The organism is Xanthomonas sp. CPBF 426, assembly GCF_903989465.1.
Taxonomy (GTDB): Bacteria; Pseudomonadota; Gammaproteobacteria; order Xanthomonadales; family Xanthomonadaceae; genus Xanthomonas; species Xanthomonas euroxanthea.
Genome location: NZ_LR861805.1, coordinates 1 through 57,671, shown reverse-complemented (window position 1 = coordinate 57,671; position 57,671 = coordinate 1). Strand labels below are relative to the sequence as shown.

The 57,671-nt window shown below is 66.5% G+C and carries 41 protein-coding genes and 1 pseudogene (1 of these 42 running past the window's edge); 20 read left to right on the top strand and 22 right to left on the bottom strand.

All coding sequences use genetic code 11. The features are described from left to right. The 3 genes from H7A87_RS00210 to H7A87_RS00200 all read left to right on the top strand — a co-directional run. Nucleotides 1-7,217 carry the 3' portion of a glucoamylase family protein gene (locus tag H7A87_RS00210; RefSeq protein ID WP_180496976.1) on the top strand. 1,312 nt of this gene lie to the left of the window's left edge, so only the last 7,217 of its 8,529 coding nucleotides appear in the window; its start codon lies off the left edge, out of view; its stop codon occupies nt 7,215-7,217. Then, nucleotides 7,214-7,435 (top strand): hypothetical protein, encoded by a 222-nt coding sequence (locus H7A87_RS00205; RefSeq protein WP_119127185.1) that lies wholly within the window; start codon nt 7,214-7,216, stop codon nt 7,433-7,435. Before H7A87_RS00210 ends, H7A87_RS00205 begins: the two co-directional genes overlap by 4 nt. A gap of 420 nt (nt 7,436-7,855) precedes the next feature. Beyond that, nucleotides 7,856-8,803: a LysR family transcriptional regulator gene (locus H7A87_RS00200; protein WP_104586230.1), complete on the top strand. Its 948-nt coding sequence runs from the start codon at nt 7,856-7,858 to the stop codon at nt 8,801-8,803. Nucleotides 8,804-9,007: 204 nt separating this feature from the next. On the opposite strand, the gene H7A87_RS00195 is transcribed toward H7A87_RS00200, so the two are convergent. Next, nucleotides 9,008-9,622 (bottom strand): NAD(P)H-dependent oxidoreductase, encoded by a 615-nt coding sequence (locus H7A87_RS00195; RefSeq protein WP_119127184.1) that lies wholly within the window; start codon nt 9,620-9,622, stop codon nt 9,008-9,010. A gap of 224 nt (nt 9,623-9,846) precedes the next feature. Beyond that, entirely contained in the window at nt 9,847-10,728 is an 882-nt protein-coding gene (locus H7A87_RS00190) for a pirin family protein (protein ID WP_119127183.1), read from the bottom strand. Nucleotides 10,729-11,005: 277 nt separating this feature from the next. On the opposite strand from H7A87_RS00190, the gene H7A87_RS00185 reads away from it, so the two are divergent. Both H7A87_RS00185 and H7A87_RS00180 read left to right on the top strand, forming a co-directional pair. Beyond that, the gene (locus H7A87_RS00185) at nt 11,006-11,350 is read left to right on the top strand and encodes a hypothetical protein (protein ID WP_016901594.1); all 345 of its coding nucleotides are present in this window, start codon (nt 11,006-11,008) and stop codon (nt 11,348-11,350) included. Between the two features lie 874 nt (nt 11,351-12,224). Then, nucleotides 12,225-12,803 carry a methyltransferase domain-containing protein gene (locus H7A87_RS00180; protein ID WP_104586234.1) on the top strand — a complete coding sequence of 193 codons (579 nt, stop codon included), beginning with the start codon at nt 12,225-12,227 and terminating at the stop codon, nt 12,801-12,803. A gap of 2 nt (nt 12,804-12,805) precedes the next feature. Here the strand turns inward: H7A87_RS00180 and H7A87_RS00175 are convergent, their stop codons facing one another. After that, nucleotides 12,806-14,107, bottom strand: a complete 1,302-nt coding sequence (locus H7A87_RS00175) for a DNA topoisomerase IB (protein ID WP_232087988.1) — start codon at nt 14,105-14,107, stop codon at nt 12,806-12,808. Between the two features lie 59 nt (nt 14,108-14,166). Between H7A87_RS00175 and H7A87_RS00170 the strand changes: the two genes are divergently transcribed. The 4 genes from H7A87_RS00170 to H7A87_RS00155 all read left to right on the top strand — a co-directional run bounded on the left by H7A87_RS00170 (nt 14,167) and on the right by H7A87_RS00155 (nt 22,610). After that, nucleotides 14,167-14,547: an I78 family peptidase inhibitor gene (locus H7A87_RS00170; RefSeq protein ID WP_104586236.1), complete on the top strand. Its 381-nt coding sequence runs from the start codon at nt 14,167-14,169 to the stop codon at nt 14,545-14,547. Between the two features lie 203 nt (nt 14,548-14,750). Then, nucleotides 14,751-19,223: a glutamate synthase large subunit gene (gene gltB / locus H7A87_RS00165; RefSeq protein ID WP_180496829.1), complete on the top strand. Its 4,473-nt coding sequence runs from the start codon at nt 14,751-14,753 to the stop codon at nt 19,221-19,223. 127 nt (nt 19,224-19,350) lie between these two features. Then, nucleotides 19,351-20,832 (top strand): FAD-dependent oxidoreductase, encoded by a 1,482-nt coding sequence (locus tag H7A87_RS00160; RefSeq protein WP_119127180.1) that lies wholly within the window; start codon nt 19,351-19,353, stop codon nt 20,830-20,832. A gap of 689 nt (nt 20,833-21,521) precedes the next feature. Continuing rightward, complete coding sequence (locus tag H7A87_RS00155) at nt 21,522-22,610, top strand: acyltransferase (protein WP_119127179.1); 1,089 nt, start codon at nt 21,522-21,524, stop codon at nt 22,608-22,610. Nucleotides 22,611-22,793: 183 nt separating this feature from the next. Here the strand turns inward: H7A87_RS00155 and H7A87_RS00150 are convergent, their stop codons facing one another. After that, complete coding sequence (locus H7A87_RS00150; RefSeq protein WP_104586240.1) at nt 22,794-23,852, bottom strand: NAD(P)-dependent alcohol dehydrogenase; 1,059 nt, start codon at nt 23,850-23,852, stop codon at nt 22,794-22,796. 308 nt (nt 23,853-24,160) lie between these two features. Between H7A87_RS00150 and H7A87_RS00145 the strand changes: the two genes are divergently transcribed. The 4 genes from H7A87_RS00145 to H7A87_RS00130 all read left to right on the top strand — a co-directional run bounded on the left by H7A87_RS00145 (nt 24,161) and on the right by H7A87_RS00130 (nt 29,292). Then, on the top strand, nt 24,161-25,234 hold the full coding sequence (locus H7A87_RS00145; RefSeq protein WP_119127178.1) for a glycoside hydrolase family 5 protein: 1,074 nt from the start codon (nt 24,161-24,163) through the stop codon (nt 25,232-25,234). A gap of 756 nt (nt 25,235-25,990) precedes the next feature. Further along, nucleotides 25,991-26,980 (top strand): glycoside hydrolase family 5 protein, encoded by a 990-nt coding sequence (locus H7A87_RS00140; RefSeq protein ID WP_180496975.1) that lies wholly within the window; start codon nt 25,991-25,993, stop codon nt 26,978-26,980. Between the two features lie 511 nt (nt 26,981-27,491). Next, nucleotides 27,492-28,553: a glycoside hydrolase family 5 protein gene (locus tag H7A87_RS00135; protein ID WP_104536613.1), complete on the top strand. Its 1,062-nt coding sequence runs from the start codon at nt 27,492-27,494 to the stop codon at nt 28,551-28,553. Between the two features lie 292 nt (nt 28,554-28,845). Beyond that, a complete protein-coding gene (locus H7A87_RS00130; protein WP_180496828.1) occupies nt 28,846-29,292 on the top strand; it encodes a PepSY domain-containing protein in 447 nt (148 codons plus the stop codon). Between the two features lie 399 nt (nt 29,293-29,691). Here H7A87_RS00130 and H7A87_RS00125 read toward each other — a convergent pair. After that, nucleotides 29,692-31,407 (bottom strand): annotated as a pseudogene (locus H7A87_RS00125) (M28 family metallopeptidase); the annotation flags it as partial. A 60-nt stretch (nt 31,408-31,467) separates the two neighbouring features. Then, nucleotides 31,468-32,124, bottom strand: a complete 657-nt coding sequence (locus H7A87_RS00120; protein WP_104586254.1) for a hypothetical protein — start codon at nt 32,122-32,124, stop codon at nt 31,468-31,470. 97 nt (nt 32,125-32,221) lie between these two features. Here H7A87_RS00120 and H7A87_RS00115 point away from each other — a divergent pair, with 97 nt between their 5' ends. After that, nucleotides 32,222-33,520 (top strand): peptidoglycan DD-metalloendopeptidase family protein, encoded by a 1,299-nt coding sequence (locus H7A87_RS00115; protein WP_180496827.1) that lies wholly within the window; start codon nt 32,222-32,224, stop codon nt 33,518-33,520. Nucleotides 33,521-33,661: 141 nt separating this feature from the next. After that, complete coding sequence (locus H7A87_RS00110) at nt 33,662-35,191, top strand: S41 family peptidase (RefSeq protein ID WP_119127174.1); 1,530 nt, start codon at nt 33,662-33,664, stop codon at nt 35,189-35,191. A 236-nt stretch (nt 35,192-35,427) separates the two neighbouring features. On the opposite strand, the gene H7A87_RS00105 is transcribed toward H7A87_RS00110, so the two are convergent. From H7A87_RS00105 to H7A87_RS00095, 3 genes are all read right to left on the bottom strand, one after another. Beyond that, entirely contained in the window at nt 35,428-36,414 is a 987-nt protein-coding gene (locus H7A87_RS00105; RefSeq protein WP_115675510.1) for a D-2-hydroxyacid dehydrogenase family protein, read from the bottom strand. Next, nucleotides 36,414-36,734 (bottom strand): DUF1820 family protein, encoded by a 321-nt coding sequence (locus tag H7A87_RS00100; RefSeq protein WP_016901574.1) that lies wholly within the window; start codon nt 36,732-36,734, stop codon nt 36,414-36,416. The genes H7A87_RS00105 and H7A87_RS00100 overlap by 1 nt, the downstream gene beginning before the upstream one ends. A gap of 83 nt (nt 36,735-36,817) precedes the next feature. After that, nucleotides 36,818-37,510, bottom strand: a complete 693-nt coding sequence (locus H7A87_RS00095; protein ID WP_003482177.1) for a rhomboid family intramembrane serine protease — start codon at nt 37,508-37,510, stop codon at nt 36,818-36,820. A gap of 217 nt (nt 37,511-37,727) precedes the next feature. On the opposite strand from H7A87_RS00095, the gene H7A87_RS00090 reads away from it, so the two are divergent. Together H7A87_RS00090 and H7A87_RS00085 are read left to right on the top strand one after the other, a co-directional pair. Beyond that, on the top strand, nt 37,728-39,068 hold the full coding sequence (locus H7A87_RS00090) for an outer membrane protein transport protein (protein WP_104586250.1): 1,341 nt from the start codon (nt 37,728-37,730) through the stop codon (nt 39,066-39,068). Between the two features lie 305 nt (nt 39,069-39,373). Further along, the gene (locus H7A87_RS00085) at nt 39,374-40,075 is read left to right on the top strand and encodes a 2OG-Fe(II) oxygenase (RefSeq protein WP_115676440.1); all 702 of its coding nucleotides are present in this window, start codon (nt 39,374-39,376) and stop codon (nt 40,073-40,075) included. 97 nt (nt 40,076-40,172) lie between these two features. Here H7A87_RS00085 and H7A87_RS00080 read toward each other — a convergent pair whose 3' ends face one another. Beyond that, nucleotides 40,173-41,267, bottom strand: a complete 1,095-nt coding sequence (locus tag H7A87_RS00080; protein WP_119127927.1) for a PA0069 family radical SAM protein — start codon at nt 41,265-41,267, stop codon at nt 40,173-40,175. Between the two features lie 136 nt (nt 41,268-41,403). Between H7A87_RS00080 and cls the strand changes: the two genes are divergently transcribed. From cls to H7A87_RS00065, 3 genes are all read left to right on the top strand, one after another. Further along, nucleotides 41,404-42,864: a cardiolipin synthase gene (cls, locus tag H7A87_RS00075; RefSeq protein WP_119127173.1), complete on the top strand. Its 1,461-nt coding sequence runs from the start codon at nt 41,404-41,406 to the stop codon at nt 42,862-42,864. A 74-nt stretch (nt 42,865-42,938) separates the two neighbouring features. Continuing rightward, a complete protein-coding gene (locus H7A87_RS00070; protein WP_119127172.1) occupies nt 42,939-43,208 on the top strand; it encodes a hypothetical protein in 270 nt (89 codons plus the stop codon). Between the two features lie 10 nt (nt 43,209-43,218). Beyond that, nucleotides 43,219-43,986, top strand: coding sequence for a pyridoxine 5'-phosphate synthase (locus tag H7A87_RS00065; protein WP_115676437.1), 768 nt, complete (start codon nt 43,219-43,221; stop codon nt 43,984-43,986). A gap of 127 nt (nt 43,987-44,113) precedes the next feature. On the opposite strand, the gene H7A87_RS00060 is transcribed toward H7A87_RS00065, so the two are convergent. From H7A87_RS00060 to dnaA, 12 genes are all read right to left on the bottom strand, one after another. Then, nucleotides 44,114-44,392 (bottom strand): biopolymer transporter ExbD, encoded by a 279-nt coding sequence (locus H7A87_RS00060; RefSeq protein ID WP_147421048.1) that lies wholly within the window; start codon nt 44,390-44,392, stop codon nt 44,114-44,116. 147 nt (nt 44,393-44,539) lie between these two features. Further along, nucleotides 44,540-44,950, bottom strand: coding sequence for a biopolymer transporter ExbD (locus H7A87_RS00055; RefSeq protein ID WP_011035269.1), 411 nt, complete (start codon nt 44,948-44,950; stop codon nt 44,540-44,542). Between the two features lie 3 nt (nt 44,951-44,953). Continuing rightward, nucleotides 44,954-45,376 carry a biopolymer transporter ExbD gene (locus H7A87_RS00050; RefSeq protein ID WP_011035268.1) on the bottom strand — a complete coding sequence of 141 codons (423 nt, stop codon included), beginning with the start codon at nt 45,374-45,376 and terminating at the stop codon, nt 44,954-44,956. 45 nt (nt 45,377-45,421) lie between these two features. Further along, nucleotides 45,422-46,183 carry a TonB-system energizer ExbB gene (gene exbB / locus H7A87_RS00045; RefSeq protein WP_005912445.1) on the bottom strand — a complete coding sequence of 254 codons (762 nt, stop codon included), beginning with the start codon at nt 46,181-46,183 and terminating at the stop codon, nt 45,422-45,424. A gap of 85 nt (nt 46,184-46,268) precedes the next feature. Then, entirely contained in the window at nt 46,269-46,826 is a 558-nt protein-coding gene (locus tag H7A87_RS00040; protein ID WP_180496974.1) for an energy transducer TonB, read from the bottom strand. Between the two features lie 267 nt (nt 46,827-47,093). Continuing rightward, nucleotides 47,094-48,290 (bottom strand): tetratricopeptide repeat protein, encoded by a 1,197-nt coding sequence (locus tag H7A87_RS00035; RefSeq protein ID WP_104586347.1) that lies wholly within the window; start codon nt 48,288-48,290, stop codon nt 47,094-47,096. Between the two features lie 152 nt (nt 48,291-48,442). Beyond that, the gene (locus H7A87_RS00030; protein WP_104586348.1) at nt 48,443-49,249 is read right to left on the bottom strand and encodes a M48 family metallopeptidase; all 807 of its coding nucleotides are present in this window, start codon (nt 49,247-49,249) and stop codon (nt 48,443-48,445) included. 62 nt (nt 49,250-49,311) lie between these two features. Beyond that, nucleotides 49,312-50,148, bottom strand: coding sequence for a CPBP family intramembrane glutamic endopeptidase (locus H7A87_RS00025; protein WP_119127170.1), 837 nt, complete (start codon nt 50,146-50,148; stop codon nt 49,312-49,314). A 67-nt stretch (nt 50,149-50,215) separates the two neighbouring features. After that, nucleotides 50,216-52,660 carry a DNA topoisomerase (ATP-hydrolyzing) subunit B gene (gene gyrB, locus H7A87_RS00020; RefSeq protein WP_119127169.1) on the bottom strand — a complete coding sequence of 815 codons (2,445 nt, stop codon included), beginning with the start codon at nt 52,658-52,660 and terminating at the stop codon, nt 50,216-50,218. A gap of 114 nt (nt 52,661-52,774) precedes the next feature. Then, nucleotides 52,775-53,881, bottom strand: coding sequence for a DNA replication/repair protein RecF (gene recF / locus H7A87_RS00015; protein WP_119127168.1), 1,107 nt, complete (start codon nt 53,879-53,881; stop codon nt 52,775-52,777). Between the two features lie 1,084 nt (nt 53,882-54,965). Continuing rightward, the gene (dnaN, locus tag H7A87_RS00010) at nt 54,966-56,066 is read right to left on the bottom strand and encodes a DNA polymerase III subunit beta (protein ID WP_104650390.1); all 1,101 of its coding nucleotides are present in this window, start codon (nt 56,064-56,066) and stop codon (nt 54,966-54,968) included. Between the two features lie 276 nt (nt 56,067-56,342). After that, entirely contained in the window at nt 56,343-57,671 is a 1,329-nt protein-coding gene (dnaA, locus tag H7A87_RS00005) for a chromosomal replication initiator protein DnaA (RefSeq protein ID WP_016901843.1), read from the bottom strand.

The following is a 57,671-nucleotide window of genomic DNA, read 5'->3' as shown; positions in this document are numbered from 1 at the left end:
CACGTCCGTTGCCACGCATGGACCTGCGCGCCGGCATTACGCCCGACTGCCGCACGCTGGTGGTGATGCCGAGCATGCTGGCCAACCACGAGGCCATCGACGAGCTGGTCGGCGCGCTGGAGGTGCACTACCTGGCCAACCGCGACGCGCAGCTGTACTTCGCGCTGCTCACCGATTTCCTCGATGCCGGGCAGGCAGTGCTGCCCACAGACATGGCGCTGGTGGCGCATGCGGCGCAGCACATCGACCGGCTCAACGCGGCCTATGCCGATGCGCACGGCGACCGTTTCTTCCTGCTGCACCGCGCACGCCAGTGGAACGCCGGCGAGGGCTGCTGGATGGGCGCAGAGCGCAAGCGCGGCAAGCTGGAGGCGCTCAACCGCCTGCTGTGCGCCGACGACGCGCGGCTGCAGGCAGCCAGCGAATTCCTGCAGGTGCAGGGCGATGTGGCCGCGCTGGTACAGGTGCGCTATGTGATCACGCTCGACAGCGACACCCACCTGCCGCGGGATGCGGCACGCGCGCTGGTCGGGGCGATGTCGCATCCGTTGAATGTGCCGCGCATGGATGCGTCCGGGCAGATCGTCGAGGCCGGTTACGGCATTCTGCAGCCCGGCCTGGGCACCGGCATGAGCGAGGGCGGCGAATCGCGGTTTGCGCGCATGTTCGGCATCGAGCCGGGCATCGACCCGTACACCCGCGTGGTGTCGGACGTGTATCAGGATCTGTTCGGCGAAGGCTCCTTCATCGGCAAGGGCATCTATGCGGTGGCCACCTTCGAGCAGGTGCTGGCCGGCCGCTTCCCCGACAACCGTGTGCTCAGCCATGACCTGCTGGAAGGCTGCTACGTGCGCGCCGGCTTGCTCAGCGACGTGCGGTTGTACGAACGGCATCCGCAACGCTATGCCACCGATGCCAAGCGGCGCGCACGCTGGGTGCGTGGCGACTGGCAGTTGTTGCCATGGCTGTTGCCGTGGGTGCCCGACCGTGGCGGCCGACGCGCGCGCAATCCGCTGTCGTGGTTGTCGCGCGGCAAGTTGCTGGACAACCTGCGCCGCAGCCTGGTGGCACCGGCCGCCTTGGGCTTGTTGGTGATCGGCTGGCTGGTCTCGCCCACCCCGTTGCGCTGGACGCTGTGGCTGCTGGTGCTATGGCTGCTGCCGGGGCTGTGTTCGGCGCTGTATGCGCTGGCGCATCCGCCCGAGGGCCTGGGACTGCGCCATCACGCGCGCCAGGTCGGGATGGGGCTGCGTCAGCACCTGCTGCGCACCGGCGTGGTGCTGGCCTGCCTGCCATTCGAAGCAGGGCTGCAGCTGTCGGCAATCGCCCGCACGCTGGTGCGGATGACGATCACCCGGCGCCACCTGTTGCAGTGGGCGCCCTCCAGCGAAGTGGAGCGCAGCGCGCGCAGCGGCAATGCCGAGCAACAGCTGATGGCCGGCGCGGCCTGCAGTGCGGCCTTGGTGGTCGCCGCGGTGGCGTGGTGGTCGCCGCTGGCCCTGTGGGCGGCATTGCCGCTGGGGCTGGCGTGGATGGGCGCGCCCTGGTTGATGGCCTGGCTGGGCGAGCAGCCCGCCGCGCCGGTGGCACAGCTGTCGCAGGAGCAGCGCGCCTTCCTGGGTGGATTGTCGCGGCAAACCTGGGCGTTCTTCGAGAGCCATTGCACGGCGCAGCATCATTGGCTGCCGCCGGACAACGTGCAGGAATATCCGGTCACGGTGGTGGCCAACCGCACCTCGCCGACCAATATCGGCCTGGGCCTGCTGGCCAATCTGGCCGCCTACGATCTGGGCTACCTGACGGTGGCCGGCGTGATGACCCGCGTGGCCGATACCCTGGCCACGCTGGAAACGCTGCCGCGCTACCGCGGCCATTTCTACAACTGGTACGACACCGAAACGCTGGTGCCGTTGTTGCCGCGCTACGTCTCCACCGTGGACAGCGGCAACCTGGTCGGGCATCTGTTGACGCTGCGGCAAGGGCTGCTGGCGCTGGTGGATGCACCGGCGGTGTCGATGGCCGTATTCGATGGACTGGCCGACATCCTGGGCCTGCTGGCATCGCCAGCACGCACACGCAGCGACGCCGCCACCGAGGCACTGGACGCAATGGCGCAGAGCGTGCAGCGCATCCGCAGCCAGCCCGCGCCGAACCTGCACCAGGCCGAGCAGGCGCTGGCCCTGCTGCTGGCGCAGAGCCACACGCTCCTGGCGCTGATGCCGGGCAGCGACGACGACGAGCCGTGGCCGCAACGCTTGATCGACAGCTGTGCGGCCGCCCTGGCCGAGGTGGTCCATTGTGCAGGCACGCCTGCCGATACCGATGCGCACGCAACGCAGACGCCTGGCGCCGCCGTCGCCACGCTGCGCCAACTCGCCGCTGGCCACCTCACATCTGGCGTACAGACCTGGGCCGCCGCACGCGTGCAGGAGCTGCAACGGCTTGCGCATATCGCCGGGCAATTGGCGCAGATGGACTACGACTTCCTCTACACCCCCGCCCAGCAGTTGCTCTCGATCGGCTACAACGTCGACGACCACCGCCTGGACAGCGGGCATTACGATCTGCTCGCCTCCGAGGCCCGCTTAGGGATCTTCGTGGCCATCGCCCAGGGCAAGCTGCCGCAGGACAGCTGGTTCGCACTCGGGCGCACGCTCACCGACACCGGCGCCGAACCGACGCTGCTGTCGTGGAGCGGCTCGATGTTCGAGTACCTGATGCCCGATCTGGTGATGCCCAGCTACCCGCAGACCTTGCTGAGCCGCTCGATGCGCGGCGCGGTGCAGGCGCAGATCCGCTACGGCGCAGCACGCGCGGTGCCGTGGGGCGTGTCCGAATCGGGCTACAACACGGTCGATACGCGGCGCAATTACCAGTACCGCGCTTTTGGCGTGCCCGGCCTGGGGCTCAAGCGCGGCCTGGGCCAGGACCTGGTGATCGCCCCATATGCCAGCGCCATGGCACTGATGGTCGAACCGGATGCGGCCTGCCGCAACCTGCAGCAGCTGCAGGCGCTGGGATTTGGCGGGCGCTTCGGCTTGTACGAGGCGATCGACTACACCCCGTCGCGGGTGCCGCGTGGCGAACACCACGCGCTGGTGCGCTCGTTCATGTCGCATCACCAGGGCATGGCGCTGCTGGCGCTGGACCACGTGTTGCGCGATGCGCCGATGCAGCGGCGCTTTGTCGCCGACCCGCAGTTCCAGGCCACGCTATTGCTGCTGCAGGAGCGCGCACCGCGCGCCGGCGTCTACGTCAAAGGCCTGGCCGACGCGGCGCAACGCCCGGTGGCCGCCGAGGCGGGCATGGCCTTGCGCATCCATCGCGACCCCAGCCTGGCCCAGCCGGCGCTGCAGTTGCTGTCCAACGGGCGCTACCACGGCATGCTGACCTCGGCCGGCGGTGGCTACAGCCGCGCGCGCGACATGGCGGTGACGCGCTGGCGCGAGGACGGCACCCGCGATCACTGGGGCACGTTCTGCTACCTGCGCGATGTGGACAGCGGCGTGGTGTGGTCGGCCGCGCATCAGCCCACCTGCGTGCCGGTGGAGCGCTACGAGGCGATTTTTTCCGAGGCCAAGGCCGAGTTCAAGGGCAGCCACCAGCGCTACGACAGCCATCTGGAAATCGCCATTTCCGCCGAGGACGACGTGGAACTGCGCCGGCTGCGCATCCGCAACCGCTCGCGGCAGACGCGCGTGATCGAAATCACCACCTATGCCGAAGTGGTGCTGGCACCGGCGCAGGCCGACGAGGCACATCCGGCCTTCAGCAACCTGTTCGTGCAGACCGAGATCCTGGCCGACAAACAGGCGCTGCTGTGCACGCGACGCCCGCGCGGGCATGACGAAGCGCAGCCGTGGATGCTGCACCTGGTGGCCGTGCACGACGCCGATGTGGCGTCGATCTCCTACGAGACCGACCGCGCCGCGTTTGTCGGGCGCGGGCGCAGCACCCGCGATCCGTTGGCGCTGCACGGTCAGGCCAGCCTGTCCGGCGCAGCCGGCTCGGTGCTGGACCCGATCGTGGCGATCCGCTGCCGTATTTCGCTGGCGCCGGACCAACAGGCGCAGGTGGACATGGTCTACGGCGTCGGTACCCAGCGCGCGGCCTGCACCGCGTTGATCGACAAGTACCGCGACCGCCGTCTGGCCGATCGCGTATTCGACCTGGCACTGACCCAGAGCCAGGTCACCCGCCGGCAGATCAATGCCTCGCTGGACGACGCGATGCGCTACGAGCGGCTGGCCGCGCGCGTGCTGTTCGTGGACCCGCAACTGCGCGCCGACAACGAAGTGCTGCTGCACAACCATCGCGGCCAGTCGGCATTGTGGAGTCACGCCATCTCCGGCGACCTGCCGATCGTGCTGTTGCGCATCACCGACCCGGACAATCTGGAGCTGGTGCGCCAGCTGGTGCAGGCGCACGCGTACTGGCGCCTGAAAGGCCTGCGCGCGGATCTGGTGATCTGGAACGAAAGCCAGTCCGGCTATCGGCAGTCGCTGCAGGACGCCATCCTGGGCCTGATCGCCGCCGACCCCGAGGCCAATGTGCTCGACCGCCCTGGCGGCATCTTCGTGCGCGCCATCGAACATATCTCGCAGGAAGACCGCGTGCTGCTGCAGACCGTGGCGCGCGCGATCCTCAGCGATGCCAACGGCAGCCTGGACGCGCAGCTGCAACGCCACCCCAGCGCACGCGCGCTGCCGCCGGCGCTGGAACCCATCCAGCAACTGGACAGCGCCGATTATCCAAGCAGCACGCACGCCGCCTACCTGGACACCACCCTGCAGGCCGCCGCCGAAGAAGCGGTGGTGTTCGACAACGGCCTGGGCGCGTTCGCTGCCGACGGCCGCGAATACCGCATCACCCTGGACCCGGGCGCGGCCACGCCGGCGCCCTGGTGCAACGTGATGGCCAATGCGCACTTCGGCACGGTGGTCAGCGACAGCAGCCCTGGTTACAGCTGGGCCGAGAACGCGCACGAATTCCGGCTTACGCCGTGGCACAACGACCCGGTCGGCGATGCCTCCAGCGAGGCGTTCTACCTGCGCGACGAAGACACCGGCCAGGTCTGGTCGCCGATGGCGCTGCCGTGTCGCGGCAACGCGCGCTACACGGTGCGCCACGGGTTCGGTTACAGCGTCTACAGCCATATCGAACACGGCATCGGCAGCGAGCTGTGGGTGTTCGTCGATGTGGAACGGCCGATCAAGTTCAGCCATCTGCGGCTGAAGAATCTGTCCGGGCGCCCGCGCCGGCTCAGCGTGACCGGCTATGTGGAATGGGTGCTGGGCGACATCCGCACACGCTCGCAGTTGCATGTGGTCAGCGAGGTGGACCTGGGCAGCAGCGTGCTGACCGCGCGCAACCCGTACAACACCGAGTTCGACGGGCGCGTGGCATTCTTCGATGCCGATGCACCCAGCCGCAGCATCACCGCAGACCGCAGCGAATTCATCGGGCGCAACGGCAGCCTGGCCGCGCCCGCAGCACTCGGCCGGCAACGCCTGTCCGGGCGCGTGGGTGCCGGCCTGGACCCGTGCGCGACGATCCAGATTCCGGTGACGCTGGCGGCCGAGCAGAGCTTTGAAACGGTGTTCCGCCTGGGCGCGGCGGTGGATCGCGACACCGCGCTGACACTGGCACGCCAGAGCCGCGGCGTCGCTGCCGCGCAAGCCGCCTTGCTGGCGGTGCGCGCGCACTGGCAGCAGGTGCTGGGCAGCGTGCAGGTGCGCACGCCCGACCCGGCGGTGGACCTGCTGGCCAACGGCTGGCTGCTCTACCAGACCATCGCCTGCCGGTTCCTGGCACGCAGCGGCTACTACCAGTCCGGTGGCGCCTACGGGTTCCGCGACCAGCTGCAGGACAGCATGGCGATGGTGCACGCGCAGCCGGCGCTGGCCCGCGCGCATCTGCTGCGCTGTGCTGCGCATCAGTTTGCGCAGGGCGATGTGCAGCATTGGTGGCATCCGCCGCAGGACCGCGGCGTGCGCACGCAGTGCTCGGACGATTTTCTGTGGTTGCCGCAGGCGCTGTGCCGTTATCTGGAGGTCACCGCAGATGCAAGCGTGCTGGACGAGCGGGTGAGCTTCATCGACGGGCGCGCCCTCAAGCCCGACGAGGAATCGTATTACGACCTGCCGCAGATCACCGGCAACGTGCAGTCGCTGTACGCGCACTGCGTGCTCGCCCTGCAACGCGGCATGGCACGGCTGGGCGAGCGCGGCCTGCCGCTGATCGGCAGCGGCGACTGGAACGACGGCATGAACCGGGTCGGCAAGGACGGCAAGGGCGAAAGCGTGTGGCTGGGCTTTTTCCTCTACGACGCCTTGTTGCGCTTTTCCGCCGTGGCCACACAGCGCGACGATGCAGCCTTCGCGGCAACCTGCCGCACGCAGGCGCAGGCGTTGCGCACCGCGCTGGAGCAGCACGCCTGGGACGGGCAGTGGTACCGGCGGGCCTGGTTCGACGACGGCACGCCGCTGGGTTCGAGCGATTCGGACGAATGCCGCATCGATTCGCTGTCGCAGAGCTGGGCGGTGCTGTCCGGGGCGATGGATCCGGCACGCAGTGCACAGGCGATGGAGGCGATGCACCAGCAGCTGGTGGATGCGGACGCCGGTATCGTCAAGCTGCTGGTGCCCCCGTTCGACCGCACCGGGCATGACCCGGGCTATATCCGTGGTTACGTCCCCGGCGTGCGCGAGAACGGCGGCCAGTACACGCATGCGGCGGTGTGGGCGACGATGGCCTTTGCCCACCGCGGCGACAGCGCGCGCGCCTGGCAACTGGCCGGCCTGATCAACCCGATCCACCACGCCCGCGACGCGGCCGGCATGCAACGCTACAAGGCCGAGCCCTATGTGCTGGCCGCCGATGTCTACGCGGTGGCACCGCACGCTGGCCGCGGCGGCTGGAGCTGGTATACCGGCGCGGCCGGCTGGATGTACCGGCTGCTGACCGAATCGCTGCTCGGCCTGCAGCGCCACGGCGAGCGCATGCACATCGTGCCGTGCATCCCGGCCGGCTGGCCGGGCTACCAGCTGCGCTATCGCTTCGGCAGCAGCACCTATGTCATCGACGTCAACCAACGCCCGGGCATCGAGGCGCGGCTGGAGATCGACGGCGTGACCCAGGCCGAGCTGGCTTTCACCCTGGTTGACGACGGTGCGGTCCACGCTGTGGCACTGGACTGGCCGGCGGACGCGACATGAGCACACGCAGACATACCCATACCAGCCATCAACTCGCCGACCTGGGCAAGATGCTGTCGGTCTGGCCGCAGCGGGTGCGCGACCCCAGCCAGTTCTGGCCGCAATTCGATGCCTTGGCCAAAGGCATTCTCGACGAGGCGGACCAGGCGGACCTGCAGCGGGTGCAGCGCCGCCTGCGGCAGCTGTTGCACCGCCATGGCCTGACGCGCAAGCAATAAGCGCGGCGGCAATCTCCACGGCGGCGGCTCGGCGGCGGCATCCATGCCGCCACACGGTCCCGCAACCGGCAAGGACACCGCACCAGACAATTCGTCGGCACTCATCTGAAAGCGTCTGTCGCGCGGTGTGCATCAGACCCGGAGCCGATGCTTCATGGTCGAACGAGACGCACCCAGCACTGCTCTTATCTTTGCGTATCGACCATCTCGACGGGTCCTTGCCCGCTCACCGTCGCGGGACCTTACGCGGCATGGATGCGCGTAAGAGCCTACATGGACGTACTTACGGCGTGTCCTGCGATGGTGGGCGGGGAAGGGCCCTGCAGCCACAGCTGCCGCATACAGCACTCGATGCCGTCATGATCGACTGCGCGCAGCCAGCACGCTTAGACTCCGCGTTTGCACCTGCCAAGGCCGCTGGTGATCGATCTCAATGACATTGCGCTGTATGTGCAGGTGGTGCGCAGCGGCAGTTTTGCCGAGGCCGCGCGCAGGCTTGGCACCGCGCCCAACAGCGTCAGCCGGCGCGTGCAGCAGCTGGAAGCGCAGCTGGACACGCGCCTGATGCAACGCTCCACCCGCAAGCTCACCCTGACCGATGCCGGGCAGGCCTTTTACGAACGTTGCGCCGACGCGGTGGACGGGCTGACCTCTGCCGGGCAGAGCCTGGTGGCAGGTGGCGAGGAAGCGGCCGGCCTGGTGCGGGTGGCGGCGCCGGCGGATTTCCTGGATTTCTTTCGCGTCGAATGGGTGGGCGAATTTCTCGCCGCGCATCCGCGCGTGCGCCTGGAATTCGTGCTCAGCGACGCCAAGGCCGACCTGATCGCCGAGCGCATCGATGTGGCCTTCCGGGGCGGTGTGGTGACGGACCTGGGCTATGTCGGCCGCCAGATCCTGGCCGACACCAACGATGTGCTGGTGGCCAGCCCTGGCTACCTGCAGGCACGCGGCAGGCCGCTGCGGCTGGATGAATTGCCGCAGCACGACTGCCTCAGTTTCCCGCATCCGAGCGGGTACGCCACCTGGACGCTGGTCGGCCCGTCCGGGCTTGCCGAAGACGTCCAGGTGCAGGCGCGCATGGCCGCCACCACCGCGCGCGCGCTGCGGCTTGCGGCGGTGGCCGGACTCGGCATCGCGTTGTTGCCGCAGGCGCTCACCTGGCCCGATATCCACGAAGGTCGCCTGACCGTGGTGTTGCCGGATTTTCAACGCAAGGGCCAGAGCCTGTACGCGCTGTATCCAAGCCGGCACCATCTGCCGCGCGCGGTGTCGGCGTTCATCCAGGCCGTGACGACGCGATTGAATGCGGCTGAATGCAAAGAGGTGACTGGCTTGGCGAACAGCGTCGCCATGCCGGGCGTGCGGTGAGCGTGGCGATGCGGAGTGCGGCGGTTCAACGCCTTGATTCGATTAAGTCTCCGCACCGAGCATGCGTGCGAAATGTGGTCCATCCAGCGGCGCGCTGTCCGCTCGTGCAGTGTCGGCACGTGTGAAAGATCGGCACCGCGCAAACCGATGACATGATCGCCAGCGCGGGCGATGCCCCCCGGCACGCATCGCCCGCCACATCACTCAGGCAGCAAGCCCAGCGATCTGCTGCTGGGCGCTGGCAATCCCCGCCTGGCGGGCGTCTGCGCCAGTGGCCAGGCCTTCGGCCACGATGACCTCGGGGGCGTGCACGCCGACAAAGCCCAGCGCGGTGCGCATGTAGCTCTCTGCATGCTCCAGCGATGCCATCGGCGAGCCGGCGCCATAGAAGCCGCCACGCGCCACCAGCAGGATCACGCGCTTGTTGCCGGCCAGCCCTTCGGGCACGCCCTGCGCGTTGTAGCGGAAGGTCTTGCCGGCCACCAGCACCCGATCGATCCAGGCCTTGAGCTGGGTCGGGATGGTGAAGTTGTACAGCGCCACGCCGATCACCACGGTGTCGGCGTCCAGGAACTCCTGCAGCACCGCCGCACTGGTGGCAAGTTCAGCGGCCAGTGCCGGGCTCTGGTCGCCGGTGGGATTCTGCTGGGCCGCCAGATGCGCGCCGGACAGATGCGCCAGCGGCTCGGCGGCCAGATCGCGGTAGGTCACCGCGATATCGCTGTTGCCGGACTGCAACCTTGCGACGGTGGCCGCCGAGAGCTGACGGCTGGCCGAGTAAGCGCCGAGGATGCTGGAATCGAGATGGAGCAGTTTCATGTCGGTACCTTTGGAAACGTGTGGGAAGTGAGGGATTCGGCGACGCGTGGCGCAGGCGCACACGCATCGACGTGGTGGAGGTGGTGATTGAGATGAACTGCCGAAGGCGCGCCGGTTGGGAGGTCTACCGCCCTGGGAAGCGTCGGCAGTGCGCCGGTGTGGCTGGCAACCGGCGCGCTGTGCGCCGGCCACACGGCATGCATGGCCGGCCGCTGGCGTCGGGCTCAGACCAGGCGGCCGCGCGCGCGCAACTGCTCGCCGATGCGGCGGATTTCCGCCTCACCCTGCGCCAGCGTGGCCTCGCTGGTGTGCACCGAGTAGTGGCCCATCACCAGCTCGTGTGGATGCTTGACCGCCGAGCCCAGCACGAAGGAGGTCGCCCCCACCGCCGCCACCTCGATGGCCTGCTCGGCATCCTTGAACACCGCCATCTGGCCGCTGCCGATGGTCTCGGCCGCTTCCAGCTGGCCGCCGTGCACCGCGATCCAGGCCACCGTGTGACCGGCCGGCGGCACATAGCGCCAGGTCTCGCCGCCGCGCAGCTGCACACCCAGGTAGGTCATGTCGGCCGGCGCCGGGATCCTGCTTTCCAGCGCGCCGTAGCGACCCAGCAGCACCCGCACCGGGCCGGCCACCGGCACATCGTCGGGCGACAGATACAGGCTTTGCGCCGGGGCATTTTCTTCGCTGGCGGGCAAGGCGACCCACAGCTGGAAGCCCTTAACCGTGGCCTGGCCGGCCAGCCCGCCGTCATGCCAGACGCCGTTGCCGGCACGCATCCACTCCACCCCGCCGGTCGGCAGGATGCCCTGTTCGCCGGTGGAATCTTCGTAGCCCAGCTGGCCACTCATCAGGTAGGTGAGCGTGGCAATGCCTGAATGCGGGTGCATCCCCATCGGCGCACCGCCGATCGACGGCTCGACGGTGAACAGGTCCAGGAACACGAACGGCTTGACCAGCTGGCCCAGGTCGCCCGGGCTCATCAGCCGGGTGATCGGGCCGCGGGTGCTGCCGCGGGTGCGGAACACCACCGGGCGCGGCGCGCCCAGCTCGCTGGGCGTGTGCTGCGGCTGAGCGGGGTCGGCGGTCGCCAGTTGTGCGTGCATGCCAGATCTCCTTGCGGCGGTGGTGGGGCGCGCGGCCCCGTGAGGCACACAGTAAAGATCCGCCGATTGATGGACTAGCCGGAAGATGTGGAGTGGAGTCGTCCAGAAATCGCAGTAATCGCAGGCGGAGACTGCGGGTCACGCAACAAGGGCCCGGCGCAGCGCCCTGGGCAGCGGCAGGCATGGTGCGTCTGCCACCGCGCCTGCGGCGCAGTCTTCATGCCACGCCAACAACGGGTTCTTCACGCTTGCCACATTCTTCCGCTGGAGACCCCCGATGATCCGCACCCTCGCCCCGCTCGCTGCCGTGTTGTTGCTCTCGGCCTGTGCCTCCAACCAGGTTGCGCAGGTGCAGCCCATCGACGGGGCCATCTCCGGCCAGTGCCATATCGACAAGGTGCGCGGCGCTGTCGGCCTGGCCGCAGCGGCGCAGACCATCGAACGGGCGCGCGTGGACAGCGACAGCCTGCAGGTCAGCGTGCGCCGCGGCGAACGCGCCACCGGCGGTACCACTGCCAGCGGCCTGGCCGACCCGGCCCAGGGCGCCAGCGAAAGCGGCGGCGATCACCTCACCGTCGAGACCGGCCCGAACAACAACATCACCGCGATCTACTGCGGCTAAGACTGGCCCCCGGCATCGTGGCCGCCCCACCACGGGCGGCCACGCGTAGCGCGCAGGCACCACGTTGCCTGCAACTGCCGGACCACGCCCAGACCCCACGCTGGCGAACCGGCCAACCACACCGCTGAGCGCTATCCCATGGGCTGACGGAACTGGCGTTGGTCCCAGCCGCCGGTGCGGCAGGCGGCAGCATGTCGCCAATCGTCGCACGGTGCTGATCACGCTTTAGTGGATCAGCAACATGTTCGATGCGGCGGCCGGATGCAGGCATCTGCGTTGGTCGGCGCCATGGCAGCTCCCCAGGGATCGGCGCTCAGCGCGATCGCGCTGCCGGCCGTGGCGGCTGATCTCGCCCGGCCTGCTGTCCATTGCCAACACCGCACGCCGGATGACGACGCCAGACCATCGTGCGATGGCACGTAGTGAGTCAGTGCGTGCAAATCGCCTGGATGCGCGCGTGCCTGCACACCCGAGCATGACCCAGTTGTCCGGCATGGCACGCAGCGGCGCGCCATCGCCGCTGCTGTCGGTGCGCAGCGTCTGCACGATCGACGCGCGGCGCCAACCGCGCAGTTTGGCTGTCGCCCGCCTGTGCGATGCAGGCGTTCGTGCAAGCGCGGCGCACTGCACCAGGCCATCGCCTGCAGCGACGATCGCCCAGACACCTGCTCTTTGATGACGTCATCAGTGCAGTACCAACGTGGCCTTGCCATGGCGCCAATGCTGATAAGAACCTGAACTCTCGTGGCCGATTCGCAGTCAGGACAGACGGCGGACAGCGTCTTGCTTTAGCCTTGTTTTTCGCACGATCGCGCATTTGCACCGATATGCGCAGCTACGGTTTGAACGAACTCTTTCAATGTTGTGAGGATAGATGGCTCGTTCGTATATGACGTCGTTTTTTCGCGAATGGCTCACCGCACCCTGCTCCGTTGCCGCGATACTCCCCTCCGGACGCGCACTCGCCTCCGTCATCACATCCGAGTTGTCGGAACAGACCGGCCGCGTTCTCGAACTCGGGCCGGGCACCGGCGTGTTCACTCAGGCAATGATCGACAAGGGCGTGCGGGAAAAGAACCTCATCCTGCTCGAGTACAACGCCACCTTCTCCGCGTTGCTCAGGCAGCGCTTTCCACACGCACGCTTGCTGCAGATGGATGTTGCCGATCTCGAATCGGTACCCCGCATCGATGGAGCCTGCGTCGATGCCGTGGTCTGCGGCCTTGGCTTGTTGAACATGCCGGCGCATCAGGTGGCCGCGATCCTGCGTGGCGCCTTCCTGCAGTTGAAGCCCGGCGGCCGGCTGTACCTGTTTACCTACGGATTCAAGTGCTCGGTTCCGGCGCAGATACTCGACGCGCTGGATCTGGAGGCCGTCAGGATCGGGCGCACCTACCGTAACGTGCCGCCTGCGACGACCTACCGCATCCAGCATCGCGCCTGTCGGCGATAGCCTCAGGCCGATGCTGCACGGCGCGGGTGCGCCCCGGCCGCCTTGCGCGGTTTGCTGCTGGTTTTGCCTGGCTTGCTGCGCGAGTCGGTCAGAAAGCGCAGCGTGGCCGCTTCCCACTGGCGCTCGCCGCGCACGCCGGTGGCCATGGCCTGCAGGTGGCCGGCACGCCAGCCTTCGAACACGCATGGGTCGATGTAGGCCTTGCGGCATACCGAGGGCGTGTTGCCCAGCGCGTTGGCCACTTCGCGGATGACGTCGTTCTGCACCTGGGTCAGCGCGCGTTCGCTCATGCGCTCGGGCAGCGGCAGGCGCGCCAGCCGTTGCAGCGCGGCCAGCGTGCCGCCCCAGGTGCGGAAATCCTTGGCGGTGAAATCCTCGCCCATCGCCTCGCGCAGGTAGTCGTTGACCTCGCCCGAATCCACCGGCTGCAGCTGGCCGTCGTCATCGCGGTACTGGAACAGCGATTGCCCGGGCAATTGCTGGCATTCGCGGATCAGTTTGACCAGCTGCTTGTCGTCCACCTCGATATCGTGATCCTGGCCGCTCTTGCCGCGGAACTTCAGCCGCGCACGTCCGCCGCGCAGGAATTCCATATGCCGGTTGCGCAAGGTGGTCAGCCCGTAGGAACGATTGCTGCGCGCATATTCGGCGTTGCCCACGCGCACCAGGGTGTCGGCCAGCAACGCCACCACGATCGCCAGCACCTTCTCGCGCGGAAAGCCCGGCAGGACCAGATCGCGGCGCAGCCGGCGGCGTAGCTTGGGCAACGCCTGGCCGAAGGCGATCACCCGTTCGAACTTGCCTTCGCCACGCACCTGCGCCCAATCGGCGTGGTAGCGGTACTGCTTGCGCCGGCGCGCATCGCGCCCGGTGGCCTGCAGATGGCCGTTGGGCTTGGCGCAGATCCACACCTCGGTATACGCCGGCGGAATGGCCAGGGCGCGGATGCGCTGCAAGGTCTCCGCATCGGCCACGCGCTGCCCGTCTGCGCTGCGGTAACTGAAGCTCTTGCCGGCCTTGCGGCGGCTGATGCCGGGCTGCTGATCGTTGACGTAGGTGAGCCCGGCCGCGCGCGCGGTGGCCTTGGCCTGCGCGACCGCGGCCACGCTCGCCACCGCGGCCGTGGCGGCCACCGCGCCGGCGGCAACGGAGGCCAGCTTGCCGGCCGCGCGCGCGGTGGCTGCGGCATTGCGAAGAACACGTTTGGCTTTCATTGCGCACGGATCGAAGGACAGGCGCCGATTGTTGGGCCGGGCGGGACTAGGCCGCGTCAACGCTGCGACAACGCCATGTGGGCAAGCGATGCCCGCGGGCGGGTTTTCTGCTTATGCTTTGGCTTCCCCTCACTGTGCTGGAGTTATCGATGCGCGCTGTCCTGCCTACCGCCCGCCTGGCTTGTACCTTGGTCGTGCTGGCGGCATTGAGTGCCTGCGGCTCGCCGCAACCGGACGAGCAGGAAGCCGTCTCCGCCAAGGCGCAGCAAGCCGCCGAACAAGCCGCCGCACCGGCGCCGGCCGCCGCGCCCGAGGCGCCGCCGATCGGCAGCTGCGATGCCACCCAGGTGCAGTCGCTGGTGGGCCAGGCGCTGACCGACGCGGTGAGCGAACAGGCCCGCACCGATGCCGGCGCCAAATCGGTGCGCGTGCTCAAACCCGGCCAGATGACCACGATGGAGTTCAACGGCGAGCGGCTCAACCTGGAAGTGGATGCCAAGAACGTGATCGCCTCGGTGCGTTGCGGCTGAGCGCCACCTGGCGCCTGTTGGCGAACAGGCGCCGAGCCAGCTGGCACAAGGCCTCGCGGCCGCCCTCGTTGCAGCTGTAACGGTGTATTGCGGCACCGCATCAACTGTGGTCTAGTCGATCATCCGGTGACCTCTTCGAAACGCTCCACGGATCGAGCGCTGCAACGTCGTCGCCGCTCTCCCAGATCGCAAAGAGGCAGACAATGGCCCCCCGCACTCGCCAAGGGCTCAACGACTACGGTCTCTACAACAGCGCGCGCGATGAGCGCGACGCCTGTGGTTTTGGCATGGTCGCCCAGTTGGACGACCAACCATCCCGCTCGCTGGTGGACACCGCGATTGCGGCACTCTCGCGCATGACCCACCGCGGCGGCGTGGCGGCCGACGGACTCACCGGCGATGGCTGCGGTCTGCTGATCCGCAAACCCGATGCGTTCCTGCGCGGGCTGGCGCGCGACGCCGGCATCACCGTGGGCACGCGCTACGCGGCCGGCGTGGTGTTCCTGCCGCTGGACGAAAGCGATGCGGCGCGCTGCCGTGCCGAACTGGAAACCCAGCTGCACGCCGCCGGCGTGCACTTCCGCGGCTGGCGCGTGGTACCCACCGACGACAGCGTGTGCGGCCAGCTGGCGCGCGACACCTTGCCGCGCATCGAGCAGGTCTTCGTCGATGCCGGTGCCGAGCAGAGCGAGGACGGCTTCACCCTGGCGCTGTTTCTGGCGCGCCGCCGCGCCGAGCAGGTGCTGCGCGAGGTGGCGGACTTCTATGTCACCACCCTGTCGCCCAACGGCATCAGCTACAAGGGCATGGTGCTGCCGGACAAGCTGAGCACGTTCTACCCGGACCTGCAGCGCAGCGACCTGTCCTCCAGCGCAATCGTGTTCCACCAGCGGTTTTCCACCAATACGCTGCCGCGCTGGCCGCTGGCGCATCCGTTCCGCCTGCTCGCCCACAACGGCGAGATCAACACCATCGAAGGCAATCGCCGCTGGGCGCAGGCGCGCAGCAAGGTGTGGCAGACCCCGCGCTTCGATATCGCGCAGTTCGACCCGGTGATCTCCATGCACGGCTCCGATTCGCAGAGCCTGGACAACATGCTGGAGCTGCTGATCGCCGGTGGCATGGACCTGCTGCAGGCGCTGCGCATCCTGGTGCCGCCGGCGACCCAGTCGCTGGAGTTCAAGGACGCCGACTTGGCTGCGTTCTATGAGTTCTACGGCCTCAACACCGAGCCGTGGGATGGCCCGGCCGGCATCGTCGCCTGCGACGGCCGCTATGCCGCCTGCATGCTCGACCGCAACGGGCTGCGCCCGGCGCGCTGGATGCTGACCTCCGACCGCCATTTCCTGGTGGCCTCCGAGGCCGGCGTGTGGGAACTGCCGGCCGAGCGCATCACCCGCAAGGGCAAGCTGGGCCCGGGCGAGATGATGGCGATCGACCTCAAGCGCGGCGACCTGCTCGACTCGGACGCCATCGACCGCATCAACCGTGCGCGCGCGCCCTACAAGCAATGGCTGCAGCAGGGCGTGACCTACCTGCAGACCGAACTGATCGACCCCTCGCTGGTGGAAGAACCCTTCAGCGAGCAGACCCTGCGCAGCTACCACAAGCTGTTCCAGCTCAGCACCGAGGAAGTGGAGCAGATCCTGCGCCCGCTGGCCGAGACCGAGCAGGAAGCCACCGGCTCGATGGGCGACGACACCCCGATGGCGGTGCTCAGCCGCCAGACCCGGCCGCTGTACGACTACTTCCGCCAGGCCTTCGCGCAGGTCACCAACCCGCCGATCGACCCGCTGCGCGAAGGCATCGCGATGTCGCTCACCACCCAGCTCGGCAAGGAGACCAACATCTTCCATGCCGGCGCGGAGACGGTGAACCACGTCATCCTCAACTCGCCGGTGCTCAGCCAGCGCAAGCTGCGCCAGCTGCTGAAGATGGAGCAATACGTCGAGCGCAACCGCCTGATCGACCTGTCCTACAGCGTGGAGGAAGGCCTCAAGGCCGGCCTGGAACGCATCTGCCAGGAAGTGGAAGCGGCCGCGCGCGACGGCGCCGTCATGCTGCTGCTGTCGGACCGCTACCCGGTGCCGGACCGGCCGATGGCGCATGCGCTGCTGGCCACCGGCGCGGTGCATCACCACCTGTGCAAGGTGGGTCTGCGCTGCGACGTCAACCTGATCATCGAGACCGGCACCGCGCGCGATGCGCACCACATGGCCTGCCTGCTCGGCTTCGGCGCCACCGCGGTGTATCCGTACCTGGCCTACCAGACGCTGTTCGACCTGGGCCGGCGCGGCATCTTGCAGCTGAGCAAGGGCGGCGAGCAGTCGCAGATCGGCCGCCGCTACCGCAAGGGCATCTACAAGGGCCTGTCCAAGATCATCTCCAAGATGGGCATCTGCACCATCGCCAGCTACCGCGGCGCGCAGTTGTTCGAGATCGTCGGGCTGGACCCGGACGTGGTGGAGCTGTGCTTTGCCGAAACGCCCGCCCGCATCGGCGGCGTGGGCCTGGCGCGGCTGGACACCGAGGCGCGCGAGCTCACCGCACGCGCCTGGAACGACCAGCTCAAGCCGGAAGTGGGCGGCCTGCTCAAGTACGTGCACGGCGGCGAGTACCACATGTACAACCCGGACGTGGTCATGACGCTGCAGCGCGCCACCCGCACCGGCGATGCCGGCGACTGGCAGAAGTACGTCGACGCGGTGCATGCGCGCCCGGCCTCCACGCTGCGCGACCTGGTCCAGCTCAAGCGTGCCGCGACCCCGACCCCGCTGGACGAGGTCGCCCCCGCGGCCGATGTGCTGCGCCGCTTCGACACCGCCGCGATCAGCCTGGGCGCGCTGTCGCCCGAGGCGCACGAAGCACTGGCCATTGCGATGAACCGCCTGGGCGGGCGCAGCAATTCCGGCGAAGGCGGCGAAGACCCGGCCCGCTACGGCACCGAGAAGCGCTCCAAGATCAAGCAGGTGGCCTCGGGCCGTTTCGGCGTGACCCCGGAATACCTGGTCAACGCCGAAGTGCTGCAGATCAAGGTCGCCCAGGGTGCCAAGCCCGGCGAAGGCGGCCAGCTGCCCGGCCACAAGGTCAACGAACTGATCGCGCGGCTGCGCTACGCCAAGCCCGGCATCGGCCTGATCAGCCCGCCGCCGCACCACGACATCTACTCGATCGAGGACCTGGCCCAGCTGATCTACGACCTCAAGCAGGTCAATCCGACCGCGCTGGTCTCGGTGAAGCTGGTCGCGCATGCCGGCGTCGGCACCATTGCCGCCGGCGTGGTCAAGGCCGGCGCCGACCTGATCACCGTGTCCGGCCATGACGGCGGCACTGGGGCCAGCCCGGTCAGCTCGATCCGCTATGCCGGCGTGCCATGGGAACTGGGCGTGGCCGAGTCGCACCAGGCGCTGGTGGCCAACGACCTGCGCGAGCGCACCATCCTGCAGACCGACGGCGGCCTGAAGACCGGCCTGGACGTGGTCAAGGCCGCGCTGCTGGGCGCCGACAGCTTCGGCTTCGGCACCGCGCCGATGATCGTGCTGGGCTGCAAGTACCTGCGCATCTGCCACCTCAACAACTGCGCCACCGGCGTGGCCACCCAGGACGAGCGCCTGCGCGCGAACTACTTCACCGGCCTGCCCGAGCGCGTGGAGCATTTCTTCCGTCTGCTGGCCGAGGAAGTGCGCCAGTGGCTGTCCTACCTGGGCGTGCGGTCGCTGGACGACATCGTCGGCCGCACCGACCTGCTCGAACAGCTGGAGGTCTCGCCGCGTGCCGGGGTCAAGGTCGATCTGTCGCGCCTGCTCACCCATGCGCGCTACGACGGCAGCCATTGCGCGGCCCAGCGCCTGTACGAATCGCCCGACAGCCTGGCCACGCAGATGGATGGCCTGCTGGCCGATGCGATCGCCAACAAGACCGGCGGCGACCATCGCTTCCTGATCCACAACACCGACCGCTCGATCGGCGCGCGCCTGTCCGGCGCCATTGCGCGCGTGCACGGCAACCACGGCATGAGCGATGCGCCGTTGAACCTGCGCTTCCGTGGCACCGCCGGGCAGAGCTTTGGCGCATTCAACGCCGGTGGCCTGCAGCTGGAGCTGGAAGGCGAAGCCAACGACTATGTCGGCAAGGGCATGGCCGGCGGCCGGCTGGTGGTGCGTCCGCCGCGCGGTGCGCGCTTCGAGGCGCGCAGCACGCCGATCGTGGGCAACACCTGCCTGTACGGCGCCACCGGCGGCGAGCTGTTCGCGGCCGGCCGCGCCGGCGAGCGCTTTGCGGTGCGCAACTCCGGTGCGCTGGCGGTGGTGGAAGGCGCAGGCGACCACTGCTGCGAATACATGACCGACGGCGTGGTGCTGGTGCTGGGCAAGGTGGGCCTGAACTTCGGCGCCGGCTTCACCGGCGGGCTGGCCTATGTGCTGGATATCGAACGCGACTTCGTGGACCGCTACAACCACGAGCTGATCGACATCCACCGTGTCTCCGCCGAGGGCTTCGAGAACCATCGCCAGCACCTGCACACCCTGATCAGCCGCCACCGCGAACTGACCGGCAGCATCTGGGCGCAGCAGATCCTGGACGAGTTCCGCGACTACATCGGCAAGTTCTGGCTGGTCAAACCCAAGGCCGCCAGCATCGAGTCGCTGACTGAGTCGCTGCGGCGCGCCGCCTAGTCGTGCTCCCCTCCCGCTCGCGGGAGAGGGGTCGGGGGTGAGGGCCGGTGGCCCGCAACCCTCATCCGCCCCTTCGGGGCACCTTCTCCCGCACGCGGGAGAAGGGAATCAGCCACGGATTTCTTTTATGAGCCGCAAGCAAGCCTTCCAATTCCTCGACCTGCCCCGGACCATGCCCACGCGCATTCCGGTGGAGCTGCGTACCTCCGGTGACTGGGGCGAGTTGTACGGCAAGTTCGACAAGGCCGACGCGCAGTACCAGTCCGGCCGTTGCCTGGACTGCGGCAACCCGTATTGCAGCTGGAAATGCCCGGTACACAACGCGATTCCGCAGTGGCTGCAGCTGGTGCAGGAAAACCGCATCGAAGAAGCCGCCGCGCTGTGCCATTCCACCAACCCGCTGCCGGAAGTGTGCGGGCGGGTGTGTCCGCAGGATCGCCTGTGCGAAGGCAGCTGCACGCTGGAGGAATTCGGCGCGGTCACCATTGGCGCGGTGGAAAAATACATCGTCGATACCGCGTTCAAGATGGGCTGGCGCCCGGACCTGGGCAATGTGCAGCCGAGCGGCTGGCGGGTAGCGGTGATCGGCGCCGGCCCGGCCGGCCTGTCCTGCGCGGACCGCCTGGTGCGTGCCGGGATCGAGGCGGTGGTCTACGACCGCTACGAGCAGATCGGCGGGCTGCTGCAGTTCGGCATCCCCAGCTTCAAGCTGGACAAGTCGGTGATCGGCAAGCGCCGCGAGATTCTCGAAGGCATGGGCGTGCAGTTCCGCCTGGGCGTGGAAGTGGGCCGCGACATCAGCATCGAGCAGTTGCTGGGCGAATACGACGCGGTGTTCCTGGGCACCGGCGCCTACCGCTACACCGATGGCGGGCTGCCCGGGCAGGACCTGAAGAATGTGCTGCCGGCGTTGCCGTTCCTGGTGCAGAACAGCCGCATCGTCAGCGGCAACGACCCGCACGGCCGGCCGATCGCCGGCTGGGAAGACCAGATGGCGCTGCCCGATCTCAACGGCAAGCGGGTGGTGGTGCTGGGCGGCGGCGACACCGGCATGGACTGCGTGCGCAGTGCGATCCGCCTGGGCGCGGCCAAGGTCACCTGCGCGTACCGCCGCGACGAGGCCAGCATGCCGGGCTCGGCGCGCGAGGTCGCCAACGCGCGCGAGGAAGGCGTGCGCTTTTTGTTCAACCGTCAGCCGCTGTCGATCGAATCCGGCGCCGACGACGAGGCGATCGGCGTGACCGTGGTGGAAACCCGCCTCGGCGAGCCCGATGCCAGCGGGCGGCGCAACGCGGTACCGGTGGAAGGCAGCGAATCGCTGCTGGAAGCGGACGTGGTGATCATCGCGTTCGGCTTCTCGCCGACCCTGCCCGACTGGCTGGCCTCGCAGGGCGTGGAAGCCGGCAGCAACGGCCGCATCGTCGCACCGGCCGACGACAACGGCCGCCTGCCCTACCAGACCAGCAACCCGCGCCTGTTCGCCGGCGGCGACTGCGTGCGCGGCGCCGACCTGGTGGTCACCGCCGTGGCCGAAGGCCGCGACGCGGCCGGCAGCATCGTGCAGCTGCTGGGCGTCAAGGCGCAGGTCAAGGAACCGGCCGCCGCCTGAGTGTGGCCAGCGCGTGGGCCCGGTGCCCGGCGCTGGCTGTGGCGTTGCCTGCAGGCAAGCCGCAAACCGCATGCGGCCTGCGCGGCAAGACTGGATGACGCTGCGCGTTGCAGCGTATCCACGGCGCGGGAAAGCGCCCGCATGCGCGACGCAGTAATCGCCTGCGCCTGGCGCAAGGCCAGGCGCGCACCTGCCTGCCACGCCGCCGGACGCCTCTAGGCGCCTCCAGGCGCAAGCCAGCTTCGCCTCCGCACGGGCGTGTCCGGTCCAACCCGCAGCGCGCGACGAACACACCACGTGGCTCCGCCATTGGCCCTGCGCTCAACACGCGCCGGCCGGTGCGCGGTGGCGGCAGACGCAGGCGTCTGGCCGCCATTTGACGCGCTGCACGCACGCCAGCGCCCGCAATCGGCATGCCCGCAGGGCTGTCGCGATCTGCAGCCTCGACGATTGCACCCCCTATGGAAGTGTGATTTAAGTCACATATCTTCTGTCGCCATGTAGCACCGGCCAATCAATCCCCCCCGACGCGCAGGACGTTCTGCGCCGACCTGGAGGTGCCGGGCAGTGACGGCAGTCGGTTCCATCCCGGGTGCGGGCAACGCCGCCGCCGTGGACTCCAGACCTCGTTCACGTGTCGCCGCGCCACGCGGCGGCGAAGCCGTGGGCCTCACCAAGGAAGCAACCTCATGACGCAGCAACTCGCTACCAGCCAACATGGACGCGACGACTGGGTGGACTGGCTCCGCGGCGCCAGCGTATTGATGGTGATCGTGCTGCACGCCTATGGCTTCGCCTTCGATGCCTACCCGGAACTGCGCAGCGGCGCGACCGAGCAAGCCAGTGCCCTGATGCTGTCCATCGAGCACCTCAACCGCTCGCTGGCACCGCTGCGCATGCAGCTGATGTTCCTGCTGTCGGGCCTGTTCGTCGCGCGTGGGCTGGACAAGGGCATCGCGCCCTACCTTGGCGGCAAGCTGCGGCACGTGCTGTACCCCTACCTGCTCTGGTCGGTGCTGATCTTCGCCCTGCGCGAGGCGGGCTCGGTGCTGGCCAAGGCCGAACCCATCGCCTGGCTGGATCTGGGCAAGATCGCGGTCGGCAACGTGGCGCTGACCTGGTTCCTGTTCTACCTGTTCGTGTTCCTGGTGCTAATGCCCTTGCTGCGTCGGCTGCCGCCGCCATTGGTGCTGGCCGCGACCGTGCTGGGCTCGGTCTGCCTGGGTCCGCTGCTGCGCCAGGGCGCAGATCCGTTCTATTACTTTGCGTTCTTCTACATCGGCACGCTGCTGGCCGGCCGGGTGCCGGCACTGCTGCGGCAGGCGCCGCGCTGGATCTGGCCGCTGTCGTGCCTGAGCCTGTGCGCCATCGTGCTGATCGCCAATCTCACCGCGCTGCATGGCATCTGGATCGGCTACCTGCCGCTGGTGGTGATCGCGCTGCCACTGCTGGTCGCTGTGGCGATGTGGGCGAACCGGCAACCGGCTGCGCAGGCGATCCGCTATGTGGGCCGCAACTCGGTGGTGTTCTACCTGAGCCACTTTCCGCCCTTCATCGTGCTGGCCTATCTGCTGCCGCGCTGGATCGACGAGGGAGCGGTGCTGTTCTTTGCCTTGTTGGGGGTCGGCGTACTGGTCCCGGCCGTGCTGTGCCTGCTGCGCGCGCCCGGCCGCCTGCCTGCGCTGAACCTGCTGTTCTCCGCACCGATGCCGGTCCGCCGCCCACGCAGCGCGTTGCCTGCCGTCGGCACGCTGCACGGCTCACCGGTGTCCGCCTAGTGGGCCTGCGTGCCGATGGTGCCGCTCACCGGCGCCATCGATCCAACTGATTACGACCGATGTCGTGCGGTCACGCACCACCTGCCGTGCAAAACCCCAGGTGATGCGCGCGCGCATCACCTGGGCCGAGCGCAGCGCCGGCAAACGCCCTGCCGCCCTGTGACAAGGCGGCAGGGCGGGCCATCAGGCCGCCTTGTCCAGCGTGGCCATGTCGATCACGAAGCGGTACTTCACGTCGCTCTTGAGCATGCGCTCATAGGCCTCGTTGATCTGATCGGCGCGGATGGTTTCGATGTCCGAGACGATGTTGTGCTTGGCGCAGAAATCCAGCATCTCCTGGGTCTGGCGAATGCCGCCGATCAATGAACCGGCCAGCGTGCGGCGCTTCATGATCAGGTTGAACACGCTCGGCGACGGGTGCGATTCCTCGGGCACGCCCACCAGCACCATCGCCCCGTCGCGCTTGAGCGCATTGAGGAACGGGTCCAGGTTGTGCGGCGCGGCCACGGTGTTGAGGATGAAGTCCAGCGTGTTGGTCTGCGCAGCCATCTGGGCCTCGTCGCGGGAGATCACCACTTCGCTGGCGCCCAGGCGCAGCGCATCGGCGCGCTTGCTCTCGGAGGTGGTGAACAGCACCACCGTGGCGCCCATCGCCTTGGCGATCTTCACCGCCATGTGGCCCAGGCCGCCCAGACCGACCACGCCCACCTTCTGACCGGGACCGACCTTCCAGTGCGCCAGCGGCGAATAGGTGGTGATGCCGGCGCACAGCAACGGGGCCACGGCGGCCAGGTTGTCGCTGTGCGAGATGCGCAGCACGTACTTCTGATCGACCACGATGTGGTCCGAATAGCCGCCGTAGGTGTTCTCGCCACCCCCGAACATCGGACCGTTATAGGTGCCGGTGAAGCCCTGCTCGCAATACTGCTCTTCGCCTTCCTGGCAGGACGCGCAGCTGCGGCAGCTGTCGACCATGCAGCCGACACCGGCCAGGTCGCCGACCTTGAAGCCGGTGACCGCATCGCCAACCGCAGTGACGCGGCCGACGATCTCGTGGCCGGGCACCGACGGGTAGCGTGTGTTCTGCCATTCGTTGCGTGCGGTATGCAGATCCGAGTGACACACGCCGCAGTAGGCAATATCGATCTGCACATCGTTGGGGCCGGGCGCGCGTCGTTCGAACACGAATGGTGCAAGCGGCTGATCGGCAGTGTGTGCGGCGTAAGCGTGGGCTTGGCTCATGGGAAAGACTCCGGGATGTGACGTCCCCCGCGACAGTGCGGACGACAAAAGAAATCGGGTTGTAGCTTAAGACAGGCGCCTGTCGCACTCCTGCGACAGTGCGTCTTGCCTGTCGGGTTGCGGACGCGACCGCAGCGGCATGGTGCGCCCTGCAGGTGTTTGTACGCGATCAAATCGCCGTTGCCGGCGTGAATGGTGCGCTAACGCCGGAGCTTCTACGCTGACCAACCACCGTCCTGACCTGCACCATCCCTGCTGGCCGTGCCCTCCCCCTGCGGCCGCCTACGTCGATGCCGAAGGAGGCTTCCATGTTCCGTTCTCCCCCCACGTTCCCATCCTTGCGCAGCGCTGCACTCGCACTGACCCTGCTGGCCGCGATGCCGCTGGCGCACGCCAAGGAGCCTGGCCATCCCGACAAGCAGTCCAGCGGCCTGAAGTATGTCGGCGTCAATCTGTCCGGCGCCGAGTTCAACTCACGCAAGAAGCCCGGCACCCTGTTCAAGGACTACACCTACCCGTCCGCAGCGGATTTCAGCTACTTCGCCGGCAAGGGCATGAATACGATTCGCCTGCCGTTTTTGTGGGAGCGCCTGCAACCGCAGCTCAGCGGCGACCTGGACCCGGCGCAACTGGCGCTGCTGAAGAAAGCGGTGGCGGCAGCCAAGGCCAACAAGCAGTACCTGATCCTGGATGTGCACAACTACGCCAAGTACAACGGCAAGCGCATCGGCAGCAGCGAGGTGCCCACCGCGGCGGTCGCGGACCTGTGGCGCCGGCTGGCGCTCGAATTCAAGGACGACTCGTCGGTGATCTTCGGGCTGATGAATGAGCCCAACGGCATTTCCGCCACCGATTGGGCAACCGCGGCGCAAGGCGCGATCAACGCGATCCGCAAGACCGGCGCCAGGAACCTGATCCTGGTGCCGGGCACCGCCTACAGCGGCGCACACAGCTGGCGCAGCGCCAGTTACGGCGTCTCCAATGCCAAGGCCCTGGAAATCCTCAAGGACCCGGGCAACAACCTGGCCTTCGAAGCGCATCAGTATCTGGACAACGACTACAGCGGCACCAAGCCGGTGTGCACCAGCGCCACGGTCGGCGAAGAAAAGCTGCGCGGCTTCACCGCCTGGCTGCGCGAGAACAAGCAGAAGGGCTTCCTGGGCGAATTCGGCACCGCCAACAACCCGGTCTGTGACCAGGCACTGGAAGGCATGCTGACCTACATGGAAAAGAACAGCGACGTGTGGCTGGGCTGGACCTGGTGGGCCGCTGGCGCATGGTGGAAGCCGGAGTACTTCTTCACCGTGCAGCCGGGCAAGGACGGCAGCGACAAGCCGCAGATGTCGATTCTGAGCAAGTACGCACGCCGCGCGACCAAGTAGCCCACGCGGGCGGGCCGCTCACGGTGGTCGCGGCCTGTGCTGCGGCCACCGTTTTTTTTTGCGTGCCATCGTCCATGTCCTGCCACGGAGAAGCGATGGAATCCGCCGACGAGTGCCTGCAGCGCGCTGCATCGCTGGCAGACGCCAGCGCACTCAGCGTGTCGCAGGATGCGCATTGGCGGTCCGCTGCCGGACGCATGACGCAGCCCACAACGCACGCGCTGCGCATGGCACATACCAAGTTCCGCGATCGCACCAGGTGACAGTTGCGCGTGCCGGCGTGCTGATCCCAGCGCGTCGCACCCCGGCGATCGCCCTGCGCAGGGCAGCGCATCGCGACTGCGATCTGCGTGGCCGCCACGCGCGACGCCATCACCTGCAGCATTGCGATCGCACAACAGCCGCCTCCAGGCAGGCCGGATGCACGGCGTTTCCGCAGCCGTGCGGCGCAGAGTGCACCCGGCCTGCAATGGGCGTGACTGCGTGGCGTCGCTTTACCACAACAAAGCGTGTGCATGTTTGGCAATAACTGCGGAGTGGCTCACAGCTCGAATTAAGTGATATCTCGCATTCGTAGTTTGAATGTCCGGATGCGCTTAGGGTGAAGCGCGATGCAGTGTCTTCATGCCCGTGGCAGGTTCGCCGGGCCATGCATCTCCCCCGCGAATGCTTCAGGAGTCACCCATGTTGCCCTCCCCCACTCCGACGCGCCGGCTGTCCAGCCGTGCGTTGTCATTGCTGCTGCTTGCCAGCGTGCTGCTTGCAGGCGTGCCCTTGGCACATGCACAGAACCGCCTGAAGTACGCAGGCGTCAATCTGTCCGGTGCCGAAATCAAATCCTCGCAAAAGCCCGGGGTGCTCAACGTCGACTACCTGTATCCGGCCGCCAGCGATTACCGCTACTTCGCCGGCAAGCACATGAACATCATTCGGCTGCCGATCCTGTGGGAACGCCTGCAACCCAAGGCCGGCGGCGAGCTGGATGCAACGCAGCTGGCGCTGATCCGCCAGGCCGTGGCCAACGCCAAGGCCGCCAAGGTCTACCTGATCCTGGATATCCACAACTACGCCAGGTATTACGGCAACAAGATCGGCAGTGCACGCGTGCCGATCAGCACCTTCAACGATCTGTGGCGACGCCTGGCAATCGCCTTCAAGAACGACAACAGCGTGATCTTCGGGCTGATGAACGAGCCTTACGACATCAATCCGCAATCCTGGGCCAACGCGGCGCAGGCCTCGATCGACACCATCCGCAAAACCGGCGCCAACAATCTGATCCTGGTGCCCGGCGCGCTATGGAGTGGCGCGCACAGCTGGTACTCCACCGTCGCCGGCCAATCCAACGCAGTGGCGCTGGCCTCCATTCGCGACCCGCTCAATCGCTACGCCATCGAAGTGCATCAATACCTGGATACGGACTCCAGCGGCACCAGCGCCGGGTGTGTCAGCAGCACTGTCGGTGCCGAGCGCCTGCGCAGCTTTACCCAATGGCTGCGCATCAATCACAAGCAGGGATTTCTCGGCGAGTTCGGCACCGGCAACAACGCCACCTGCAACAGCGCACTCAACGGCATGCTGGGGTATCTGGAGACCAACCGCGACGTGTGGCTGGGCTGGACCTGGTGGGCCGCCGGCGCGTGGTGGAACCGCACCTACCCCTTCAACGTGCATCCCGATGCGCAGGGCCGCGACAAGCCGCAGATGTCGATCCTGAGCGCGCGCGCAAAACGCATCACCCACTAGTCGAAGCACACCGCGAGCGAGGGTCACCCGTCGCACGCGGCGCAGCAGGCACCCGGCATCGGCATGCACGCGCAGGGCGTGCCAATGCCAGGCAGCAACCGTGCCCGGCCGCGGTGAGCACAGTCCTTCCGCAATAAAACGCGAGCACACGGCGCGCGCTAGCGCTCGCCATGTGCGCGCGCGCAACAGCGCTGCCGCGTCAGTGACCCGACGTCGCAGCGTTGACGGCGAGCGCATCCATTCGCCGATTTTTCGACAGCGCCATGCATGCGATGGCGGTGCCGACAAGCGTGCGCGACCGCTTTTCAACGCGGCGCGTTACAGCGTGCTGTTCCAGAACGTGACCCCTGCGGTAAGTGACTGCGACCCAGCCAACACATTTAATTCACACGCGATGTGGTGGGCAATTAGGCACGGCAGATGCATTGGTTACGACAGGTGTGGCGCACCTCGCGCAGATCGCACGCAACCCGCTGCGACACACCATCCCCGTCGTCTAAGGAGTTGTTTTATGTCTGCTGTCTCTCAAACGCTGCGCACCATTTTCCGCTGCGCCCTGCTCTGCGTCCTGTTCGGCACATTCGCACCCGTTTACGCACAAACCCGCGCACTGAAATATGCCGGCGTCAATTTATCCGGCGCCGAATTTGCATCGTCCAAGAAACCCGGTGTCCTCAATAAGGACTATATGTATGCTCCGGCCAGCGATTACACCTATTTCGCCGGCGTTGGTATGAATACGATCCGCCTGCCGGTGCTGTGGGAACGCCTGCAGCCGAGTGCACGCGGCGAACTGGATCCGACCCAACTGGCTCTGGTAAAGCAAGCCGTGGCACGCGCCAAGGCATCGGGCATGTACCTGGTGCTGGACATCCACAATTACGGCAAATACTACGGCTACAAGATTGGCGGCGACCAGGTGTCGAACGCCACCTTCGCCGACCTGTGGCGCCGCCTTGCGCTGGTATTTCCCAGCGACAACGCCGTGATCTTCGGGCTGATGAATGAACCCAACGGCGTATCGGCCAGCGGCTGGGCAGCCACTGCACAGGCAGGCATCGATGCGATTCGCGCCACCGGTGCGAACAATCTGATCCTGGTGCCGGGCGCATTGTGGACCGGTGCGCACAGCTGGTATTCGCCCACCAACGATGGTTACTCCAACGCAACCGCATTGGTCTCGATCTACGATCCGCTCAATCGCTACGCGTTCGAGGTGCATCAGTACCTGGACGCCGACTCCAGCGGCACCACCAATGTCTGCGTCAGTGCCACCATCGGTGTCGAGCGCCTGCGCAGCTTCACCGAGTGGTTGCGCACCAACCACAAGCGCGGATTCCTGGGCGAATTCGGCACCGGCAACAACCCGGTCTGCAATGAAGCGCTGCGCGGCATGCTCCGCTATATCGATGCCAATGCAGATGTCTGGACGGGCTGGACGTGGTGGGCTGCCGGCTCGTGGTGGAATGTCAGTTACGAGTACAGCGTGCATCCCAACAAGGACGGCACCGACAGGCCGCAGATGTCCATCCTCTCGCCCCAGGCCGTTCGCGCCACACGCGCCATTCCGTAAGGTGAGGAAGAGGGGTGTAGGTCAATCTCGAGCCGCCGCAAGGCGGCTCGCTTTTTTTGCGTCCTTCGCACGGATCGCATGTCGTCGGACAGGGCGAATGATGCGGTTGCGGTAGCGCAACGTGCCACTGCGCAACGCCCTCTTACGACCGCGCGTGCCACCGCATGCAGCGCGGGCGCATCATCACCAAAGCTTGAGCTCACTGAACTTTCGCAACGCGTTTGAAGTGGCTTTCACCTGACAGCGATAAAGCCGCGTCCAGCATGGGCGCACTTCACTGCAGGAGCATCACATGGCATATCGACTGATGAAGACCGCGCTGATCGGCGCACTGGCAGTGGCGGCGCAGGGCGCATTTGCGCAAGCGGCCGCCGACAAGCCGGCCAAGGCACTGACCTCCAGCGAGGTCACCAGCATGCTGACCGGCAAGGGCTACACCAAGGTGCACGACGTCAAGTTCGAGCATGGCGTGTGGACCGCTGACGCGCGTAGCGGCGACGGCAAGGACGTGGACGTACGCATCGATCCGGTCACCGGCCGCGTCTATGGCGACCAGACCACCTCCAAGCTGAGCGAGGCCGATATCCGCGCCGCGCTGTCGACCGACGGCTATTCCAACGTGCACGACCTCAAGTTCGAAGACGGCTTGTGGAACGCCGATGCCGAGCGTGGCGGGCAGAAGGTCGAGCTGCATGTCGATCCGGAAGACGGGCACGTGGTCAGCGTGGACAACGACTGACCAAGACGCCCGAAGCCGGTGGCGTAGATGATGCCGCTGGCTTGATGGCAGCGCGCGGCCGGCAGCACGGTTAAAGGCATCGCGTAGTGCATCGATGCATTATTCATCGCAGCACTATCGCGACCGTGCTGCATCGGCAACAAGCGTGATCTGGTCCGCAACCGTCACCATCAAGACGCACCCGACGCAAAGGGCCTCCACCAGGAGGCCCTTTGCGTTTTTGATCGATACGCGTCTGATCGATGCGCGGACGTATTGCTGCTGTCCTTGCAGACCGCATCACCCCGCCATGCGTCGGCTGCATGACGCGTGCCGTCCCGGCACCGGTCAACGCGTCGGTGCTGCCTTTTTGCCCTCTTCGCCGGCGTCTTTTCCGGTATCGGGCGCCTCGCCCGTAGCGGGCTTGCCGGCCATCATGCGATCGCGCGCCGCCTTGAACGGGTTGCCGGCATACCAGTTGGGCCAGCGCTGCCCGGCGCCCACCTCCTTGCCTACGCCATACACCGCCTGCAGGTCTTCGATGGTGCCATCGAGCTTCCAGGTGGCCGCATCGTATTCGTCGCCAGGGGCGTGATAGCGATTGCGCCCGTAGTCCTCGGCGGCCGCGCGGCCGGCCGCGGTGCCGCCCTCGCGCAGGTCTTCGCCGCCATCGGCATACAGCGCCGGCACGCCGGCCTTGGCGAAGTTGAAGTGATCCGAGCGGAAATACGAGCCGCTTTGCGGCGTGGCCTCGGCATGCAGGGTGCGGCCCTGCATCGCGGCAATCGGCTTGAGGATGTCTTCCAGCTCCGAACTGCCCATGCCCACCACGGTGACATCGCGTGCGCGCCCGGCCACCGACATCGCATCCAGGTTGATCACCGCCGCGATCTTGTCCAGTGGAAAGCTCGGGTTGGCCACGTAGTACTTGGAACCGAGCAGGCCCGATTCCTCCAGCGTCACCGCCACGAACACCACCGAGCGCGCCGGCTTGGGATCCTGATGCGCGAACGCGTCGGCAATTTCGAGAATGCCGGCCACGCCGGTGGCGTTGTCCACCGCGCCGTTGTAGATGTTGTCGCCACTTTCGCCCGGATGCTTGCCCAGGTGGTCCCAGTGCGCCATGTACAGCACCGCCTCGTCGGCGTGGCTGGTGCCCGGCAACACGCCGACCACGTTGCGCGAAGTCTTTTCGGCGATGCTGCTCTTCAGGTCCACCGACCAGCTGGCCTTCAACGGCACCGGCTTGAAGCCACGCTTGCTGGCGTCCTTGTAGGCCTGCGCCAGGTCCAGCCCGGCATTGGCGAACAGCTGCTTGGCGGTCTCGGCGCTGATCCAGCCCTGCACCGGCAGGCGCGGATCGGGATCGTCCTTGGCCGGCAGGTCGTATTGCGGGCCGGCCCAGGAGTTCTTCACCACGTCCCAGCCGTAGCTGGCGCCCGGGGTGTCGTGCACGATCAGCGCAGCGGCCGCGCCCTTGCGGGCGGCTTCTTCGAACTTGTAGGTCCAGCGCCCGTAATAGGTCATGCGCTTGCCGTCGAACAGCGAGGCATCGCCGATCTGGAAGCCCGGATCGTTGACGAACATCACCACCGTCTTGCCTTTCCAGTCCTGGCCGGCGTAATCGTTCCACTGCTGTTCGGGCGCATCCACACCGTAGCCGACGAACACCAGCTCGCTGTTGTCCAGCTTGACCTCGGCCTGGCCGGTACGCGTGCCGACCACGATGTCGGTGCCGAAGGCCAGGGTACGGGTCTGCTCGCCGCTGCGCAGGGTCGGCGCGGTGGCCGCATCGGCGGTGGTTTCCACCATCGGCACGTCCTGGAACCAACTGTCGCCGTTGCCCGGCTGCAGGCCGATGCGCTGCATCTGGTCGCGGATGTAGGTGACGGTCTTCTCTTCGCCGGGAGTCCCGGGGCCGCGCCCTTCGAAGTCGTCCGAGGCCAGCGTCTTGACCAGCTCGGCGAAGTCGCCGGGCGTCAGCTCCGGCGAGAAGGCGTGGCGACTGACCGGGGCGCTGGGCGCGCTGTCGGCCGGCACCTGCGCGGCGGGTGCGCTCGGCGCATCGGCGGGTTCACGCTTGCAGCCGGCCAGGGCCAGCGTCGCGGCCAGGCACAACAGGATCTTGCGGGGCATCGGGACTCCTCGTGCGGCGAAGGTCCCCCGATTCTAGGCGCTGGCCCCGTGGTGGGGGCGTCAGTCCCTGGGTGCCACGTCGCTGTCGAAGCTGCGCGCGGTGGCGCCGGTCACTGCGCCGATCTTCGCGGTGCGGTGCACGTACAGGCTGACCTCGCGCTCGAACTCCAGCGGGCCATCGACCACCGCATCCGGGCCGATCACCACCCGCGGCTTGCGCGCAGGCTTGAACGAGAAGCTGAAATTCGGCTTGGTGACCTCGATCCCGCCACGCACATGCGAGCGCACCCCGACGGTGATGTCGCCGTTGACGGTCTCGATGCCCTTGCCCAGCTCGGTTTCCACCAGGCCGATACTGCCGTTGACCGTTTCCACGCCGCCGCTGATCCGGCTGCCGCGTTCCACCAGCACGCTGCCGTTGACCGTCTCCAGCCCGCCGGACACCACCACCTTCTGGCCCAGCGTGATCGCGCCATTGACCGTGGAGACATCGCCGGTACGGGCGTTGTCGCCGATCTGGATGCTGCCGTTGACCGTTTCCACGCTGCGGGTCTGCGCGCCGGCGCCGATCTCGATGGAACCGTTGACCGTATCCAGCCCGCCATAGACCTTGCCGGCCTCGGCGCTGATGCGGCCGTTGACCTTGCTGATGTCCTCGTCGGCCCAGGCACTTGCGCAGACCAGGGACAACGCCAGAACGAGATGCTGGGCTTTCATGCTGAACCTTGCGCGGCGGCGGTTGTCTTGGGCGTGGCGGCGATCACACCATGCTTGGCTACAATCGCGCACCTGCCTGAAGTCATTGGACCTTTCGTTGCCCCTGTCGCCCGCACCGCGATCGCGCCTGCCGCTTGCCCCCGCCACCGGCCGCCCACGCGCGTGGCTGGCGGTGACCGTGCTGGCCTGCGCGCTGCTGGGCAGCACCGGGGCGGGCGCGCAGAGCCAGCGCGAGGCCGAACGCAAATTGCAGCAGCTGCGCGACGAACTCAAGACCATCAGCGCCGACCGCCGCGCGCTGGAAGGCAAGCGCGGCAATGCCGCCCAGCAGTTGCGCCAGGCCGATGAGAAGGTGGCCAGGACCTCGCGTGCATTGAGCGAGACCGAATCGGCGATGCGCGAGCAGGAACAGCATCTGGGCAAGCTGCAGCAGGACCGTGCGCAGTTGCAGCGCGGCCTGCAGAACCAGCGCGTGCAGCTGGCCGCGTTGTTGCGCGCCGCCGACCAGGTCGGCCGCAACGCGCCGTTGAAGGTGCTGTTGTCGCAGGACACCGTCGGCGATGCCACGCGCATGCTGGCCGATCACCGCTATGTGCAGAACGCACGTGCGCAGCGCATCCAGGCGTTGACCACGCAGCTGGATGCGCTGGCCAAGGTGGAGCAGGACATCGCCAGCCGGCGCCAGGCGCTGGATGCGGCACGTGCGCAGCAAAAGGCGCAGGCCGCGTTGCTGCAGAAGGATCGCTCGCAACAGGCGGCGACCGTCGCGCAGCTGGACGACCGCTACAAACAACGCGCCGAACGCGAAAAAGCCCTGGGCCAGGACGCCAGGTCGCTGGAGCAGCTGCTCGCCAACCTGCGCGCGGCCGCCGCCAAGGCCGAGGCCGAACGGCGCGCGGCCGCCAAGCGCGCCGCCGCCGAAGCCGCAGCGCAGGCGAAGCGTGGCAATACGGAGCGCCCCGAGCGTCCCGGCAAGACCCCGCCCAAGGTCATCGCCAGCGCGCCGGCACCCAAGGTCGGCGGCCTGAGCTGGCCGGTGTCGGGCAACCTGCTGGCGCGCTTCAACGCCCCCTTGCCGGACGGCCATACCAGCAAGGGCGTGCTGATCGGCGCGCCCAAGGGCAGCACCGTCACCGCGGTGGCCGATGGCACGGTGGTGTTCTCCGACTGGATGACCGGCTACGGCATGATCCTGATCGTGGACCACGGCAACGGCTACATGAGCCTGTACGCGCACAACGACACGCTGTTGCGCGACGCCGGCGCGTCGATCAAGCGCGGCGAGGCGGTGGCCAAGGTCGGCAGCTCGGGCGGGCAGGGCGTGCCGGCGCTGTACTTCGAACTGCGGCGCAACGGGCAGCCGGTGGATCCGTCGAGCTGGTTGCAGCGCCGCTGAGCCCCACCCAGGCCACGCGCGCGCCGGTGCATGACCGTCGCCCGACCTGGCCCTGCCAAGTCAACGCGGATTTACCGCCGCTTCGCGCATAATCCAGGCCGCTCCGTTGCGGGGCGTCTTATCTCTTTGTCGGAGTGCTTCATGCGCGTAGCCGTCCTGTCCGTTGCCCTGTCGCTGGCGTTGTTCGCCTCACCCGGTTGGGCACAGAAAGCCAGTCCCGCCGCCGCCCAGGCCACTGCGGACGATCCGGAAGCCAACGAAGCCGCCGTGTCCAAGGTGCCGCTGGACGAGATCCGCCGCTTCGTGGCGGTGTACAACGCGGTCAAGCAGGCCTATGTCGACCCGGTCGAAGACAAGAAGCTGATGCACGCGGCGGTGCGCGGCCTGCTCTCGGACCTGGACCCGCACAGCACCTATTTCGACAAGGAAGATGCCGAAGCCTTCGACGAGCAGGCCACCGGCGCCTACGACGGCATCGGCGTGGAATTGCTGCAGCAGCAGGACAACACGCTCAAGGTGATTGCGCCGATCGACGACACCCCGGCCGCGCGTGCCGGCATCCGCGCCGGCGACGTCATCGTGGCCATCGACGGCAAGCCGATCGACGCCAGCAAGGCGATGGAACCGCTGCGTGGCGAATCCGGCAGCAAGGTCGTGCTGACCATCGTGCGCGACAAGGCGCCCAAGCCGTTCGACGTCACCCTGCAGCGCGAGACCATCCGCGTGGCCAGCGTGCGCAGCAAGCTGCTGGAACCGGGCTATGGCTACATCCGCATCAGCACCTTCCAGGCCGACACCGGTGCCGATTTCCAGAAGAACCTCAAGCAGCTGCAGGCCGGCGGCAAGTTGCGCGGCCTGGTGCTGGACCTGCGCAGCAACCCTGGCGGCCTGCTGACCTCGGCGGTGCAGGTGGCCGACGATCTGCTCGACAAGGGCAACATCGTCAGCACGCGCGGGCGCATCTCCATCAGCGATGCCAAGTTCGATGCCACCCCGGGCGATCTGCTCGGTGGCGCACCGGTGGTGGTGCTGGTGGACGCCGGCTCGGCCAGCGCGTCGGAAGTGCTGGCCGGAGCGCTGCGCGACAACCAGCGCGCGCGCATCATCGGCAGCCGCACCTTCGGCAAGGGCTCGGTGCAGACCGTGCTGCCGCTGGACAACGGCGACTCGGTCAAGCTGACCACCGCGCGCTATTACACGCCCAGCGGCAAGTCGATCCAGGCCAGCGGCATCGTGCCGGAAGTGCTGCTCACCCCGGAGCCGCAACCGGGCGACGCCGATGTGCCGGCCAGCCTGACCGACTTCAGCGAAGCCACGCTGCCGGGCCATCTGCGCGGCGATGCCGAAGGCGAGGAGGGCTACAGCGCCGGCGACGTCTTGCCGGGCGATGGCCCGATCGCCGCCGCGCTGGCCGAGCTCAAGCAGCCCGGCTCGGCGGCCAAGGCGCAAGCCGCGCTCAAGGCCAAGGCGCAGGCAGCGCAGAAGGCCAAGGCTGCCAAGCCTGCGGCCGACCCCAAGCCGCCTGCCGCGCGCCCGGCAGCGGCCGACAAGCCCAAGCCTGCCGACAAGCCAAGCGAACCGGCGGAAAAGGCCAAGCCGGCCACGCCGGCCGAACCGACCCAACCGGCTGCGCCTGCGGACAAGCCCAAGCCGGCCGAACCGGTCAAGTGATCCGGCTACAGCGCAGCGGGTGCATCACCCGCTGCGCGCCCGGCGCGATCGATACGCGCGGCCCTGCACGCTTGCTGCATGGCTCTCTCGATAACCCAACCGCCCAGCGCTGGCGTGGTTGACCTCGCCCCTGGGCCCTGCCGCAGCGAGGCACGATCGAGCGCCAATGCTTTTGTAGGAGCGACCCCGGTCGCGACAAGCCTTCCCGAACACGCGATCACCACGTCAAACCAGCGTTACCGCGCTACCGCCAGCGCCTCGGGATTGACCAGATTGCGCGGCGTCCCTGCGGCAAATGCCAGCACGTTGTCGAACGCCGCCTCGAAGTACAGCGCATAGCTGTCGCTTTCCACATAGCCCAGATGCGGCGTCGCCAGCACGCGCGGATGCTGCAGCAACGGATCACGCGCATCCAGCACCGGTTCGCGCTCGAACACATCCACCGCCGCCTGCGCCGGCCGGCCCGCATCCAGCGCGGCCAGCAAGGCGCCGGGCGCGATCAGCTCGGCGCGGCTGGTGTTGACCAGCAACGCATCCGGGCGCATCCGCGCCAGATCCTGCGCACCGACCTGGTGGCGGGTTTGCGCCGTCAGGCGCCGATGCAGCGACAGCACATCGCTGCGTTCGAACAGTTCCTCGCGGCTGCCGGCGATGGCGAAGCCGTCGCGCGCGGCCTGTGCGCACGAGGCGTCGCCGCCCCAGACCAGCACCTGCATGCCGAACGCACGCCCGAAGCCGGCCACGCGCTGGCCGATCCGCCCATAACTCCAGATCCCCAGGGTGCGCCCGTGCACTCCGCGTCCCAGGCCGGGATCGCCCAGCGCCTGCCAGCGGCCCTGGTGCAACGCGCGCTGGTACTCGCTCAGGCGCCGGCTGGCCGACAGGATCAGGGCCCAGGTCAGTTCGGCCGGCGCCACCGGCGAGCCGACGCCTTCGGCCACCGCCACCCCGAACTCGGTGCACGCGGCCACGTCCACGTGCGCGCCGATGCGGCCGGTCTGGCTGATCAACTTCAGGCGCGGCAGTCGCCGCAACAGCGTGGCGTCCACGCGGGTGCGCTCGCGGATCAGCACCAGCGCATCGGCTTCGACCAGCCGCTCGGCCCATTCGTTGGGATCGGTGGCCAGCGCGCCCAGCACCTGCACATCGTGGCCGTGCAGGCGCTGCAGGCAGGGCAGGTGACGCACGGCGCCCTGGTAATCGTCGGGCACCAGGATGCGCATCAGCGCGGCTTGGTCGGCAACGGGAACGGCGTGACCACCTTGTCGCCGGTGGTGGCGTCGCGGATCACCGACTGGCCCTTCTTCTCGACTTCCTCGATGCGCACGATGCTCTGCATCGGCAGGTGCAGCGTCTTGGTGTTGCCGAACTCTTCGCGCAGGCGCTCTTCGGTGGGATCGACCACCAGCCCGTCGTGCACGTCGAACACCAGCTCGCCGATCTGGTTGAATCCCCACAGATGGCTGCCGGTGACCTGGCGGGCGTAGAGCTCGTAGACCTTGCCGTGATTGAGGAAGGTGACTTTGTACAGAGGCTTGGACATGCGGCGATTATAGGCGCGCCACTACGCAGCGCGCGGCCCGCGCAGCGCTGCGCCCGGGGGCGCCTTGCCCCGTTGGCGCCACGCTAGAAGCCGTGGCGCTTGCGCAGCCGCCGCGCGATCGCCGCGCGCACGTACAGCCCGTAGACGATGCCGAACACGAACCCGGCGATATGCGCCGACCACGCCACCATGCCGAAGGCCGGGCCGATGTAGGCGAACACCACCTGCAACAGCGCCCAGGCGCCGATCAGCAACGGCGCCGGCACGCGGATGAATTCCAGAAACACCCCCAGCGGCAGCACCACGCCCAGCTTGGCGCCGGGAAACAGCGCCAGATAGGTGCCGATCAATGCCGACACCGCGCCGGAGGCACCGATGATCACCCGGTCCGGCGTGCCGATCGCGAAGATCGCCGCCAGGTTGGAGGCCGCGCCGCCGACCAGGAACAGCAACAACAGGCGCCATGGCCCGAGAATGCGCTCGGCCGGCAGCCCGAAGATCAGCAGAAACACCAGGTTGCCGAGCAGGTGCGACCAGTCGGCGTGCAGGAACAACGCGGTGAACAGCCGCAGCACGCTGCCGTCTCGCAGCGTCGCCCACCAGTCGCCCAGGTTGGACACGCCACTGGACAGCGCGCCCCAGTCCAGCCACAGCGTGTTGCGCGCCTCGCCGGGCCGGCTGATCGACCACAGATAGGCCAGCCAGACGGTGGCGAACAGCAACGGCACCGCCCAGCGCGGGGTGGGTTTCTTGCGGGAGGGGAGGGAGACGAACATCGGAGTGGCACTCTAGCGGGTTCACGCTCCTGAACCCACCCCTAACCTGTCCGGCCGATCAATAGGCGCTTCGTTATTGTTCGGTTAATTGTCGTGGGTATACTGCGTACGGCGTCGTATGTCGGGGGGGGGTCTCCGGCGCGCTCCAGCAGCCACTTGGCGCTGGGCGCGGGCGCTGTACCGACCACTGCAGTCTTTATCCGGAGAGCACCATCTTATGTCTACCGCTTCCACTCTCAGCCGCGCCACCCTGTTGGCCGTCGGTATCGCCGGCGTATTGGCCGTTGGCCAGGCCCATGGCGCCGCCTTCCAGCTGAAGGAAAACAGCGCCAAGGGTCTTGGCCGCGCCTTCGCAGGTTCCGGCAGCGCCCCGGACGATGCCTCGATCATCGCCAACAACCCGGCCGGCATGCGCCAGCTGGACGGTCGCCTGTTCCAGGCCGACGTCAGCGCCATCAGCTTCTCGGCCAAGTTCCAGCCCGACACCGCCACCTACGCCAATGGCGCCCCGGTCTCCGGCGGCAATGGCGGCGATGCCGGCATGATCGCGCCGGTCCCGGCGATGTACTTCCATGTGCCGTTCGGCGAGAACGACAACATGCACCTGGGTACCTCGCTGACCGTGCCGTTCGGCTTCAAGACCGAATACGACAGCAACTGGGTCGGCCGTTACCACGGCACCAAGACCGAGCTGCAGGCGATCGATTTCAACGTCGCGTTCTCCTACGACGTGAACCCGTACGTGTCCTTCGGTGCGTCGGTGTTCGCCGAGCGCCTGGATATCGAACTGCGCAACGCAGTGGACGCCGGTTCGATCCTGGCGCGCTCGCGGGTGCCGGGTTTCGCACCGGGCAATGCCGATGGCGCGCTGAAGATGAAGGGCCACAGCACCGAAGTGGGCTTCACCCTCGGCGGCCTGTTCAGTATCGATGAGAACACCCACATCGGTTTCAGCTACCGCTCGGAAGTGGAGCACAAGATCACCGGCGCGGACGTCGATTTCACCATGCCCGGCGGCGCCGCTGCGGTCTTCGCAAATGCAGCACCAGGCACCTTCATCGACACCAGCGGCCGTGCAACCGTGAAGTTGCCGGCCAGTGCCACGGCCAGCTTCACCCACAACGTGAACGAGCAGTGGTCGATCATGGCCGACGTCACGCGCACCGCCTGGAGCAAGTTCGACCAGGTCACGCTGGACTTCGCCTCCAACCAGCCCAACACCGTGCTGGACTTCTCCTACCGCGACACCACCTTCGCCTCGATCGGTGCCGATTACCGCATGAGCGAGACGCTGACCCTGCGTGGCGGCCTGGCCTACGACCAGACCCCGACCACTGCCGAGCACCGCGACGTGCGCGTGCCGGATGCGAGCCGCAAGTGGGTCTCGCTGGGTCTGAGCTGGCGTCCGTCGCAGCAGGCCGAATACAACTTCGGTTACACCCACCTGTTCACCAGCGACCCGACCAGCGACACCGTCAGCGCCACCGGCGACCGTCTGGCGGGCAGCTACAAGGTGAAGGGCGACGTGCTGGCCGCTTCGGTCAACTACAAGTTCTGATCGTCGTAGCACCACGCGTGTAACGAAAAACCCCGCTTCGGCGGGGTTTTTCGTTACTGCCTTGCGCACGCCGCCACCTGCGTTGCAGGCCGGCGGCTGAGTGCGGCTGCGCACGTTCCTCCAGCGCCATCGCAGCGGCGTACTGGCTGGCATGGCGCGCATAGGCGGGCCGAGGCACTGTCTTTGTGGGCGGCGCAACGCCGAGGCATGCGGTGGCGATGCCTCATGGCAACGCGTTGACTGAGGCCGTCTACGCCGCCGGGCGCGCCGTGCAGGCGGCAGCGTGGATTGCTATGGTCGTGCGCATGGACCAACCCGACTTCATTCAGATCACCGACGACGCCATCTCGCGCGAGGATTGCGCCGCCATCGTGCAGCGCATGCGCGCCAGCCAGCAGCTGCAACCGGGGCGCGTGGGCAGCGGCGTGTTTCCCGAACTCAAGCACAGCCGCGACCTGCGCATCAGCGGCGTGGCCGAATGGGCTGCGGTGGAAAACCGCCTGCAACAGGCCGTGTTCGAAGGCGTGCTGACCTACCTGCGGCAGTATCCACAAGCCCTGATTTCACCGCTGATGCTGCAGGTCACCACCGCCGACGGCAGCCCGCACCGGCTGGTGGCCGAGGACATCGTGCAGATGAGCGACCAGGCGTTGGGCGACCTGGCCCGCACCTGCCTGCGCCCGGGCGCGATCAACCTGCAGTGGTACACCGCCGACCAGGGCGGCTACCCGTACTGGCATTGCGAACTGTATCCACGCGATGCCAGCGCCGACACGCTGCACCGCCATCTGCTGTGGACGCTGTACCTCAACGAGGAGTTCGAACAGGGCGAAACCGAATTCCTGTTCCAGCAGCGCAAGGCCCGCCCGCGCACCGGCAGCCTGCTGATCGCCCCCACTGCCTTCACCCACACCCACCGCGGCAACCGCCCGGTCGGCGGCGACAAGTTCATTGCCACCAGCTGGATCCTGTTCCAGTCGGCAAGCGCCTTGTACGGCGGGGAATAGGGAATCGGGAGTAGGGAATCGCAACGGCAACAGCAATTCGCAACAGCGCGGCTCTTGCTGTTCCGATTCCCGATTCTCCATTCCCGACTTCGCGCCCCTAGAACAGACTGCCTTGCGGCGATTGCGGTACCGGCTTGGCCGGTGGAGCAGGGCGCCGGAACTTGCCGGTGTCCAACGCCGGCATGGTGCGGGCGTCGAAACCGCTGCGGCGGTGGGCCAGGGCGAAGCGGCGTGCCAGCAACTCCGCGTACACGCCTTGGCCGCGCATGCGTGCGCCGAAGGCGCTGTCGTAGTCCTTGCCGCCGCGCAGTTGCTGGATCGTGCTCATCACATGCGCGGCGCGTTGCGGGTGATGGGTCTGCAACCAGTCGCGGAACAGCGGCGCCACTTCGTGTGGCAGCCGCAGCAGCACGTAGCCGGCACTGTGCGCGCCGGCATCGGACGCGGCCTGCAGGATCGCCTCCAGCTCATGGTCGTTGATCCACGGGATCACCGGCGCGGCCATCACCCCGACCGGCACGCCGGCCTCGTGCAGTGCCCGCATCGCGCGCAGGCGGGCATGCGGTGCGGACGCACGCGGTTCCAGCCTGGCCGACAGATGCGGGTCCAGCGTGGTCACCGAAAAATGCACGTTGACCAGGCCCTCGCGTGCCAGCGGTGCGAGCAGATCCAGATCGCGCGTGACCAACGCATTCTTGGTGATCAGCGTGAACGGGTGCCGGGTCTCCCACAGCACCTCGATCAGGCGCCGCGTCAGTGCGCGTTTGCGCTCGATCGGCTGATACGCATCGGTGTTGATGCCCAGCGCGATCGGGCTGGGCACATAGCCCGGGCGCGACAGTTCGCGCCGCAGCAGCTCCGGCGCATTGGTCTTGGCGAACAGCTTGGTCTCGAAATCCAGCCCGGGCGACAGGTTGAGATAGGCATGCGAGGGACGCGCAAAGCAGTAACTGCAGCCATGCTCGCAGCCACGATACGGATTGACCGATTGCGAGAAGCCGATGTCCGGCGATTGATTGCGGCTGATGATGCTGCGCGCGGTTTCCTCGGTGACCTGCGTGCGTAACGCCGGCGCGGCGAACTCCTCGCTGTCGTCGGCGTACCAGCCATCGTCCACTGCCTGCTGGGTGGTGGTTTCGAAGCGTCCGGGGAGGTGGCCGGTCGCACCGCGGCCCTTGATCGCAGTTGCCATCGCGCCATCGTACGGCCGGCAGGTCTCAGGCAATGCGACCACGCGCAGCGCCACGATGAAGCTTTCAGGCCCGGCGCGGCGATCGTGTTGGTCGCCCGGTCATCGCAGCGGCGCGTGCGGCCCGTAGAATCCGCGCATGCTCGCATCCGTACAGGGCGCGTGGGATCGGCTGGCCACCGTCCCCCACCTCGAAGCGCTACTCCTGGCCGCCTATGTGCTGTATCTGCTGTGGATCGCCAGCTGGATCGTGCTGCAGAAGCGCGAGCCGGTGGCCACGCTCAGCTGGGTGCTGTCGCTGGCCGCGCTGCCGTACCTGGGCCTGCTGATCTACTACTGGCTCGGCCCGCAGAAGGTCAAACGCCAGCGGCTGCGGCGCGGCCGCTCGCGCTCGGGCATGGAGAGCTATAGCAGCGTCTGCCCGCCGGACGCAGACTGCACCGAGCTGGCCAAGATCGCCCAGTCCACCACCGGCCTGGCCCCCAGCAGCGCCACCGAGGTGCACTGGCTGGTGGATGGCGCGGCAACCTATGCGGCCATCATCGAGGCCATCCGCGGCGCGCGCGACCACATCCATCTGGAGTACTACATCTTCCAGCCCGACCAGAGCGGCACCGCGATCTGCGATGCGCTGATGGAGCGCGCACGCGCCGGCGTCAAGGTGCGCCTGCTGATGGATGCGGTGGGCTCGTCGGCAATGACCCGGCGCAGCCTGCGGACGCTGCGTGCGGCCGGCGTGGAGACCGCCTGGTTCCATCCGTCCCAGTTGCTCAAGCCGTTCAAGCGGCCGTGGCTGAACCTGCGTACCCACCGCAAGGTGGTCGTGGTCGACGGCAGGGTCGGCTTCACCGGCGGCATCAACGTCACCGACGAAGAGAACGAGCAGGTCCGCAGCGATGCCTATCGCGACCTGCACGTGCGCCTGCAGGGCCACGTGGTGCGCAGCCTGCAGCTGGTGTTCCTGGAAGACTGGCTCTACGCCACCGGGCAGGGCCGCGCCGCCTTCCACGGCCAGCAGCTCTGGCCCGAGGGCGTGCCAAGCCGCGCGCAGGGCGATGTCGACGCGCAGGTGCTGATCTCCGGGCCGGATTCCTCGTGGGAGTCCATCCACCGGCTGATGGTCGCTGCGATTCACGAAGCCCGGCATCGGGTCTGGCTGGTCACGCCGTACTTCGTTCCCGGCGAGGCCGCGCGCATGGCGCTGACCTCGGCCGCATTGGGTGGCCTGGACGTGCGCCTGCTGGTGCCGCGCGTCAGCGATTCGCGTCTGGTCACCTACGCGGCGCGTTCGTATTTCGACGAGCTGCTCGAGGCCGGCGTGCGCATCTACGAATATGGCCCACGCATGCTGCACACCAAGGCGCTGCTGGCCGACGACGACGTCTGCATCGTCGGCAGCGCCAATTTCGACAGCCGCAGCTTTCGCCTGAACTTCGAGCTGTCGATGCTGTTCCGCGACCAGGCGGTCGCGGCCGAACTGGCCGGTTTGATCGACGCCGACCTGCAGCACGCGCAGGAAGTGCGCTTTGTCCGCCATCGACCGTTGTGGCGCTCGCGGCTGCCCGAAGCCTGCGCACGGCTGCTGTCCCCGCTGCTGTGACCCGCACCCCCGCGCCCACGTGGAACCGTGCCGGGCGCGGCGCTACACTGCCGCCACTGATCGGGGAGCTCGTCATGCACTGGCTGTTTCTGCTTATGGCGTTGGGTGCGCTGGTGCTGGCCTTCAGCACGCCGCACGTGTGGTTGCTGGTGGCTTCGCTGCTGGTGGCACTGCTGTTGCTGTTGCTGTGGACGCGCGGTTGGTTCGCCTCGCGCATGGGCGATACCCAGCGCGACACCAGCAGCCTGATCGACCCGGCCGAGCTGCGCCGCCTGCGCGAGATCGCCGAAGCCCGCAAGGCCGCCGCACTCGACGCCACCCGTGATGGCGAGCCGCAGGCCTGAGACCGACGCAGTGACCACCCAGCTCAGCGTCAACGTCAACAAGATCGCGGTGTTGCGCAATTCCCGCGGCGGCCACGATCCGGATGTGGTGCAGGCCGCCCGCACCTGCATTGCCGCCGGCGCGCATGGCATCACCGTGCACCCGCGCCCGGACCAGCGGCATATCCGCGCCGATGATGTGCTGGCACTGAGCGCGCTGACGCGCGAGCACGGCGTCGAATTCAATATCGAAGGCAACCCGTTTGCGCCACCGCGCGACGGTTATCCAGGTCTGCTGGCGTTATGTCGTGCCACGCGGCCCGAGCAGGTCACCCTGGTACCGGATGGCGATGGACAACTGACGTCCGACCACGGGTTCGATTTTGCGCAGGACACCACCCAACTCGCCGCGCTGATTGCCTCGTTCAAGGCAATCGGCGCGCGCGTCAGCCTGTTTGTCGATGCAGGCAATCCCGATATTGCGCAAGCGGCGGTACTGGGTGCAAACCGTATCGAGTTGTACACCGGCCCCTATGCGCAGGCGCATCTGAGCGGCCAGCCAAGTGCTGCATTCAAGCTGTTTTCCGACGCTGCACAACGCGCAGCCGCGGCAGGTCTTGGCGTCAATGCCGGTCATGATCTGTCGCAGGCCAATCTCGGTGACTTTCTCGGCGCCGTCCCGGGCGTGCTGGAAGTCTCGATCGGCCATGCATTGATCAGCGAGGCCTTGTATCAAGGCCTGGATGTGACGGTACGCGCCTATCTGGGGATACTGCGCGGCGCATCGATCGACGCTTGAGATAATCAAGCGGAGTATATAAATGTGCAGCGTCGTTACCAGGCAGTGTATCGGAGCAGGTTTTCTGCCCCGATGCGATGGTTATCGATGACTTTCATCTGGTTTACCAGGTGAGTTAATCGCGTATTTACTGCAAAAAACCGATGCTATCCACCTGCGTATTCCTGGCCGCATCCAGCGCCTTGGCCATCACCGCGTGTTTGCCATCCGCACTGGCGGCGATGCGCAGCTGCGGCTGATGGCCGCTTGCCTGGCGCATCTGTTCGATCAACCTGTGCTGGAATTCCTGCAGCGTGACCGGGCTGGCATTCCGGAACACCTGGCCGCTGGCGTCCACCCACAACGCGATCGGTGCAGGCGGTTCGGACCCGTGAAAGCGCTTGCTGGTTGCGTTGTGGCAGAGCAACTGCGATTAACCGCGCACGACGGTGACGATGAAAATGAAGATGATCAACAACACAGCACTGTCGCCTGATCGAGCATAAAAAAACGCCACCGTTTCCGGTGGCGTTGCAGTCGCGTCATGACTGTTGTGTTGCGGTGTTGCGATGTCTTACTGCATGAAGCCGATTTTCTTCATCTGCGAGTTCTTCGCCGCAGCGAGCACCTTGGCCATCACCTCGTACTCCGCATCTTCATTGGCATCGATGCGCAGCTCCGGCTGATTGGTCGGATCGGCCTGCACCACTTCTTCCATCTTCTGCTGCAACTGCGCGACCGGGGTCGGGCTGTTGTTCCAGAACACCTGGTTGCTGGCGTCGATACGCAACTCGATCGGCGGCGGCGGTTCGGTCGTCTGCGGTGGCGGGTTGAGCACCCGTTGCGGCAGATCCACGGCGATCGGGTAGGTCATGATCGGCGCGGTCACGATGAAGATGATCAGCAGCACCAACATCACGTCCACCAGGGGCGTGACGTTGATGTCGGCCATTGGGCCACGGTTTCCACCGGTACTGAATGCCATGGCTTACTGCCCCTTCTCTTTGGTTGCGACGAAGCCGACGTCCAACATGCCCTGACCCTGCGCGATCTTGGTGATCTCGTTGATCGTACGCATCTTGGTCGTGCGGTCGCCACGCAAGTTGAGCGGCGGCTGCGGTGTCTGCTGTGCGGCGGTGGACAGGCGCGATTCCAGGGCTTCCTTGGAAATCGGCTCGTCGTTCCAGTACAGCGACCCGTCTTCCTTGACGGCCAGGGTGATCGGCGCGGCGCGTTTCTCCGCATCTTCCTTCTGGATCAGGTTGGCCTCTGGCAGCTCCACCTTGACCTTATGGGACATCAGCGGTGCCGTAATGATGAAGATGATCAGCAGCACCAACATCACGTCCACGAGGGGCGTCACGTTGATGTCGGCCATCGGGCCACCGCTGTTTCCACTACTGAAGGCCATAACGGGCTCCGTCTAAATCGTTGCGAAGTCGTTCTTTACTACGGATTAGCGAACGCGCGAACCAGTGGCGAAGAAGTCGTGCAGGTCGTGGGCAAAGGTGTCGAACTTGGCGATCACCGAGCTGTTGACCTTGGAGAAGAAGTTGAACGCGAACACGGCCGGGATGGCGACGAACAGACCGATCGCGGTCATGATCAGCGCTTCACCCACCGGGCCGGCAACGGCGTCGATGGAGGCCGAACCGGTTGCACCGATCTTGATCAGCGCGCCGTAGATGCCCCACACGGTACCGAGCAGACCGACGAACGGCGCGGTCGCACCGACGGTGGCCAGCAGGGTCATGCCGGACTGCAGCTTGGTGCTTTCGCGGGTCACGGCCTGACGCAGGGCGCGATCGACGAATTCCGAACGGCTCAGGCTCTCGCCCAGGCCACCGGTGCTGCCTTCGGCACGCTGGTGGTGAGCAGCAGCCTGCGCTGCATCCAGTGCGATCTTGGAGAACGGCTCGGAAGCCGGCTGCTCTTCCATGGCGCGGATGGCGTCCTGTGCATTCGGGGCATCCCAGAACGCGGTGGTGACGCGGTCGGCCGCGCTCTTCAGACGGGTAGCACGGAAGATGTTGATGACGGTCCAGTACCAGGAGGCAGCGGACATGGCGATCAGGGTGATCAGGACGACCCAGGACACGGCGAAATCGCCGGGGCTGGAGGTCATTTCGGTGATCAAGTGCTCGAAGCCCATCTGCGACAGAGCGGCCGACGGATTGGAGCCCCCTGCAGCGGCGGCGATAAAGAATTCCTGCAGCATGACGCTTACCTTTGTTGTGTGTGGTGATGAAGGGTGGAGCGAAAGGAAGACAGGATCCTGGGCCGGCCGTGGCCGGCCCGTGGGATCAGTTCAGAGCAAAGTTGACCGGGACGCGGACACGTCCGGCGGCTTTCTGCCCGTTGACAGTGGAGGCGTTGAACTTCCACTTGCGTGCTGCGTCCATCGCGGCACGGTCAAGGTCGCGGTTGCGGCTGGACTTTTCGACCGACACGTTGGTCACGTTGCCGCTGGCATCCACATCCACGATCAGGATGACCTCGCCTTGGACACCGGCCCGGAATGCAGCCGGCGGGTACTTCGGCGGGTTCATGTTCTTGGACGAGATATCGACACTGGCGCCGATGTCACTCGGTGGAGCCGGTGGAGCCGGCGGCGCCGGTGGCGTGACGATATCGCTGGGACGCGGTTCGGGAACATCGACGACCGGTGCTTCCGGCGGCGGCGGAACCGGTGACGGCTTCGGCGGCGACAGATTCTTGACCGGCGGTGGCGGCTTGTCTTCCGGCGGCGGCGGCGGCGGCGGCGGCGGGGGAGGAGGCGGTGCATCCACCAAGGTGACCATGGTGGTGCGCTCCTTCTCTGCCGGAGCCTTCGGCGCCACTGCAGGGATCAGCAACATCATCAGTGCAGTGAGGTGCAGGGCAATTACAAAAGCAATGCCGATAATGCGGGCCCAGCTCAGACCCTGGTTCCCGGCATCATAGTCATGCCTGTGGATAACGAGTTGTTCCGTCATGCGCCAATGGCTCTTTCAGTGGGGGCCCCGGATCACTGTGATGATCCCCAGGTTTTCGGACGGCTTTGACACCGCAGGAACCCCCAAGCTTATACCAATCCCGAGTCCTGTAACCACTAAAAACACAGGGATTTCGGGGGTTTATTTTCTTTTTTACTTCAGATTGATGATCTTCTTGGCGTCATCAGGTTTTTTGACACCCTTGGCGATTGCCTGCTGCGCGGCCTGCTTGGCCTCCGGGATGCGACCTTCCGAATGCAGCACCTTGGCCAGATTCAGATAGGTCTCGCCGTCCTTGGAAAGCGGTGCGGCCTTTTGCCAATTCTCGATCGCCTTGGGCACATCTTCGCTGTAGTAATACGACTGTGCCAGCGCAAGGTATGTCTGATAATCGGGTTTAAGGATGCCTTTTTGCATACCTTCATTGATGACCGCGATGACGTCCTTTTCCTTGTTCTCGGTGTTGGCGTAGATGGAATACAACTGCTTGTACTCCTTTTCTTCGGTCAACTGCCCGGCCGCGCGCAGCTTGTCCATCACTGCGGCAGCCTTGTCCATCTGATCGGCCTGCATATACATGCTGGCCAGGTTGAGCTGGGCCTTCTTGTCGTTCGGCGTCTTGGCGGCGAGCGCTTCGGCAGCGGCCACCGCTTCGCCGGTCTGGCCGGCTTCGGCATAGGCCGCCATCAGCAACTGGTTCCAGGTGTCCTTCGGCTCGGGCGAGGCGGCGATGGCCTGCTTCAGCACCGGAATGGCTTCCTTGTAGCGCTCTGCCTGGTACAGCGCCTGCCCCTTGAGGATCAGATCTTCCGGGCGCTGCGACTTGCTCTCTTCCAGATACTTGTCCAGCGTTGCCAGGCCTTCGGCCTGCTGATCGTCCTGCATCTGCAACTGCGCCAACATCAGCATCGACTGGAACTGGCCGTTGTTGTCCAGCGCATTGAGGCCGATGGCCTGCTGCAGATACGTCTTGGCAGCGGCGGTGTCGTCCATGTTGTACGCCGCCTGGGCGGCCAGCTGCGCCGCCAGCGCCTTGTCGGCTTCGTTGGCCGAGCCATTGGCCAAGATCTCATCGGCCTGGGTACGCACGGCCGGGAAGTCTTCGCCCTTGTTGAAGGTTTCGATCAGCTTCTGCAGCTTGCTGCCCAGCTTGGACGAGGGCTTGATCGTCGGCGCGGCGCGGGTGGACTGCGGATACAACTCTTCGGCCTTGCCGCTGCCCTTGGACTTGCGGCTGGCGCGCTCGGACGAACGATCCGACTGCGCGACCGCATCGGCGACGACAGCCCCGCCCAGCGACGCGGCGATGAACAGGGACAACAGGGCTTGCTTGCGGTTGAGCAGTTTCATGTTTCACCTCGGACGAGCCGCCGTCGGGCGGTACGAAAAGCGGAATAAACGCTGTACGAAAAATCTGAGCCGGCAAAGTTAGCAGAAAGTCTCAGTTCCCGAAAACGGTTTCCATGCTGTGTTGCGACATTCGGTACGTAAGCTCTGCACGATCAGCCGCAGCGCGGCACGCGTCCGTCCTGTCGCGCTTGCTGGTAAACCGGTTCGAGTTGACCGACGTCTGCCTGCAATTCGCGGATGCGATTGGCCGGGTCGGGGTGGGTGGACAGCCACTGCGGCTGGCGGTTGCCGCTGGCGGCCATCATGTTCTGCCACAGCGTCACCGCCTGGGCAGGATCGAAGCCGGCCTGGGCCATCAGGCGCTGGCCGACCACGTCGGCCTCGCTCTCCTGGGTCCGTGAGCCCGGCAGCAAAAACACGGTCTGGGCGGTCATTCCGCCGACCTGGTTGACGGCACTGGCCGCACCGTCGCCATAGGCCGCACCGGCCAGCGCACCGATGATGCCCAGGCCGGTCTGCGCACCAAGCTGACGGGTGATGCGTTCTTCATGATGGCGCGAGATCACATGCCCGATCTCGTGCCCGAGCACGGCAGCCAGCTGATCCTGGGTCTTGGCGACGGTGAAGATGCCGGTGTTCACGCCGACCTTGCCACCGGGCAGCGCGAAGGCATTGGCTTCGTCATCGACAAACAACGCGGTTTCCCAACGGGTCTCGCGCCACTGCGGCGGCAGCTGCGCGACCAGCGCATTGACCACGCACTGCACGTAGGCGTTCTGCTTGCCGTCGGTGCTGACTTTTTCCTTGGCCTTGGTCTGGGCGAAGGACTCTGCGCCAAGCTTGTCGAGCTGGTCCTGGGTGACGCCTCCCACCACCTGTCGGCGGCCGGTCGGCGAGGTTGTGGTGGCACATGCCGTCAATGCAAAGACGGCGACAACGATCAACAGCCTGGCTTTCATTCAGTCCCCCTTGAACCCTGGGGGCATTTTGGCAGGCTCGTCTTAACTTTTCGTCAAACGGCTCAGCCGAGGCCAAAAAAGTACAGCGCCGCCAGGGCGGTGGCGTTGTTGACGCCATGCGCCACGATCGGTGCCCACAACGTGCCGGTGCGCCAATACAGCCATGCAAACGCCGCGCCCATGCTGCCGTAGACCAGCCACAGTTGCGCGATGGCGGCCGGGCCGTTGCCGCTGACGCCGGGCACCTCGTGCACCAGCGCAAAGATCGCGCTGCTCAGCACGATGCCCAGCCACGGCCGGCCGGCGGCAAGCAGGCGGCCGAACAGCACGCGTCGGAACAGCAGTTCTTCGTACGCCGGGGCGATGGCCACGGCAAACACCACCAGCGCCAGCGGCCACTGCTTGATGGCTTCTTCCATCAGCGGCAGGTTGGTCGGCACCGGCTTGATGCCCAGCGCGGACGCCGCGACGCTGACCAGATTGCTGAGCAGGAACACGCCAACCGCGATCAGCGCGGTCCAGCCCCAGGTCGAGGCACGCCTGGTGGCGGCCCGCGAAGCCCTGCGTTCGTCTGCGGTCGCACGGCGGCGCCAGTAGTACAGCAGCAGGGCCGGCGAGGCCGTGCTGACCAGCGCGGTGAGCAGTTGCACCAGCACGCCGGGTTGGCCGATCGTGGCCATGATCTGGGTCGGGGAGGGCGTCAGGCCCTGCGCCTTGGCGGCCTGCACGGCGCTGACGCCGCGAAACACGCCCCAGAGCGCGAAACCGGCCACGCTCAGCAACAACAGCAGGCCGGTGGCGATCAGTACATCGATGCCGAAGCCGAGCAAGGGCGGAAGCAGCGGGGCATTGCCGGCAACCGGCCTCGCTGCCGGCCTCGGTGGAGGATCTGTGAGCATCGTCGTCCTGAAAAAACCGCAAACGCCGGCGCATCACCTGCGCGATGTGCCGGCGGGCGACGGTGGCTCAGATGTCCAGGTTGGACACCTTCAGCGCGTTGTCCTCGATGAAGTCGCGGCGTGGCTCGACCACATCGCCCATCAAGGTGCTGAAGATCTGATCGGCGGCCACGGCATCTTCGATACGAACCTGCAACAGGCGACGCGTATCCGGGTTGACCGTGGTCTCCCACAGCTGCTCGGCGTTCATTTCGCCCAGGCCCTTGAAGCGCTGCACCTGGCGGCCCCGCTTGGCCTCTTCCAGCAGCCAGGCATGCGCCTGTGCAAAGCTGGTGATCGGGTGGGTCTTGTTGCCGCGCACGATCTGCGCGCCTTCGCGGACCAGGTCGTGCAGGGCCAGCGAGACCTCGCGCAGCGGACGCAGCTCGCCACTTTCGAACGCGCCCATCGGCAGCACCTGGGTGAATTCCTCGCCCATGTGCCTGCGCACCGCCACCAGCGACGCCGAGGCGCTGTCGGTGGCCGGGTCGAAACGCAGCTGGTAGCGCGCCGTGCCCAGGGTGCCGCGGTTGAGCACCGCCTGCAGTGCATCCAGGGTGGGATGCGCGTCGCCTTCGGCCTGCAGCTGGTCCACGTCCAGCGGCGGCAGGTCGATCAGCGCGGTAAGCAGCGCCGGGTCGTAGCGGTGCGCATTGCGCGCGATCGCCTCGTTGGCGCTGGTGAACAGCATCAACAGCTTTTCCAGCGCTTCGCCGGTGATCGGCGGCTCGTCGGTGGCGGGGATCAGCGCCGCGCCTTCGACCGCATTGCTGGCCAGATAGGCATTGAGCGCCGCATCGTCCTTGAGATACAGCTCGCTCTTGCCCTGCTTGAGCTTGTACAGCGGCGGCAGGCCGATGTAGATGTAGCCGCGCTCGATCAGCTCCGGCATCTGCCGGTAGAAGAACGTCAGCAACAGGGTGCGGATGTGCGAGCCGTCGACGTCGGCGTCGGTCATCAGGATGATGCGGTGGTAGCGCAGCTTGTCCGGGTTGTACTCGTCGCGGCCGATGCCGGTGCCCAGCGCGGTGATCAGCGTGCCGACCTGGTCGGACGCCAGCATGCGGTCGAAACGCGCACGCTCGACGTTGAGGATCTTGCCGCGCAGCGGCAGCACCGCCTGGTTCTTGCGGTTGCGGCCCTGCTTGGCCGAGCCACCTGCCGAGTCACCCTCGACGATGAACAGTTCGGACAGCGCGGGATCTTTTTCCTGGCAGTCGGCCAGCTTGCCGGGCAGGCCGGCAATGTCCAGCGCTCCCTTGCGGCGGGTCAGGTCACGCGCCTTGCGCGCGGCTTCGCGCGCACGTGCGGCGTCGACGATCTTGCCGGTGATGGCCTTGGCTTCGTTCGGGTTCTCCTGCAGGAACTCCTGCAGGCGCGCACCGAAGGCGTTTTCCACTGCCGGACGCACATCCGAGCTGACCAGCTTTTCCTTGGTCTGCGAGGAGAAACTGGGGTCGGGCACCTTGACCGACAGCACCGCGATCATGCCTTCGCGCATGTCGTCGCCGGTCAGCGCCACCTTGGCCTGCTTGGCGATGCCGTTCTGCTCGATGTAGTTGCTGAGCACCCGCGTCAGCGCGGCCCGGAAGCCGGCCAGGTGGGTACCGCCATCCTTCTGCGGGATGTTGTTGGTGAAGCAGTACATGGTTTCCTGGTAGGCGTCGGTCCATTGCAGGGCCACGTCCACCACGATGCCGTTGTGCTCGCCGGTCACCGAGATCACATTCGGGTGCAGCGGTGACTTGAGCTGGGCCAGATGCTCGACGAAGCTGCGGATGCCGCCTTCGTAGTGAAAGTCGTCGCGACGGCCTTCGCCACGCTCGTCGATCAGCGCGATCTTGACGCCGGAATTGAGGAACGACAGCTCACGCAGGCGGCGCGCCAGGATGTCGTAATGGAACTCGACATCGCTGAAGATCGCCACCGCCGGCTTGAAACGCAGTGTGGTGCCGCGCTTGGTCGAGGCTTCCAGCTGCTTGAGCGGGTACTGCGGCTCACCCAGCGCGTATTCCTGCTGGTAGTGGAAGCCGTCGCGCCAGATGTCCAGCCACAGGTGCTCGGACAGCGCGTTGACCACCGACACGCCCACGCCATGCAGGCCGCCGGACACCTTGTAGCTGTTGTCGTCGAACTTGCCGCCGGCGTGCAGCACGGTGAGGATCACCTCGGCCGCAGAGACGCCTTCTTCCTTGTGGATGTCGACCGGCACGCCGCGGCCGTTGTCGGACACCGCGACCGATCCATCGACCAGGATCCTGACCACGATGTCGTCGGCATGGCCGGCCAGGGCTTCGTCGACCGAGTTGTCGACCACCTCGAACACCATGTGATGCAGGCCGGTGCCGTCATGGACATCGCCGATGTACATGCCAGGGCGCTTGCGGACGGCTTCCAGGCCACGCAGCACGGTGATCTTGCTGGAGTCGTAGGTGCCGTTGGGAGTAGGCGAGGTGTTTTGTTCGTCGGTCATGCGTGTGCCGTTAGCTCCACAACACGGGCGCAGGCGGCAGGAGCCGCATCGCACCGTGGGAAAAGGGGGATAGCCCGGAAATTATACCAGTCGGCCCACCTGCGCCGCGGATGGCTATGCCGCGGGCCTCAGCACGGCGACATTGCCATGTTCCACGTGGAACTGGTGCAGCAGCTTTCCGGAGTCGAGCAGGCCGGGCGGCACTTCGGTGGCGGTGATCAGCACCTGGGCCGGTGCGGAGGCCAAGCGGTGCAGCACGCGCGCCTGGTGGTGGCGATCCAGCTCCGAACCCAGGTCGTCCAATGCAATCACCGGCCATTCGCCACGCTCATGTGCGAAGTCTTCGGCCTGCGCCAGCAGGCAGGCGAGGGCGGTGAGCTTTGCCTGGCCACGTGAGAGCGCATCCTTGCCCGGGAGCGCGTCGAAGACAGGTGCCCAATCGGCGCGGTGCGGCCCCTGCGAGGTGTAGCCGTTCTGACGGTCACGCTCGCGTGCCAGGAGCAGCGCATCGGCAAGCGAGACCTCATGACGTTTCCAGCCCGGCACGAATGTCAGCGCGGACAATCCCAGCGACGGGGCGATGGCAGCGGCGACCGGAATCAACCGTTCCTGCAGCCGCTCAAGGTAGCGAAGGCGACGCGATGTCAGCGTTTCGCCGGATTCGGCAAGTTCGTGATCCCAGGCATCGAGCATCCGCGGCTGTGCGCCCTGCTTGAGCAAGGCATTGCGCTGCTTGAGCGCCCGCGCATAGCGCCGCCATAGCGCCAGGAAGTCAGGTTCCACGTGGAACAGGCCCCAATCCAGGAACCGCCGCCGCGGTTCACCGCCACCACTGATCAACACATGGCTCCCGGGCTCGAAGGTCACCACAGCCAGCGCGGCACATAGGGCGCCGAGCTGTGCGACATCCTCTCCGTCCAACCGGCCGGCCCATTCCTGCCCGCTATGGCGCAGACCTGCCCGACGCGTGCGTTCGCCTGTCTCGGCCGTGCCCTCGTGCCACTCAACGAAGACTTCCAGATCGCTGGCGCCTTGCTGGATCAGTCCATCGCGCACGCGGCCACGAAAGCTGCGGCCGTAGGCCATCAGGTGCAGTGCTTCCAGCACGCTGGTCTTGCCTGCACCGTTATCGCCGGTCAGTAGGTTCAAGGAACGGGCGGGGTGAAGGTCGACGGTCGCGAAACGACGAAGTCGATGGATGGACAACCGCACTACGTGCATCGATCGGTGTGCTCTGCGCTGTGATCCGGCATCCGGGTCGGAGCGGAGGATACGTGATCGATGCGGATCCTGCGCGTGGCCACGTGAAGCGACCCACGGACAAGCAGGGGACAAGCTGTGGATAAAAAGCAGGCCTGAGGAGCGCCGCATGCTTATCCACAGGTTGCTGACCCTTCAACAGGCGTCTAGACACAGGGTTTCGAGGCAATAAAATCCTTTCAAAACATGGAGATAAGCTAGTTTCTGGCGAAATCTGGCCCTACCATCACCACCAAGCTCTTAAATTATTTATAGATTTAAAAGCAAAGTTTGATGTGCATAAGTCAAAAACGGGCCAAGGAAACACATCAACCGGGCGCTGCCGAGCAGTTGAGTCTGGAGCAGCAAATCTTGGACTCAGATGAAGTCGTTCAGGCCAATCGAGCCTTGCATGATGTCGATTGGGGCACCGAAGAAGCGCCCCGACTAAAAAGGTCAATCTCGCCGCCAGGTGCGACGCACGGTATCGCCAATCCTTGAAGGGCGACGACCTGGGTCAGGTCAACTCTGGGGGGATACCGACAGCATGCCAGGGGACTAGCCTGCTCTAAAACCGGCGGGTGGTCCAACCCAGGCCCGTAGCGTTCACAACAATGCGGGAAACAGGACAGCTCGCTGCCTGTCGCAAGAATGTGCGCAGCACTGCACGCGGATCGTCCCGACGTCCACATCGATGACAGCGGCAGAATAGCTGACGATCGTGGCCTGCGAATGCCTGGCGCGCTCTAGCGGTCGTGGCTTCACGGAGGCGAGCCGACTCGCGCGTCCCCTTCGACCCTGATCGCCGGAAGCGGCGTGTCCATCGAGCCTCGCCTGGCCAACTGTCTGGCGATCGGCTCCGGCAACGTCGTGCAACCACTCAGCACGCCATAGCAGTCGCTTCAGGGCAACGTGCCGAGGCAGCGAAGCAGGCAATGCCGCTCCTGCGCAGCCCGTGATTGCCAGCGCCTCGAAAGCTTGACGCAGCAAGAGAGTCGCCCTCTCGCTGCACAAACAAAAAGCCCGGCAATCGCCGGGCTTCTCGTGTTCCACGTGGAACGCAACGTCAAAGACGCAGCGGCATCACCACATGGCGCGACTTCTCGCTGCTGGCTTCCCGCACCAGTGCCGACGAATTCGCATCGCGCAGCTGGATGACCACGTGCTCATCGCGCAATGCCGACAGCGCATCCAGCAAGTAGTTCACGTTGAAGCCGATGGCCAGGTCATCGACCTTGGTGTCGGCCTCGATCTCTTCCTGTGCTTCTTCCTGCTCGGGGTTATGTGCGCTGATCTTCAGCTGGCCCGGCGAGACTTCCACGCGCACCCCGCGGTATTTCTCGTTCGACAGGATCGCCGCACGCTGCAGCGACGCACGCAGTGCCTCACGGTCCACCTTGACCTCGCGGTCGGCGCCGATGGGAATCACTGCCTCGTAATCCGGGAAGCGGCCATCGATCAGCTTGGAGGTGAAGGTCACATCGCCACGCTTGACGCGGATATGGCTGCGACCCACTTCCAGTTCCACGTCACGATCTGCCGCTTCCAGCAGGCGCAGCAGTTCCGTCACGCCCTTGCGGGGCACGATGATCTGGCGCTTGGCGCCGCCGGACTTCTCCAGTTCGGTCTCGCACAGCGCCAGGCGGTGGCCGTCGGTCGCAACGCAACGTAGCAGGCCCTCGCGCAGGTCGAACAGCAAGCCGTTGAGGTAGTAGCGCACGTCCTGCTGGGCCATGGCGAACGCAGTGCGCTCGATCAGCTCCTTCAACGCCGCTTCCGGCACTGCGACGCGCTCGGTGGCTTCGACTTCGTCCACCGACGGGAAATCGTTGGCAGGCAGTGTGGCCAGGGTGAAACGGCTACGCCCGGCCTGCACCGTGACCTTGTCGCCGGTCTGCGAAATGGTGACGCGGCTGCCGTCGGGCAGGGCGCGCAGGATGTCGAACAACTTGCGGGCCGGAATCGTGGTTTCGCCGTCCTGCGCGTCTTCCACCATCGTGCGCGAGATCATTTCCACTTCCAGGTCGGTACCGGTCAACGAGACCTGTCCGTCCTTGACCTGCACCAGCAGATTGGCCAGAACCGGCAGGGTTTGACGGCGTTCGACCACATTGACCACCTGGGCCAACGGTTTGAGGAAGGCTTCGCGCTGCAGTGTAAAACGCATGTGGTTCCGTGCCCCTATGCTTTAAAAGATGTGGAATAAATCAAAAGCTTGGTGGTGATGGTAGGGCCGTTTTCAGCGGATAACCACCGTAAATCTTTGTTTCCAAAGAAATTTTCACGCCTGAAAGTCGTTGGACTAGTGCCCCTGGTCTAGCGGTAAAACCTGTGGATAGTTTTCCGCCCGACCTGCGAGGCAACGTTATCCACAGATTCTCCCGCATTTGACCCCAACGTTTCCACGCTTTTCTCCACGCGGACCGTCAGGGCCGTCCCCGGCCTACTCGCTGAGCTTGCGGATCAGCTTTTCCCAGTCCTCGCGCAGCTTGCCGTCGGCCTCCATCAGCGTGCGGATCTGCCGGCAGGCATGCAGCACGGTGGTGTGGTCGCGGCCGGCGAAGGCGTCGCCGATCTCCGGCAGGCTGTGTTCGGTCAGTTCCTTGGCCAGCGCCATCGCCACCTGGCGCGGACGCGCCAGCGAGCGGGTGCGTCGCTTGGAGAGCAGATCCTTCATCTGCAGGCCGTAGTAGTCCGCCACGGTCTTCTGGATGTTGGGGATGCCGATCGCCTGCTGCTGGGCGCGCAACAGGTCGCGCAGCGTCTCCTGGGCAAATTCCACCGTGATCGAGCGGCCGGTGAAGTTGGCGCGTGCCACCAGGGTGTTGAGCGCGCCTTCCAGGTCGCGCACGTTGGAGCGCATCTTCTTGGCGATCAAAAACGCCACGTCGTCCGGAATCTCGGCACCGCGCTCGCGCGCCTTGGCCAGCACGATCGCCGCACGGGTCTCGAAATCCGGCGGGTCGATCGCCACCGACAGGCCCCAGGCCAGGCGCGACTTCAGCCGCGGTTCCAGGCCTTCGACCTCGCGCGGGTAGCGGTCGCAGGTCAGGATGATCTGCTGGCGACCATCGAACAGCGCGTTGAAGGTGTGGAAGAACTCCTCCTGCGTGCGGTCCTTGCCGGCAAAGAACTGGATGTCGTCGATCAGCAGCGCATCGATCTGCTGGAACTGGCGCTTGAACTGGTCCATCGCCTTGTCCTGCAGTGCCCGGATCATCGCGCTGAAGAACTGTTCCGAGCGCAGATACATCACCTTGGCGGCCGGGTTGGCCTGGCGCAGCGCATTGCCGGCGGCAAACATCAGGTGGGTCTTGCCCAGGCCGGTGCTGCCGTACAGCAGCAGCGGGTTGTGGGCGCGGTCGCCGGGCTTTTGCGCGGCCTGGATCGCGGCCGCCAGCCCGAGCTGATTGCTGCGGCCCTCGACGAAGTTGGCGAAGGTGTAGTGCGAATCCAGATTGCCGGCGAACGGCACGATCGGCGCGGCAACCGGGGCGCTGGGCGCGGCCATCGGTGCCGGCTGTGGCTCCGGCGCGCGTGGGCGCGAGCCGACCGCCAGCGCTACTTCACCGTTGCCGACGAAGTACGCCACCAGTTCGCGGATGCGCGGCAGGTAACGCTCGCGGACCTGGTCGACGATGAAGGCGTTGGGCGCATACAGCACGATGCTGTCGCCGCGGTCTTCGGCTTGCAGGGGTTTCAACCAGGTATGGACGTCTTCGGGCGGGAATTCGGCTTCGAGACGTTCCAGACAGCGGGGCCAAGCATCCAT

Bases quoted from the DNA above. Each gene is read 5' to 3' on its own strand.
- H7A87_RS00205 (WP_119127185.1), top strand. From the start codon at position 7,214: ATGAGCACACGCAGACATACCCATACCAGCCATCAACTCGCCGACCTG.
- H7A87_RS00195 (WP_119127184.1), bottom strand. From the start codon at position 9,622: ATGAAACTGCTCCATCTCGATTCCAGCATCCTCGGCGCTTACTCGGCC.
- H7A87_RS00190 (WP_119127183.1), bottom strand. From the start codon at position 10,728: ATGCACGCACAACTGGCGACCGCCGACCCCGCTCAGCCGCAGCACACG.
- H7A87_RS00185 (WP_016901594.1), top strand. From the start codon at position 11,006: ATGATCCGCACCCTCGCCCCGCTCGCTGCCGTGTTGTTGCTCTCGGCC.
- H7A87_RS00180 (WP_104586234.1), top strand. From the start codon at position 12,225: ATGGCTCGTTCGTATATGACGTCGTTTTTTCGCGAATGGCTCACCGCA.
- H7A87_RS00170 (WP_104586236.1), top strand. From the start codon at position 14,167: ATGCGCGCTGTCCTGCCTACCGCCCGCCTGGCTTGTACCTTGGTCGTG.
- gltB (WP_180496829.1), top strand. From the start codon at position 14,751: ATGGCCCCCCGCACTCGCCAAGGGCTCAACGACTACGGTCTCTACAAC.
- H7A87_RS00160 (WP_119127180.1), top strand. From the start codon at position 19,351: ATGAGCCGCAAGCAAGCCTTCCAATTCCTCGACCTGCCCCGGACCATG.
- H7A87_RS00155 (WP_119127179.1), top strand. From the start codon at position 21,522: ATGACGCAGCAACTCGCTACCAGCCAACATGGACGCGACGACTGGGTG.
- H7A87_RS00150 (WP_104586240.1), bottom strand. From the start codon at position 23,852: ATGAGCCAAGCCCACGCTTACGCCGCACACACTGCCGATCAGCCGCTT.
- H7A87_RS00145 (WP_119127178.1), top strand. From the start codon at position 24,161: ATGTTCCGTTCTCCCCCCACGTTCCCATCCTTGCGCAGCGCTGCACTC.
- H7A87_RS00135 (WP_104536613.1), top strand. From the start codon at position 27,492: ATGTCTGCTGTCTCTCAAACGCTGCGCACCATTTTCCGCTGCGCCCTG.
- H7A87_RS00130 (WP_180496828.1), top strand. From the start codon at position 28,846: ATGGCATATCGACTGATGAAGACCGCGCTGATCGGCGCACTGGCAGTG.
- H7A87_RS00120 (WP_104586254.1), bottom strand. From the start codon at position 32,124: ATGAAAGCCCAGCATCTCGTTCTGGCGTTGTCCCTGGTCTGCGCAAGT.
- H7A87_RS00110 (WP_119127174.1), top strand. From the start codon at position 33,662: ATGCGCGTAGCCGTCCTGTCCGTTGCCCTGTCGCTGGCGTTGTTCGCC.
- H7A87_RS00105 (WP_115675510.1), bottom strand. From the start codon at position 36,414: ATGCGCATCCTGGTGCCCGACGATTACCAGGGCGCCGTGCGTCACCTG.
- H7A87_RS00100 (WP_016901574.1), bottom strand. From the start codon at position 36,734: ATGTCCAAGCCTCTGTACAAAGTCACCTTCCTCAATCACGGCAAGGTC.
- H7A87_RS00095 (WP_003482177.1), bottom strand. From the start codon at position 37,510: ATGTTCGTCTCCCTCCCCTCCCGCAAGAAACCCACCCCGCGCTGGGCG.
- H7A87_RS00090 (WP_104586250.1), top strand. From the start codon at position 37,728: ATGTCTACCGCTTCCACTCTCAGCCGCGCCACCCTGTTGGCCGTCGGT.
- H7A87_RS00085 (WP_115676440.1), top strand. From the start codon at position 39,374: ATGGACCAACCCGACTTCATTCAGATCACCGACGACGCCATCTCGCGC.
- H7A87_RS00080 (WP_119127927.1), bottom strand. From the start codon at position 41,267: ATGGCAACTGCGATCAAGGGCCGCGGTGCGACCGGCCACCTCCCCGGA.
- cls (WP_119127173.1), top strand. From the start codon at position 41,404: ATGCTCGCATCCGTACAGGGCGCGTGGGATCGGCTGGCCACCGTCCCC.
- H7A87_RS00070 (WP_119127172.1), top strand. From the start codon at position 42,939: ATGCACTGGCTGTTTCTGCTTATGGCGTTGGGTGCGCTGGTGCTGGCC.
- H7A87_RS00055 (WP_011035269.1), bottom strand. From the start codon at position 44,950: ATGGCATTCAGTACCGGTGGAAACCGTGGCCCAATGGCCGACATCAAC.
- H7A87_RS00050 (WP_011035268.1), bottom strand. From the start codon at position 45,376: ATGGCCTTCAGTAGTGGAAACAGCGGTGGCCCGATGGCCGACATCAAC.
- exbB (WP_005912445.1), bottom strand. From the start codon at position 46,183: ATGCTGCAGGAATTCTTTATCGCCGCCGCTGCAGGGGGCTCCAATCCG.
- H7A87_RS00040 (WP_180496974.1), bottom strand. From the start codon at position 46,826: ATGATGTTGCTGATCCCTGCAGTGGCGCCGAAGGCTCCGGCAGAGAAG.
- H7A87_RS00035 (WP_104586347.1), bottom strand. From the start codon at position 48,290: ATGAAACTGCTCAACCGCAAGCAAGCCCTGTTGTCCCTGTTCATCGCC.
- H7A87_RS00030 (WP_104586348.1), bottom strand. From the start codon at position 49,249: ATGAAAGCCAGGCTGTTGATCGTTGTCGCCGTCTTTGCATTGACGGCA.
- H7A87_RS00025 (WP_119127170.1), bottom strand. From the start codon at position 50,148: ATGCTCACAGATCCTCCACCGAGGCCGGCAGCGAGGCCGGTTGCCGGC.
- gyrB (WP_119127169.1), bottom strand. From the start codon at position 52,660: ATGACCGACGAACAAAACACCTCGCCTACTCCCAACGGCACCTACGAC.
- recF (WP_119127168.1), bottom strand. From the start codon at position 53,881: ATGCACGTAGTGCGGTTGTCCATCCATCGACTTCGTCGTTTCGCGACC.
- dnaN (WP_104650390.1), bottom strand. From the start codon at position 56,066: ATGCGTTTTACACTGCAGCGCGAAGCCTTCCTCAAACCGTTGGCCCAG.
- dnaA (WP_016901843.1), bottom strand. From the start codon at position 57,671: ATGGATGCTTGGCCCCGCTGTCTGGAACGTCTCGAAGCCGAATTCCCG.